At 47.4% G+C, this 57,671-nt stretch carries 44 protein-coding genes (1 of these 44 running past the window's edge); 23 read left to right on the top strand and 21 right to left on the bottom strand.

Annotated elements, in window-relative coordinates; genetic code table 11:
- The 3 genes in view from T491_RS16360 to T491_RS16355 are tightly spaced (at most 41 nt apart) and all read right to left on the bottom strand, a layout consistent with a single transcriptional unit that may run on beyond the window.
- Positions 1 to 1,726, bottom strand: the 5' portion of a protein-coding gene (locus T491_RS16360) for a caspase family protein (RefSeq protein WP_081773352.1). The gene continues 203 nt to the left of window position 1, outside the view; only the first 1,726 of its 1,929 coding nucleotides appear in the window; it begins with the start codon at positions 1,724 to 1,726; the stop codon falls past the left edge of the window.
- Between the two features lie 15 nt (positions 1,727 to 1,741).
- Complete coding sequence (locus T491_RS0111065) at positions 1,742 to 3,499, bottom strand: hypothetical protein (RefSeq protein WP_028903945.1); 1,758 nt, start codon at positions 3,497 to 3,499, stop codon at positions 1,742 to 1,744.
- Between the two features lie 41 nt (positions 3,500 to 3,540).
- Complete coding sequence (locus tag T491_RS16355) at positions 3,541 to 5,601, bottom strand: WD40 repeat domain-containing protein (protein ID WP_155950118.1); 2,061 nt, start codon at positions 5,599 to 5,601, stop codon at positions 3,541 to 3,543.
- Between the two features lie 155 nt (positions 5,602 to 5,756).
- Here T491_RS16355 and T491_RS0111055 point away from each other — a divergent pair, with 155 nt between their 5' ends.
- On the top strand, positions 5,757 to 6,626 hold the full coding sequence (locus tag T491_RS0111055; RefSeq protein ID WP_028903944.1) for a hypothetical protein: 870 nt from the start codon (positions 5,757 to 5,759) through the stop codon (positions 6,624 to 6,626).
- Between the two features lie 43 nt (positions 6,627 to 6,669).
- Here the strand turns inward: T491_RS0111055 and T491_RS0111050 are convergent, their stop codons facing one another.
- The 3 genes from T491_RS0111050 to T491_RS0111040 form a co-directional block, all read right to left on the bottom strand.
- Positions 6,670 to 6,975, bottom strand: coding sequence for an STAS domain-containing protein (locus tag T491_RS0111050; RefSeq protein WP_028903943.1), 306 nt, complete (start codon positions 6,973 to 6,975; stop codon positions 6,670 to 6,672).
- Positions 6,976 to 6,977: 2 nt separating this feature from the next.
- Entirely contained in the window at positions 6,978 to 9,209 is a 2,232-nt protein-coding gene (locus T491_RS0111045; RefSeq protein ID WP_028903942.1) for a SpoIIE family protein phosphatase, read from the bottom strand.
- 101 nt (positions 9,210 to 9,310) lie between these two features.
- Complete coding sequence (locus tag T491_RS0111040; RefSeq protein ID WP_028903941.1) at positions 9,311 to 11,506, bottom strand: Tex family protein; 2,196 nt, start codon at positions 11,504 to 11,506, stop codon at positions 9,311 to 9,313.
- Between the two features lie 92 nt (positions 11,507 to 11,598).
- Between T491_RS0111040 and T491_RS0111035 the strand changes: the two genes are divergently transcribed.
- The 6 genes from T491_RS0111035 (at position 11,599) to T491_RS0111010 (ending at position 23,986) form a co-directional block, all read left to right on the top strand.
- Positions 11,599 to 12,216, top strand: a complete 618-nt coding sequence (locus T491_RS0111035; RefSeq protein WP_197018859.1) for a LolA-like putative outer membrane lipoprotein chaperone — start codon at positions 11,599 to 11,601, stop codon at positions 12,214 to 12,216.
- Positions 12,213 to 14,207: an ABC-F family ATP-binding cassette domain-containing protein gene (locus T491_RS0111030; RefSeq protein WP_028903939.1), complete on the top strand. Its 1,995-nt coding sequence runs from the start codon at positions 12,213 to 12,215 to the stop codon at positions 14,205 to 14,207. The genes T491_RS0111035 and T491_RS0111030 overlap by 4 nt, the downstream gene beginning before the upstream one ends.
- Positions 14,208 to 14,220: 13 nt before the next feature.
- Entirely contained in the window at positions 14,221 to 16,254 is a 2,034-nt protein-coding gene (locus T491_RS0111025) for a M13 family metallopeptidase (RefSeq protein WP_028903938.1), read from the top strand.
- Between the two features lie 119 nt (positions 16,255 to 16,373).
- Complete coding sequence (locus T491_RS0111020) at positions 16,374 to 17,297, top strand: zinc ribbon domain-containing protein (RefSeq protein WP_028903937.1); 924 nt, start codon at positions 16,374 to 16,376, stop codon at positions 17,295 to 17,297.
- Entirely contained in the window at positions 17,298 to 20,678 is a 3,381-nt protein-coding gene (locus T491_RS0111015) for a protein kinase (RefSeq protein ID WP_081773350.1), read from the top strand. It begins immediately after the preceding gene.
- A gap of 2 nt (positions 20,679 to 20,680) precedes the next feature.
- Positions 20,681 to 23,986, top strand: coding sequence for an AAA family ATPase (locus T491_RS0111010; protein WP_081773349.1), 3,306 nt, complete (start codon positions 20,681 to 20,683; stop codon positions 23,984 to 23,986).
- Positions 23,987 to 24,141: 155 nt separating this feature from the next.
- On the opposite strand, the gene T491_RS17940 is transcribed toward T491_RS0111010, so the two are convergent.
- Complete coding sequence (locus T491_RS17940; protein WP_197018858.1) at positions 24,142 to 24,294, bottom strand: hypothetical protein; 153 nt, start codon at positions 24,292 to 24,294, stop codon at positions 24,142 to 24,144.
- A gap of 37 nt (positions 24,295 to 24,331) precedes the next feature.
- Between T491_RS17940 and T491_RS17935 the strand changes: the two genes are divergently transcribed.
- The 5 genes from T491_RS17935 to T491_RS0110985 are packed head-to-tail and all read left to right on the top strand — an operon-like array spanning position 24,332 to position 29,101.
- Positions 24,332 to 24,622, top strand: a complete 291-nt coding sequence (locus tag T491_RS17935; RefSeq protein WP_033147202.1) for an FHA domain-containing protein — start codon at positions 24,332 to 24,334, stop codon at positions 24,620 to 24,622.
- A gap of 16 nt (positions 24,623 to 24,638) precedes the next feature.
- On the top strand, positions 24,639 to 25,382 hold the full coding sequence (locus T491_RS0111000) for a PP2C family serine/threonine-protein phosphatase (protein ID WP_028903934.1): 744 nt from the start codon (positions 24,639 to 24,641) through the stop codon (positions 25,380 to 25,382).
- Between the two features lie 24 nt (positions 25,383 to 25,406).
- Positions 25,407 to 26,324 carry a homoserine O-succinyltransferase gene (metA, locus tag T491_RS0110995; RefSeq protein WP_028903933.1) on the top strand — a complete coding sequence of 306 codons (918 nt, stop codon included), beginning with the start codon at positions 25,407 to 25,409 and terminating at the stop codon, positions 26,322 to 26,324.
- 5 nt (positions 26,325 to 26,329) lie between these two features.
- The gene (locus T491_RS0110990) at positions 26,330 to 28,111 is read left to right on the top strand and encodes a U32 family peptidase (protein ID WP_028903932.1); all 1,782 of its coding nucleotides are present in this window, start codon (positions 26,330 to 26,332) and stop codon (positions 28,109 to 28,111) included.
- Between the two features lie 48 nt (positions 28,112 to 28,159).
- Positions 28,160 to 29,101: a hypothetical protein gene (locus T491_RS0110985; protein WP_028903931.1), complete on the top strand. Its 942-nt coding sequence runs from the start codon at positions 28,160 to 28,162 to the stop codon at positions 29,099 to 29,101.
- On the opposite strand, the gene hemW is transcribed toward T491_RS0110985, so the two are convergent.
- Positions 29,098 to 30,204, bottom strand: a complete 1,107-nt coding sequence (hemW, locus tag T491_RS0110980; protein ID WP_028903930.1) for a radical SAM family heme chaperone HemW — start codon at positions 30,202 to 30,204, stop codon at positions 29,098 to 29,100. The genes T491_RS0110985 and hemW overlap by 4 nt on opposite strands.
- A gap of 127 nt (positions 30,205 to 30,331) precedes the next feature.
- On the opposite strand from hemW, the gene T491_RS0110975 reads away from it, so the two are divergent.
- The 6 genes from T491_RS0110975 (at position 30,332) to rplI (ending at position 36,498) form a co-directional block, all read left to right on the top strand.
- The gene (locus T491_RS0110975) at positions 30,332 to 32,491 is read left to right on the top strand and encodes a translation factor GTPase family protein (protein WP_028903929.1); all 2,160 of its coding nucleotides are present in this window, start codon (positions 30,332 to 30,334) and stop codon (positions 32,489 to 32,491) included.
- 176 nt (positions 32,492 to 32,667) lie between these two features.
- Positions 32,668 to 34,230, top strand: coding sequence for a sensor histidine kinase KdpD (locus T491_RS0110970; RefSeq protein WP_028903928.1), 1,563 nt, complete (start codon positions 32,668 to 32,670; stop codon positions 34,228 to 34,230).
- Positions 34,231 to 34,263: 33 nt separating this feature from the next.
- The gene (locus T491_RS0110965) at positions 34,264 to 34,971 is read left to right on the top strand and encodes a response regulator transcription factor (protein ID WP_033147223.1); all 708 of its coding nucleotides are present in this window, start codon (positions 34,264 to 34,266) and stop codon (positions 34,969 to 34,971) included.
- Between the two features lie 311 nt (positions 34,972 to 35,282).
- Positions 35,283 to 35,627, top strand: coding sequence for a 30S ribosomal protein S6 (gene rpsF, locus T491_RS0110960; RefSeq protein ID WP_013063574.1), 345 nt, complete (start codon positions 35,283 to 35,285; stop codon positions 35,625 to 35,627).
- 3 nt (positions 35,628 to 35,630) lie between these two features.
- Positions 35,631 to 35,897, top strand: a complete 267-nt coding sequence (gene rpsR, locus T491_RS0110955) for a 30S ribosomal protein S18 (protein WP_013064765.1) — start codon at positions 35,631 to 35,633, stop codon at positions 35,895 to 35,897.
- 22 nt (positions 35,898 to 35,919) lie between these two features.
- Positions 35,920 to 36,498: a 50S ribosomal protein L9 gene (gene rplI / locus T491_RS0110950; protein ID WP_028903926.1), complete on the top strand. Its 579-nt coding sequence runs from the start codon at positions 35,920 to 35,922 to the stop codon at positions 36,496 to 36,498.
- A 111-nt stretch (positions 36,499 to 36,609) separates the two neighbouring features.
- Here rplI and T491_RS16345 read toward each other — a convergent pair whose 3' ends face one another.
- The 8 genes from T491_RS16345 to T491_RS17930 form a co-directional block, all read right to left on the bottom strand.
- Positions 36,610 to 37,155 (bottom strand): hypothetical protein, encoded by a 546-nt coding sequence (locus T491_RS16345; RefSeq protein ID WP_036915974.1) that lies wholly within the window; start codon positions 37,153 to 37,155, stop codon positions 36,610 to 36,612.
- Between the two features lie 6 nt (positions 37,156 to 37,161).
- The gene (locus tag T491_RS0110940; RefSeq protein WP_028903925.1) at positions 37,162 to 39,369 is read right to left on the bottom strand and encodes an outer membrane beta-barrel family protein; all 2,208 of its coding nucleotides are present in this window, start codon (positions 39,367 to 39,369) and stop codon (positions 37,162 to 37,164) included.
- 161 nt (positions 39,370 to 39,530) lie between these two features.
- Positions 39,531 to 40,496 carry a hypothetical protein gene (locus tag T491_RS0110935; protein WP_028903924.1) on the bottom strand — a complete coding sequence of 322 codons (966 nt, stop codon included), beginning with the start codon at positions 40,494 to 40,496 and terminating at the stop codon, positions 39,531 to 39,533.
- A complete protein-coding gene (locus tag T491_RS0110930) occupies positions 40,486 to 41,142 on the bottom strand; it encodes a hypothetical protein (protein ID WP_028903923.1) in 657 nt (218 codons plus the stop codon). Before T491_RS0110930 ends, T491_RS0110935 begins: the two co-directional genes overlap by 11 nt.
- Complete coding sequence (locus T491_RS0110925) at positions 41,139 to 41,633, bottom strand: RNA polymerase sigma factor (protein ID WP_028903922.1); 495 nt, start codon at positions 41,631 to 41,633, stop codon at positions 41,139 to 41,141. Before T491_RS0110925 ends, T491_RS0110930 begins: the two co-directional genes overlap by 4 nt.
- A 122-nt stretch (positions 41,634 to 41,755) precedes the next feature.
- Positions 41,756 to 42,418, bottom strand: a complete 663-nt coding sequence (locus T491_RS0110920; RefSeq protein WP_028903921.1) for a helix-turn-helix domain-containing protein — start codon at positions 42,416 to 42,418, stop codon at positions 41,756 to 41,758.
- Positions 42,419 to 42,429: 11 nt separating this feature from the next.
- A complete protein-coding gene (locus T491_RS0110915) occupies positions 42,430 to 43,371 on the bottom strand; it encodes a TraB/GumN family protein (RefSeq protein ID WP_028903920.1) in 942 nt (313 codons plus the stop codon).
- A 460-nt stretch (positions 43,372 to 43,831) separates the two neighbouring features.
- Positions 43,832 to 44,002 (bottom strand): hypothetical protein, encoded by a 171-nt coding sequence (locus T491_RS17930; protein ID WP_197018857.1) that lies wholly within the window; start codon positions 44,000 to 44,002, stop codon positions 43,832 to 43,834.
- Between the two features lie 266 nt (positions 44,003 to 44,268).
- Between T491_RS17930 and mtaB the strand changes: the two genes are divergently transcribed.
- Positions 44,269 to 45,594 (top strand): tRNA (N(6)-L-threonylcarbamoyladenosine(37)-C(2))-methylthiotransferase MtaB, encoded by a 1,326-nt coding sequence (gene mtaB / locus T491_RS0110905; RefSeq protein WP_028903919.1) that lies wholly within the window; start codon positions 44,269 to 44,271, stop codon positions 45,592 to 45,594.
- 21 nt (positions 45,595 to 45,615) lie between these two features.
- Positions 45,616 to 46,638 carry a glycosyltransferase family 2 protein gene (locus tag T491_RS0110900; RefSeq protein WP_028903918.1) on the top strand — a complete coding sequence of 341 codons (1,023 nt, stop codon included), beginning with the start codon at positions 45,616 to 45,618 and terminating at the stop codon, positions 46,636 to 46,638.
- Here the strand turns inward: T491_RS0110900 and T491_RS0110895 are convergent, their stop codons facing one another.
- A complete protein-coding gene (locus T491_RS0110895) occupies positions 46,639 to 47,880 on the bottom strand; it encodes a DUF4861 domain-containing protein (protein WP_028903917.1) in 1,242 nt (413 codons plus the stop codon).
- A 231-nt stretch (positions 47,881 to 48,111) separates the two neighbouring features.
- Here T491_RS0110895 and T491_RS0110890 point away from each other — a divergent pair, with 231 nt between their 5' ends.
- On the top strand, positions 48,112 to 48,882 hold the full coding sequence (locus T491_RS0110890) for a gliding motility protein GldB (RefSeq protein ID WP_033147212.1): 771 nt from the start codon (positions 48,112 to 48,114) through the stop codon (positions 48,880 to 48,882).
- Here T491_RS0110890 and T491_RS0110885 read toward each other — a convergent pair.
- The gene (locus T491_RS0110885; RefSeq protein ID WP_028903915.1) at positions 48,858 to 49,796 is read right to left on the bottom strand and encodes a TIGR01212 family radical SAM protein; all 939 of its coding nucleotides are present in this window, start codon (positions 49,794 to 49,796) and stop codon (positions 48,858 to 48,860) included. The genes T491_RS0110890 and T491_RS0110885 overlap by 25 nt on opposite strands.
- A gap of 65 nt (positions 49,797 to 49,861) precedes the next feature.
- Between T491_RS0110885 and T491_RS0110880 the strand changes: the two genes are divergently transcribed.
- Positions 49,862 to 52,072 (top strand): S9 family peptidase, encoded by a 2,211-nt coding sequence (locus T491_RS0110880; RefSeq protein ID WP_028903914.1) that lies wholly within the window; start codon positions 49,862 to 49,864, stop codon positions 52,070 to 52,072.
- A gap of 42 nt (positions 52,073 to 52,114) precedes the next feature.
- Here T491_RS0110880 and glyA read toward each other — a convergent pair whose 3' ends face one another.
- The 3 genes from glyA to pyrB form a co-directional block, all read right to left on the bottom strand.
- Positions 52,115 to 53,395 carry a serine hydroxymethyltransferase gene (gene glyA, locus T491_RS0110875; protein ID WP_028903913.1) on the bottom strand — a complete coding sequence of 427 codons (1,281 nt, stop codon included), beginning with the start codon at positions 53,393 to 53,395 and terminating at the stop codon, positions 52,115 to 52,117.
- Positions 53,396 to 53,464: 69 nt separating this feature from the next.
- Positions 53,465 to 53,911: an aspartate carbamoyltransferase regulatory subunit gene (locus T491_RS0110870; RefSeq protein WP_028903912.1), complete on the bottom strand. Its 447-nt coding sequence runs from the start codon at positions 53,909 to 53,911 to the stop codon at positions 53,465 to 53,467.
- Between the two features lie 19 nt (positions 53,912 to 53,930).
- A complete protein-coding gene (gene pyrB, locus T491_RS0110865) occupies positions 53,931 to 54,878 on the bottom strand; it encodes an aspartate carbamoyltransferase (protein ID WP_028903911.1) in 948 nt (315 codons plus the stop codon).
- A 107-nt stretch (positions 54,879 to 54,985) separates the two neighbouring features.
- Here pyrB and T491_RS0110860 point away from each other — a divergent pair, with 107 nt between their 5' ends.
- Entirely contained in the window at positions 54,986 to 57,310 is a 2,325-nt protein-coding gene (locus T491_RS0110860; RefSeq protein ID WP_028903910.1) for a transglycosylase domain-containing protein, read from the top strand.
- Positions 57,311 to 57,671: the final 361 nt, after the last annotated feature.

The following is a 57,671-nucleotide window of genomic DNA, read 5'->3' as shown; positions in this document are numbered from 1 at the left end:
GATCCTTGTAAGGGAATGCAGTCTGGTCATCGCTGGCTGCACTGAATACAATCAGGTTGCCGGTAGGACGCTCCTGGCGGGCTACGAGTGCCACACCACGGGCATTGGCCATCAGGGTGCCGCCTTCGCCTGTAGAGCCGCTAAAGCAGGCATCCAGGAATACGACTACCTGTTTGGCGCCCAAAGCAGAAAGTTCACCGTAGAGCTTCTTCAGCGGATAGCAGGCTTCGGTCTGAGAGCCGTCGGCATCGATAGGCAACAGGAAGGCATCACGACTAGACTCGTTGGGAATACCATGGCCGGCATAATAGAATATCACGCGGATATCATTATAGGCACTGGCGATATTGGTGATGTCCTGTATCGCACGGATCATGACACCATAGGTGGCATTAGGATACTGGCGGATATTCTCCTTGGGCAGACCCAGAGTCTGTTCGCAGTACTGAGCGAAAACTTTGCCGTCATTGCCAGCCATGGGCACAGGAGGCACGGCGGTGTAGTCCTCGTTGGCAATGATGACAGCAAACGTCTTATCATTATTGCCCTTGCTCTTAGGAATGTTCACATCGACATCAGATACACCGACAACCACTTCCTTCTTACCGATCTTGGTCTTGTTCTCACTGCCTTTCGAATTAGCCAGCATGCTATAGTCGATTTCGGTGAAGTTGGCATTGATCTGTGTCTCGTTGTAGGCCAGCGCCTTCTGGTTGCTGTAGGTGTAGATCTTACCTGCGGGGGTAGAGAAGGTGAGACCTGCCAACGCCAGCTTTCGGTTGGAGATGACGAAGTTCTGATTGTACACTTTCACATTGTTCCAGTTATCGGCAAAGTCGCGTGCCTCGTTGTTGCTGCGTGGTACGTTCAGCACGATATCGCCGTAGGGGCTCTCGATGAGGAACGACTGGTTCTCGGCGTCATAGGGCTTGATCTTCAGGTCCTGTACGCCCATCTGCTTGGCAAAACGCTGCACGTATTCGTCCATCAGGATTTTCTGCAGGTCTTCCTGCTTTTTCTTGGCGGTCGTCTCATTCACGCGGAGTTTGTATTCATCAATAGTCTCGTAGGGGTCTTTCACCTTCCACTCGTTCATGCTCTTTTCGATGGATGCCTTGGCAAACACATCGAAGTCGGGCACACCTTTATAGATATCGACAAACTCCTCCTCGCTCTTCTTGCGCTGTGCGACGATACCCTCAGCTTCTTTCAGGAACTGAAGTACGCGTGGATGCTTAGATACATCCGTCACGTCCATATACTCCTTCAGGTATAGGATGGCGTCATCGTACTGTTCGGCATTGTAGGTACGGGCGGCTACGAAGTACACTAACTGCGGATAGTAGCTGTCCTTGCGCAGGCCCTCGGTCTGCATCTCCTTCATCATGGCCACGCCGATAGCTGTCTTGGCGAATGCCATAGCCAGCGAATCCTTATGCACCTGTGAGCAGTGGCCTGCTCCACCTTTCAGAAAGGGGTAGAGTGACGTCAGAACCGATTTGCACTTGTCGTAACCATCCACACCGCTGGGGGTAGCTGTCAGAATGGTCTTGTACACCTTAGTGCACTCCAACGCCTTCACGTAGATCTGCTCTTTCGTGAACGACGTGTCGGCACGCATAAACATAAATTGTTTGTACATCGCGTCAGCATCTGTCATCGTCTGCGCTCGGGCAGACCATGAACAGATGGTTAGCATCGCGATATAAAAGATTCTTTTTCTCATAATCAATGTGATTTGTTAGAATGCATCGATAAATGTGTACTGCACATGGATGCGACGGAACTTACTTCCTTTCTGAGTGGATACCTCGATCAGGTAGTTATAGTCGCGCTGCATCTTCTTGATGGCAGTAATCTCCTTCTCAATCCAGTCCTTGACGCCGAGTGCACGGGCGAAAGCCAGCTGCTCGTTGGTGGCTATGCCTTCCTCGCGAGTCAGCGACAGCTTCATGGGTTGGCCGTTCTTGTAAACGGTCTGATCATGATATTCGCCATACTGTGCGTTGTAGACTATCGGACGTACGATGGGGGAGGCATCGGCTGTACCGGTAATCTTGACGATGACCTGTTTGCCCTCGGCCAGATATTGGCTGAAGTCCTGTTCGAAGGCCTTCTTCATGATCTGTAGCATCAGAACGGCTGCCTTCGACTCTGTGGTTACATAGTGACCGGGCTTGAAGTCATCGCGGGCAGAGAACTGCTCTTCTACCTCGTAGGTCAGACCTACGTTATAGTTGATGATGCTGTGACCGGCAGCGTCTTTGGCTGGTTCTACATTTGAGTTGACAGAGATGTGGGTGTGATCGGTGATCACCTTATCGTCCTTGGCCAGATTAACCATGTTGTCCATGATGGCTGCAAGATTGGTTTCCTTCATCTGTGTCTCGCTCAGTACATTCAGAGGCAGGTAGTTCGTGTCGTTCCTAATCTCATTAAGCGACATCTTCTGCAGATTATCAAAGGTGTAGGACTTGCCTGTGGCAGGGTTATACACCTCGGCATACACGAGCTCGAAGCTATCATCGGGATGCAACGTGTACTTGGGGTTGCGCAATTGGAGATTGCTGGCACCATAGAGCGATGCTGCCTCTTTCTCATCCATATCCAGGAAGAAATCGGGCATGGATGTGGCGTGAACAGCCAGTTTCTTCAGTACGGGGTTATAGTCGCCGAAGCTAATCTCGGTAGGCTGCAACATGTTGGTAGCCATCTTGGTAGAGATCTCGTATTCCAATTGACGGGCCTGAGCGGCACGCGCCTCATCGCTGGTACGCAGTTGGTATTCCTCCAAGGTCTCGTTAGGCATCTGCTGGAGCCAGGTGTCCAGCTGCTCTTTCAGGGTGTTGGTCATCATCTGATAGTTGGTCAGCGTGGGTTGAACGGCTTCAACAATCTTGGTGGCTGGTGCGTTATACTTGTGGCCGAAACGATAGTTGATACCCAGCAGGGCTACAAGTCCTTTTTCGTCCTGGTAGCATGTGCCTTTAGAGTGGCTTGCCATATTGTTGGCGCTCACTTCAAGTGAGAGACCGATGCGCTCAGAGAGTGTCTGGTCGGCACGCAGACCTACGCGTAGGTTCAGCGAGGCGTTGTGCTTCCATTTGTCTTCAGGTGTTTCGCGGTCGAAGGTATAAGTCATACCGAGGCCGCCAATTAAGTAGAGATTCAGTGGGCGAACGGTATTGCGTGAAAAAATGTGGGTGACATTCAGCAACATATCGGCGTTGGTGTTCACGTAATTGAAGTCGTATGATGGACTTGACTTGGCTTTCCAACCGCTGAAATGCAGGCGGAAACCAATAGGCTGTGACATATAACCATAGGACAATGCTACCGTGGGTGAGGTGAGCTTGAATAGTTTATAGTCACCAAAAGTACTACGAACGCCACCTTGGGCTTCGATGAAGTGATACGACTGCAGTTGGCTTGCATCCTGAGCCATGGCATTTGCTGCCATGGCCATCAGGATTGTTGCTATGAATACTTTCTTTTTCATACAATAGTTCAATAAACAGTTCTGGTTTGGTTTTGTTTTGTTTAGAAGGCATCGATGAAGGTGCAGAGTACGCTGATGCGGCGATACTTACTGCCTTCCTGCTTAGATACCTCGATGTGATATTCATAATCGCGGTTCATCTTCTCGAACGAGGAGAGCTCCTTCTCCATATAGTGCTTTACGCCGATTGCACGGGCAAATGCCAACTGGTCGTTGGTAGCGATACCTTCCTTCTTGTTCAGGCTGACATTGTTCAGCTCGCCGTCTTTGTAAACAGGCTCCTGGTCGAACTCTCCGTAGCGACCGTCGTAGGCAATGGCACGAGCGATAGGAGAGGCGTCGGCTGTACCCTTGATGGCAATCTTGACGCGCTTGCCTTCGACAGCGTACTTGGCAAAGTCGTTCTCAAAGGCTTTCTTCATAATCTTCAGCATCGACATGGCAGCACCCGATTCCTCGGTGTTGTAACGACCGGGCTTGAAGTCGTCGCGAGCCGAGAATGCCTCTTCCACCTCGTAGGTAAACTGTACGTTGTAGTTGATGATGTTCTTACCATCGGCATCCACAGCAGGCTCTGCGTTAGCATTTACAGAGATGTGGGTCTTGTCAGAGATGGTCTGCTCCTGAATAGCCTGACTGATAATGTCTTCCTTGATACCTTCAAGTGCGGTCTCCTCCATATTTGTGGCACGGATTACCTCCAGTGGTACAAAGTTGGCATTCTCGTTCATCTTGGCCAGATTCTGGCGCTCCAGGTTATCGAAGATATAGGTCTTGCCGTTGGTGGGGTTATAGATCTCGGCATATACCATCTCAAACTTATCGTCAGGGTTCAGACCGTACTTAACGTTCTTGAACTGCAGCTTGGCATTGGGATCGAACTCGCCCAGCTCGTTGAACGGTACATCGAGGAATATGTCGGGCATTGAGCTGGAGTGCAGGGTCAGTTTCTTGGTGGTGGTGTTATAATCGCCTACCTGGAAATCGCTGGTCTCCAGAAGTCCTGCTGCCATCTTGGTGGCAAATTCGCGCTCAATCTCGCTTGCCATCTTGGCGCGTGTCTCATCGTTTACACGCTCGTTGTAAGCCTCGAGTGTCTCGCCTGGCATCTGCTTCATCCACTGATTCAGCTTTTCGTTCAACTCAATGCTCATCATCTTGTTCAGATAGGGTTTCATGCCTTCAACCTCACGGTAAACCAGTGCATTGTTGGAGTTGTAGATAACAAACGGCTTATTGTCGTTCTGGTTGAACACAAATCGTAGATCGCTGGTGCCACCTTCTGCATTCTCCAGGAAGATGCGCTCTGTGGGATCAAGCAGATTGATTGCCGAGATGCGTTTGTCGCTGTTCAGTACCAAGGCGTATTTACCATCGTGGTTAGCCTGTACGGCCAGTGCGCTACCCAAATCATCAATCGTAGCCTTTTGGTTGAATGTGGTGGTCTCGTAAATGGCCAATTTGCCATCGGCGGTCAGCACCATCAGCTTGCTGTTATTATCGCCGAATGCAAAATCATTGATGGGGCTATTGCAGGTAATAGTCTTGCGTACAGTGCCTCTCTCTGCATTCCATACCTCTAAAGTCTTGCCATTGCTACATGCTAAGAAATAGTTATTGCCGCTGAATAACATCTTCTGTGGCACGATGGATGAGCCGAAGGTCTTGATGACCTGTTTGCCACGTGGATCATAGAATCGGATTTGTCTGTCGTTTGCTGCAACAGCCAGTTGCTTGGCATCGGGAGTATAGGCTAATGCCGTGATGTTGATGTCCTTCAACTTGATTTTTCCAATAGGTGTTTCTTGTTCGCTCAAGTTGTAGATTTCAGCATAAGTATAGCCTTTCTTAGTCTTCTGCAGACTGATAATAGAGCTATAAGCTGGATTGATACGCACAGACTTAACGGTATCGCTGGCACTATACAATTCGATGCCGCGATTGGCATATACAGCCTTACCATTGTAATAGAAAACTCCAAACGCGTGGTTGTCGAATCCCTGTGGGTATTGCTTTTGTTTCAACTCGCGCAGATTGTCCTGTGCCATACACATGCCTCCAGATAGGAGGGTCAAAACGAATAGTGAGATAATCTTTTTCATCGCTTATAACATTTATAGGTTCTAAGTTTTTATTTATTATCGCGACAAATATACAAAGAAATTGTTAAAAACAAACATTTAATAGAAAAAATTTGCACTATTGGCGAAATTTCTTTATTTTTGCAGCGTATTTATATAAAAAATGTGGTTTTATCATGAATAGAAGTATCATCTCAGTCGTTTTGTCTTTAGTTGCTTTCTGTGGTGCTTTTGCCCAGAAGTCGCTTACGGTGGATGCAGAGTACACCTATCGCGCCTCTGAAGATGTATCTTTGGGCCAAGCTAAGCAGACAGCCCTCGAACGTGCTAAAATTCAGGCTATTGCCGATGCCTTTGGTACCATTGTCAGTGAGACGAACTCAATGCGCATGTCGAATAAGAACGGGCGTAGTGATATTGATTTCCTGTCAATTTCAGGAAGCGATGTCAAGGGAGAGTGGATTGAGACCATTGGTCAGCCTCAGTATCAGATTAATTACGATGGCGAAACACTGGTGGTGACGGCCAAATGTAAGGGGCGTATTCGTGAGATTGTTGCCAATGGTGTTGATTTTCAGGCGAAGGTGCTACGTAACGGTACCGATGACCGTTCGGAGTCAGAGACTTTCTTTTCGGGCGATAACTTCTATGTCAGCTTCACGTCGCCTGTTGCCGGCTATGTTGCCATCTATCTGGTGGATGTAGGTAACATGGCTTGTTGCCTGTTGCCCTATCAGGCTCAGCAGGATGGTATCTATAGTGTAAAGGCCAATCAGCGCTATGTGTTCTTCAATGTGGATGAGGCTCTGCCAACAGAGAAACCCATTGTCGACCTTTATCGGATGACCACCCTGTTCCCTGTGGAGCAGAATCAGATCTATATCGTCTTCTCAACTCAGCCTTTTGTGAAGGCTGCCGATGCCGTTGGCAAGGGACAGCTACGCGAACTGAAGGGGGATGAGTTTCAGAAGTGGTTGGCAAAATGCCGCAAGCGCGACACCAATATGAGCGTCAAGATGATTCCAATAGCCATCAAGAAACAATAAGCAAATGAGGAGCCTCACCGAGGTTCCTCATTTGCTTTTGGTATCATTTAAATTTGAACAAGTGTACAAATCCTGTTGTCTTAAACACGTCGTAAACTTGAGGTTGCAGTCCTTGTATGTAGGGCTCATTGTGATTCGTCCAGCAATGCTGTACGATGTGCATCAGCAATCGTAAGCCGCTGGATGAGATGTATTCAAGTTTGCTGCAATCTATGACGACCTCGCAATCAAAGTAGTTGTACAGGGGTTGTACTTCTCTCTCTGCCACTTGAGACACTAAGGTATCCAAGCGTCCGTCCAATGTCAGGGTCACCTGACGCTCGTCAGTTTTTTCAATCTTAATATCCATTCTTATATTCTTACTTTTTTTGTTTTCAATTCCTTTCTCATGATTAGCACATTTTCATTATTTTTCCTTTCGTAGCTTATGCTGTCCATATAGTGACACATCAGGTGTATGCCCAGACCGCCTTCGCTGAGCTGCTTGACTTTCTGCTTTACGTCGTACTCTGTAGCCTTGGTGGCATCAAAGGGAATACCCTTGTCGCGAAGTATGAATGTCAGAAAACGGTCGTCGGCTATAGCCTCCAACAGAATGTCGGCTTGTTCACCATCGGTATAGGCGTATTTTATGATGTTGACAACTGCCTCTTCCACGGCCAGGGTGATGTGTGAGGCTGTAGCCATGTCGATATCCATGTCGCTGGTAATGCTGTTCATGAAGTCGGTCAGTTGCTTGACCTCGCTTAGGTCGTTGGCTATTGTCAGGGTTCGACGCAAAACCACATCGGTATCTACGTCTTTGTATTGAATAGCCAGCAGGGAGATGTCATCGCCCTGTGGGATCTCGCCCACAAAGGCGTGTTCTGCCAGGCTAATATGCTTCACAAGGTCGCGTGCGCTGAGATGCTGCTGTGCGCATTTGTTTGTTTCCTCGCGTAGGCGCTCTCTGCCCAACTGCTCGTGCTCTGATGTCTCGGCCTCGGTATAGCCGTCGGTATAGAGGAACAGCATGGTGTTGCAATCCATAGATACTGTTTGTTCGGAGTAATTCCAGTCGGTGCGAAGACCGAGTGGGATGTTGTTGTCCACGTTCATGAATTGTGCCTGTTGGCCAATCATGATAGGCGGTTCGTGCCCTGCGTTGGTGTAGTTAAGCTGACCTGTTGGCAGATCGAGTACGCCCATGAACAAGGTGACGAACATGAACGAGTCGTTGTTCTCACAAATCGTCTGGTTCATGCGGCTCACAATCTGTTGGGGATGGGTGTGTAACATCGATGCATTGCGGAACAGCGATATAGTCTCAGCCATCATCAATGCTGCTGGTACACCTTTGCCGCTCACATCGCCGATGCAGAAGAACAGTTTCTCGTCGCGTAGCAGAAAGTCGAACAGGTCGCCACCAACTTCTTTGGCTGTTACGATTTCGCCATAGATATCGATATCGGTACGCTCAGGGTAGGGGGGATATTTCTTAGGCAGCATTTGCTGCTGGATATGGCTGGCAATTTTCAGTTCCTGTTCGATGGCTGCTTTCTGGGCTGTGGTCTTCCTCAGTCGGTCGATATTCTTGAACAGTGCTCTGCTGAGGATGAATATGACGATAAGTCCGAAGAACATAACGGCCAGAATGATGGTACCAAGCAGATTGCCCTGATGATTAATGATGGCCTCGGGTACAACGATGACTACAGTCCAATCGGCATATTTTACAAATGAATAGAATAAGACCGATTTGATGCTGTCGTTCATCATCTTGCAGATGCCGCTCTCATGGTGCATCATACGGCGGGCTATGCCGTCGTCGATAGTGTCGGGAGAGGTTGCTGCTATATCCTGGAATTTCTTTTTCAGAATGCGGTTCTCATCGGGATGAATCAAGTAAGTGCCATCGTTGTCGATAACAAAACTGTATGACTGTTCTTTATACCCCTTTTCGAAACGCTGGTGGTTCTCGGCATCAATACGCTTGTGGCGTTGGCGTAGCCATTCCAGCGATACGTCGGCTCCCAACATGCCCACTTTACGTCCGTTGCCATCGTGAATGTGCGTCATGTAGGTGGTTGTCAGCTGCTGTGAAGCTGCTTGGTCGAAATAGGGAGGCGTCCAGTCGCCCTCTTTCTTCTCGTAAGCCGTTTTATACCAAGGATGCGTCAGGAAGTCAGGATGGTCCTCGTTCATCTGCTTGCCCCTGATGGTACCTGCGGAATCGCGCCAGGCATAGATCTCGAAGTAGTGGCCTTTCTGTGGGTAATAGTCTGGTTCGAAAATCAGGCGGCAACTCGACATATATTTGTTCAGCTTTATCATCTGTTCCAGATGTGCCTGGAGTTTGTCGGTGTTGTCGAGATCGTTCTCAATCACGCTGATATTGTTGATGGCAGCCACGTAAACGTCAGACAGCACACCACGAATCTTCTCGTTGGTATGCATCATGATACCCTCATACCGTGATTCTACTTCGTTGGTTGTTGAGTTGCGGGTAATGACAAAAACGATGGTCATAATGGTGGCCCACATAACCAGCAGAACCACCATGATAATCATACTCAGCTTGTATGCTAACGTCTTCTTTACCATCGTTTTGTAGATAGTTTGTATTTACGGGCACAAAGATACAAAAAAACTTCTAATACTTTGTGCTTTTTTGAAAAAAACTTATGTATGCAACTATATGGGCCTTAAACCCCTTTCATGGACAAAGAGATACGTTGGCGCCGATGGTCGACTTCGATGACCCGTACCTGAACGTGCTGATGGAGTTTGACTACGTCGAGTGGGTGGGCGATGCGCCGGTTGGCCATTTGTGAGATGTGGACAAGACCATCGTGATGGACACCGATATCAACAAAGGCTCCAAAGTTGGTGATGTTGGTAACGATGCCTGGCAGTATCATACCCTCGACAAGGTCGTCGATGGTTGAGACATTCTTGTCGAATTCGAAGGCTTCGAGGGCTTCGCGTGGATCACGACCTGGCTTTTCTAATTCGGCTAAGATGTCGTTGAGGGTTGGCATGCCGACATCGGGTGTGACGTAACGTGACAGTTGGATTGCCTCACGTTTCTCCTTGTGGCTAATCAGGTCGGCCACTGTACAGCCTTGGTCTTTGGCCATCTGTTCTACTAACTGATAGCGTTCGGGGTGTACAGCAGAATTGTCGAGCGGGTCCTTAGCGTTGCGGATGCGCAGAAATCCGGCACATTGTTGATAGGCTGAAGGCCCAAGACGCGGCACTTTGAGCAGTTGGGCACGTGAGGTGAATGCACCATGTTCGCGACGGTAATCTACAATGTTCTTTGCCAGTGTAGCGCCCAGTCCGCTGACGTACATCAGCAGATGTTGTGAAGCGGTGTTGAGGTCGACACCGACAGAGTTGACACAACTCTCGACAGTCTGGTCGAGCGAATGCTTAAGTTTGGATTGATCAACATCGTGCTGGTATTGGCCAACGCCGATGCTCTTTGGGTCGATTTTGACGAGTTCGGCCAGCGGGTCCATCAGTCTGCGGCCGATGGAGACGGCGCCACGTACGGTTACATCCTCGTTGGGAAACTCGTCGCGGGCCACTTTCGAGGCTGAATAAACTGAGGCACCGGCTTCGGAAACGACAAAGACCTGTGGGGTAGGGACTTCTGGGGCTCCTGATTTAGCTGTCGTGGCTTTCAAATCCGTGCCGACATTGTATTTATGAGCGAGCACATCCTTTACGAAGGTGTCGGTTTCGCGACTGGCAGTACCATTTCCTATAGAGATGGCCTCAATCTGAAATTTCTGTATCAGGCGCTGCAGGGTGATGGCTGCCTCGGTACGCTTGTTCACAGGCGGGTGAGGCATGATGACATCGTGGTGCAGCAGATTGCCTTGGGCGTCTAAACAAACCACCTTGCAGCCTGTGCGAAAACCAGGATCAATACCCATGACGCGTTTCTGACCTAATGGCGCACTGAGCAGCAGTTGACGTAGGTTCTCAGCAAAGACCCGGATGGCTTCTTCATCGGCCTTTTCCTTACTGAGGGTGGTAAACTCTGTCTCGATGGCGGGTTTGAGCAAACGCTTATACCCATCGTCGATGGCTTCGGCTACTAATTTTCCGCAAGCTGTGTTGCCATAGACATAGTGGCGTTTCAGACGTTCGCAAGCCTCTTGGTCGTCGGGCGATATGCTGATGCGCAAAAAGCCTTCGGCCTCGCCTCGACGCATGGCGAGCAGACGGTGGGATGAACAGCGTTTCAACGGTTCGCTCCAATCAAAGTAATCGCTGTATTTTGAGGCTTCTTCCGTATCGGCTTTGGCTTTTACTACTTTTGAGGAGATGATGGCCTGGCGGGTGAAGGCGTTACGCAGTTGCTGGCGTGAGCGCTCGTCCTCGCTCACCGTTTCGGCAATGATGTCTTGTGCTCCCTTGATTGCTTCTTCGACTGAAGCGACCGACTGGCCTACATAGCGCTCGGCTGCATGTTCTGGATCACGTTCGCGCTGTTTCATAATCAGAAGGGCTAACGGCTCCAGACCTTGTTCGCGAGCCACTTGGGCACGCGTACGGCGTTTGGGTTTGTATGGCAGGTAGATGTCCTCGAGTTCGGTGGCGTCCCAGCATTTGTCGATACGTTCCTGTAACTGAGGAGTCATCTTGTCGAGTTCGGTAATTGTTTTGACAACTGTTTCCTTGCGTTTCTGTATATCGAGCAATTTTTCATATCGATCGCTGATGGCTGCAATCTGTATCTCGTCGAGTCCGCCTGTTCGTTCCTTGCGATAACGGGCGATGAAGGGAATGGTGCACCCTTCGTCGATGAGCGCCAGTGTGCCGGCGACATATTTCTCACTGATGCCCAACTGTGTGGCAATAAGTAAGGGAAAAACGTTCTTTTGCATAAATATAAGTAGTAATTACGTTAATTTGTGTGCAAAAATAGTAATAAATCACGAGAAATATGTATTTTTGCACTCCGAAAATAAAAAGATTAATGAGAAATAGGATAATTTTAGCGGTTATCATGTTGTTTGGCGTTATTTGCAACATCGGAGCGCAAGAATCAGCCAACAGCCGACAGGCACGCCGCATTTTTAACAACGCCTACCAGCAAGTATTTGGTGAACAGGGTGCTACATTGCATTACGATGTAAACATCACAGGCATCTATAAAACCCGTGGCACCATCTGGTATAAGGGAAAGAAGAGCAAGTTCGACGAAGCAAGAATGACCTCGTGGAATGATGGCACAACAGTATTCACCTTCAAGAAGAAAAAGGGCGAGGTGGAGATACATAATGCCAAGAACAATAAGAGTGACAAGTACTCGCAGAAGTTCAAGTTCGATCCGGAGAACTATACCTACAGCATCGCGGAGGCAGACAAAGGACTGCTGGTGACATTGAAGTTGATCAAGGGGCGCAAAGGTATGAAGGAGATTCACGCCTTGCTGGAACACAAGACCTATCATCCGATAAGCGTCCGCATCAAAATCGCTTTCATATGGACCACCATTAAGATTAGCGATTTCCAGAGCGGTAGCATTACTGATGAGATGCTGCGTTTTCCCAAAGAGCAATTTAAGAATTATAAATTTGTAGACAAGCGATGATATCGGTAGAAGGACTGAAAGTAGAATTTGGCATCAAACCTTTGTTCGATGGTGCGAGTTTCGTCATCAACGACAGAGATCGCATAGCCCTGGTGGGCAAGAATGGAGCTGGCAAATCAACCATGCTCAAAATACTTTGTGGGCAGCAAAAACCTACAGCAGGCAACGTGAGTGTGCCTAATGATACCAAAATAGGCTATCTGCCGCAGGTGATGATTCTGCAGGACGATACCACTGTGCGTGAGGAAGCTCAGAAGGCCTTTGCCGATAATACGCGGATGAAGGAACGGCTGGAACAGATGAATCAGGAACTGGCTGAGCGTACTGACTATGAGAGTGAGAGTTACCTGGCACTCATCGAGCGATATACTACCGAGCATGAACGGTATATGATGATGGGTGCTGAGAACTATGAGGCTGAGATAGAGCGTACACTCGTAGGACTTGGCTTTGAACGTTCGGATTTCGACCGTCCTACATCAGAATTCTCGGGCGGATGGCGTATGCGAATAGAGTTGGCAAAGATTCTGTTGCAGAAACCTGATGTGTTGTTACTCGACGAGCCTACTAACCATCTGGATATCGAATCCATCCAATGGCTGGAGCAATTCCTGTCGCAGAGCTCAAGTGCTGTGGTACTGGTCAGTCATGACCGTGCCTTTATTAACAATGTCTCGAATCGGACACTCGAGATTTCATGTGGTAAGGTTATCGACTATAAAGTTAAGTATGATGAATATGTGGTGCTGCGTAAGGAACGCCGTGAACAGCAGTTGAGGGCTTACGAGAACCAACAGAAGGAAGTGTCTGAGATGAAGGCATTTATCGAGCGGTTCCGCTATCAGGCTACCAAGGCTGTACAGGTACAGCAGAAGGTGAAACAGCTGGAAAAAATAGTGCCCATCGAGATTGATGAGGTGGATAATTCGGCTATGCACCTGAAGTTCCCACCTTGTCTAAGAAGCGGTGATTACCCTGTAATTTGTGATGAGGTGCGTAAGGATTATGGGGCCCATACGGTCTTTGACCATGTGACCCTGACTATCAAACGTGGCGAAAAGGTAGCTTTCGTAGGTAAGAATGGAGAAGGAAAATCGACTTTGGTGAAATGTATCATGGATGAGATTTCTTATTCTGGCGAACTGAAGGTGGGGCATAACATACAGATAGGCTATTTTGCCCAGAATCAGGCTCAATTGCTGGATGAGAATCTGACCGTGTTCCAGACCATCGATAATGTGGCCAAGGGCGAGATTCGTCTGAAGATTAACGATATATTGGGTGCCTTTATGTTTGGCGGCGAGGAGAGTGACAAGAAAGTGAAGGTGCTGAGTGGTGGCGAACGTAGCCGACTGGCTATGATCAGACTGCTGTTGGAACCAGTAAATCTGTTGATTCTCGACGAGCCTACCAACCATTTGGATATGCCATCGAAGGATGTGCTGAAGGAAGCCATCAAGGCTTTCGACGGTACCGCTATTATCGTGAGTCACGACCGTGAGTTCCTTGACGGACTGGTGACTAAGGTGTATGAGTTCGGCGGTGGAAAGGTACGTGAACATCTGGGTGGTATCTATGACTTCCTGCGTTCGAAAAAGATCAGCGATTTGAACCAGCTTGGTAAGGATACAAATAATTCCCAACGAGGGAATAATTCCTTCCCAGTGAGGGAACAAAATATTCCCAACGTGGGAAAATCTGGCGAGCAGCAGGCTGTTAATCAGGAAGCCTTGAACAAGGTGCTGAATTATGCCGAGCGTAAAGAACTACAGAAACGCAAGAACCGTCTGGAGAAGGCTGTGAAACAGTCGGAAGCCAAGATTGAGCAGATGGAACAGCGACTGAAGGAGCTCGATGAACTGTTGATGGTGCCTGAGAATGCGTCGGACATGACGCTGGTGACAGAATATACTTCTATCAAGCAAAGTCTCGATGAAGAGGTGGAGCGTTGGGAGAAGACAAGTGAAGAATTAGAATCATTAACACAATAAACACTAAAAAGCAATGAAAAGATTTTTAACAATGATGACAATGGCATCAGTATCGATGATGATGATGGCTCAGTCGGAGTTGGGGTCTGGTCTGCATCAGGCTGATTTCAACAAGGCTGTGCGTCCTGGCGATGACTTTTATGAGTATGCGTGTGGTGGTTGGATGAAAAACAATCCACTGCCTGCTGCTTATTCGCGTTATGGCAGTTTCGACCGCTTGCAGGAAGAAAACGACAAGCGTATCAATGGTATCCTGAAGGAGTTGCAGTCGAATTCCTATGCTAAGGGTACTATCGAGCAGAAGCTGAGCGATCTGTATAAGCTGGCTATGGACTCTACACGTCGTAACCAGGAAGGTGTTGCTCCATTGATGCCTCTGATTAAGCGTCTGGAGGCTGCTAAAAGCAACAAGCAGTTGTTAGCCATTCAGTTGGAACTTGCTCCTTACGGTGAGCAGGAGTTCTTCTTTGCAGGCTTTGGCGCCGACGAGAAGAATGCAACTCAGAATATCCTGAACGTGTATCAGGGTGGGCTCTCATTAGGTCAGAAGGAGTATTATCTCGATAATGATAAGGCTACTGCTGATATCCGTGAAGCTTTCAAGAAGCATGTGGTGAAAATGTTCCAGTTGTTCGGGTTCAGCAAGAGCGCTGCAACCAAGAAGATGCAGAACATTATGAAGGTGGAAACCGAGTTGGCAAAGGTGAGCAAGAGCCGTACCGAGTTGCGTGATCCAGAGGCTAACTACAATAAGATGACGCTGAAGGAGTTTGAGGTTAAGTATCCTAACCTGCCATTGGTAAAGGTGATGAATGCCATGGGCATCGAAACCAAGTATCTGCAGGAGATGGTAGTTGGTCAGCCCGACTTCCTGGCAGGCGCCAACAAACTGGTGGGTAACATTAAACCTGCAGAGTACCGCGATGTGATGGAGTGGGGCTTTATTTCAGGTGCCGCTAACTATCTGAACGATGCTACTGTAGCAGAGAGCTTCGACTTCAATGGTAAAATCCGTTCTGGTCGTAAGCAGAACCATCCTCTGTGGAAGCGTAGTACAGCTCAGGTGGAGCGCGTGATGGGCGAGGCTCTTGGTAAGATCTATGCAGAGAAATACTTCCCAGAGGCTGCCAAGCAGCGCATGCTTACCCTAATTAAGAACCTGCAGATTGCTCTTGGTGAGCGCATTGCTGCCCAAAGCTGGATGGACGATTCGACCAAGGTGAACGCCTTGCTGAAGCTGAATTCTTTCTATGTAAAGGTGGGTTATCCTGATAAGTGGACAGATATCTCGGGACTTGAGATTGATCCTGCGAAATCTTATTACGATAACATGCAGGCTTGCGCAAAGTTCTGGCATGCTTGGAATATTCAGCATACCGTTGGCAAGCCCGTTGATCGCGATGATTGGCACATGACACCACAGACTGTGAATGCCTATTATAATCCAACCACCAACGAAATCTGCTTCCCCGCCGGAATCCTTCAGTATCCATTCTTTGATATGAGTGCTGACGATGCCTTCAACTATGGTGCTATCGGCGTAGTAATCGGTCACGAGATGACTCATGGATTTGATGATCAGGGCCGCCAGTTTGATAAGGATGGAAATATGCACGACTGGTGGAAAGAAGCTGATGGAAAGAACTTTACAGAACGTACGGATAAATATGCCGACTTCTTCAGCGCTATCAAGGTACTGCCCGACCTGAATGGTAATGGTCGCCTGACACTCGGTGAAAACCTGGCCGACCATGGTGGTCTGCAGGTGGCTTGGGCAGCCTATAAAAATGCAACTAAGCGCAATCCTCTTGGTGAGAAGGATGGACTGACTGCCGATCAGCGATTCTTCCATGCATATGCTGGTGTATGGGCTGGTAATATTACAGAAGCAGAAATCCGAAATCGTACTAAAAGTGATCCTCACTCACTGGGTCGTTGGCGTGTGAATGGCGCCCTACCTCATATCGATGCCTGGTATGAAGCATTTGGTATTAAGGAGGGTGATAAGATGTTCATTCCTAAGTCTGAACGCCTCGAATTGTGGTAATCTATATCAAAAAAATATGTTTTTTGCCGTCGTAAATGTAAATTTACGGCGGTTTTTTTTGTTTAATTCATTTTTTTATCTATCTTTGCACCTAACTTAAGTTAAAATTCCAACAAACGATGAACGATATTACACAAAACCAAGATCGAACAAACCGAGGTGCAGAGCCGCTTTATCGCGAACGTGCCGTTCAGCAGCCTCAATATCAGCAGGCCGTGCAGATGAATACTGCCAGCGGCGTGCCTTGTCCTCATTGTGGCACTATCAACGAACCGGATGCACTATTCTGTGCATCGTGTGGTAACGCTATCGGTACAACTACCTGCCCCTATTGTGGAGCTGCTGTAGATGCCGATGCCGATTTTTGCGAATCCTGTCGTCACTATATCCGTAAGGACGTGTGCTCTTTCTGTGGCGCCCATCTGCATGGTGCCGAAGCCTACTGTCCGGAATGTGGTAACCCGATAGGCGGAATCGTTTGTCCCGTTTGTAGAACCCATAATGATTTTTCGTTCTGCAAACAGTGTGGTACCCCTCTCACAGAAGAGGCACGCCTATTGAAGGAGAAGGTACTAGAAATGCCAGAGTATCAGCAGATGCAGCGTCTGGCTGATGAGATACAGAAACTTGATCAGCAGATACCTTATGTGACAGAGCAAGATAGAGAGCGTGATCGTAAGAGTCAGGAGTTACGTCAGCGTGTATTGATGTTGTTGGCTCAGGATCGTGGTCTGGATCGTGTGGATGCCAATCTGGCCGATCATAAGATTATGAGCAAGGACGAATACGATAAGAAAAAACAGGAGCGTATGGAGATGCTGTCAAGACTGCTTGACCAGATGGCACAATTGCCTCAAACCAAGCCTGCTCAGGTGCGCAATTATGCCATGGCTTGTAAGCCTCAGGGTGTGCGCTTGGCCTGGGAGTGCAATTTTAAACATGCATTGCATTCCAGCCCCTGTGGATGTGCTAAGCCGCAGATGGGTGGCAAATGGATAGTTCTTGGTAAGGGTACTAGAAAAGAAATTAAAGACGATATCTAAATGAGTACGGTTCGAACTCCACAAAATACGGTCAACGATAACGAAGATGTGAATCTCGATAAAACGAGAAGAGCTACCGCTTTCGATTTTATGCCGCAGACTCCTCTGGAAGAGCCTGAGGATAAGCCTTTGGATGGTACAATCAGAAGTCCGCAAATGCCACCAATTGATGTCATCCCGTCCGGAAAACCCAAGATTGATGTCGTTCCTTCTGCCAAACCGAAGATCGATGTCATTCCGTCAGTTAAACCGAAGATTGACGTTGTGCCTTCTGTTAAACCAACGATAGAGGTTGTTCCATCGGCCAAGCCGGTGACTGACGAGAAACCACTTGATGGCACAGTCCGAGCTCCCGGCTTCGACCAGCCTATAGCACCGGTATCACCGGTATCGTCGGACTCTCCTGCTGCTCCATCGTTAAGTGGTACGACACGTGGCGTTCAGCCTCAGGTACAGTCACAGGCGCGCCCTAATGTCAATATCTCGATTGTATCTTCTGCCGAGAGCGCAAGTCGAGTTAACAAAATCCGACAGCAGCGTGTAGTGCTTGATGAGAACATCTTTGTACTGAAAGGTCAGAACTATAAGCGCGTCTCGGTATTAAGTGAGAATACAGGTGAGGCGCAGGTGTACTTGGTTGAGAAAGATCATCAGGAGTATGTTCTGAAGATATACTATCCCAATTTCGATGTGAATCGTAAGATTCTGCAGACAGTGCTGAATTTCGATTTCGAAATGGTGGTGAAGGTTTACGACTTCGGTAAAACCTACGTTGACGGAAAGCATCGTTATTATGAGCTGATGGAGTATCTTCGCGGCGGCTCTATGGCAGACTTCAAGCTGGAGGGCGATATGGACAAATTCCGTCGTATCGCCTTGCAGGGTGCAGCAGCCTTGGCATATTGCCACCAGTGTAAGATATTACATAAGGATATCAAACCAGGCAACTTTTTCTTCCGTGATACGGATCATACAGAGTTGGTACTGGGGGATTTCGGTATCTCAAGTATGCTGGAGGACGATGGTAAAGCTCATAAGACAACTCAGGCTCGTACCCCCATCTATGCTGCTCCGGAAATGTATGCAGACGTGATTGATGGCGTGGTTGAAATTTCGCCTAAGGCCGATTATTATTCGTTAGGTATCAGTCTGATGACACTTTGGTTGGGCGAGAGTCCTATGAGTACCAATGAGCGCGTCATGATGCGCCAGAAGAACGAAGGCCGTATCCCACATGTCAACGAACTTCCTGAGCGTATCAAACTGCTTGTGATGGGACTGACGGTTGTCAATCCTATTAACCGTTGGGGATACGAACAGGTAGAACAATGGTTCTTAGGCGAGAGCCCTAAGGTTGATCTTTCTTCGCCATTCCTCAAGTATCAGAGCTTTATTGTTGACCCAGAGCGTAATTTGGTTGCCGAGAATATCCACGAGCTGATTCCGATGTTGTTGGCCAACGAGAAAGTGGCTATCGGTTATCTGTATAATGGTCGTATCACCCAATGGCTGGAAGCATGCGGAAACAGTAAGCTCAGTACCATCGTAAAGGATATCATATCCAAACGCTATCCTATTGATCAACGTGCAGGATTGATGGCTTCACTCTATGCAATGGAGCCAACTTATGCGTATAAGGATTTGCGAGGCAACTTGTGTGATGATATTCATAGTATCTGCATTTCATTGTTGAGCAATCAGGATGATTATGCTTTGGCATTGGGAAATCCTAATGATAACTTCTACCTCTATATTGAGACTCATACCAGTTGTGATGTTGAGCGTTTGCGTTCTTACTTCAAGGGCGTGGATCACACGAATAAGGAAGAAGTACGCATAGCCATTATGCGAATTGTGCTCGAGGTAGATCCTGAGATACCTTTTATGGTGAAGCATCCGTCGTCAACCATTAACGAGATTGTTTCCGCCTTTAGCAACGATGATATTACTGAGGATGAGTGGCACAGTCTGATTGATGGTCGACTATTGGCGTGGATGTATAGTCACGAAGATCAGATGGCTTGCGAGAGTTTGCGCATAATGACTCAGGGGCAGAATTTCTCAATGAACCTTGCATATAAGGTGCTGTACAACCTGAATCGTGAATCGGCTTACGATCTGGCCAAGGCGTTCACGCCGATGCAGGTAGGCGAATATCTGAACGAACGTCTACATAAGGCACAGAATCTGAGCGACAAGGAGTTCGAGGCTGCCATGAAGGATATAACAGAGCTTGATGGACGATTTGCCTATTATGCCCAGTTGCATGGATGGAGTGAGATGTATAATGAGCATAATCGTTGTTTCGATTTTAAGAGCGATGAGAACAAAGAACGTTTGGGCGCTTACGATGCAAAGACAGCTGTCTATCGATTCTGCCGTATTCTGGGGGTAACCCCGACTTATCAGATGCCCGATGGCATTGAGTATGCTGACGGCCGTAATCTGCAGTCCAAGAAGATGCAGGTGTTCCGCAATGAAGTCAGAAACGGTTCGATGGCTCAGTGGATGTCGGTATTCTATCACGAAGATCCCAATGCAGACTTCATGCAGGAGTATTCGTATGAGCATGCTATTGAAGACTGGCTGATGGCTCTCGGAAAGATAGATCCATCACAGCGTTATTACAAACGTTTTGTAGAGGCCCGCGATGAAACCCAGAAACGCGTGAAGAACGTTAAGGATCACTGGCAGAGAGCCAAGACCAAGGAGAACGTTTGGCGTATGGTATTCTATGGGCTGAGCGGTGTCTGGCTGTTATTTGTCCTGCTATTCGGTGTTACTAATCCTGAGTATATCCTGACGCATACCTTCATCAGTATCGGCATGCCGTTGGGTGGTATGACAGGTCTGATTGTGGGTACACGCTCGTTCTTCAAAGGATACGATTTCATGTTCTCGTTCCTGTGGGGATTGGTTGGCGCATTTACCTGCTTTATACCTATTATAATATTAAAGTATATAGGTGCATCGCATCCCACACTATTCAATATCGCAGTTATTGTGATTACACTGATTTACATGTTGGTGTGCCATCTGACTGATTTCCGTGGTGATGAGAAGGCTGACAGCAAATTGATTTCGGAGGTTTTGGAGAATGACGTTAAGTCGAATCTGATAGAACCGTTGTATTATACATTTAAGGCAAGAACTTATAAGTTTAAAGGTTCTAAGTTCGGCTTGCTGAACGATGTGACAGATCAGGTCCGCTCTATCAGTGGAGAAAGTATCTTGCACTATGTGCTGTGGAGTTTACTGATGCTGGTATTTGTGATGTCATTTATCATATTCAGTCCATCGATGCTGAACATAGCTAATCCAAATAGCCATATGAAGAAAGCCCCTGCAAGTATTATTAAGAAAATCGATAGAGACGTATAATAATGGTTTGTGAGAATTGTCATAAAGAAAACAGAAGCATAGCTAAGTTTTGCAAGTGGTGCGGACAGCCCCTTGCAAGTACTGATTTGCTTGATAAACTGGTGGGACTTGATGAGGTCAAAAACCAGTTGAAAACCATTGTGGAGACTTATACGTTTCTGCGTTCTCGCAAAGATATCACAAATGCCCGTATATCCCTTAATGCTGTGGTTATCGGCGAAACAGGTACGGGTAAGACTGCTTTAGCCGAAATTCTGCGTGATTACTTCTATCAGCATAAAATCATTGAGAAACCCAAGTTGATGATGGTGGATGCTGTAGATTACCAGCGTTTTGTAGATAAGTGGGATGATAATATTAAGAATGCAAAGAACGGAATATTGTTCTTCGATAATGTACAGAAACTGCTGCCAGATAAGTATTCCAATCAGGTGAACCCGCTCGACAAGCTATTTGTCGAAATGGATAAGTGGGAAGATAATCCTATCGTAATTATCTCAGGACTCTCGAAGGGATTGGAAGACTTTCTGGAGAGCAATCCAGCTGTAGCGAACCGATTCAAGTACACGTTCCGTATGACAACGCCTGGTTTCCAGGAACTGACTCAGATCTGTAAGTTGAACCTGAGACTGAAGTATGGTATTACGGAGTTCTCGCCTGAGGCAGAAAAGCAGTTGGCCCGTTTCTTTAAGTATCAGGTAAAGATTAAAGACGAAACTTTTGGATATGGACATTTGGCCAACAAGACGGCAGAAGACATCTTCACACAATATATCAGTCGTGGTGCCAATGCAACCAGAGTGGAGGTCGGCGATATCAAGGGATATGTACCTGAGGAGCGTTCGGTGGAGGATATCCTGAAGGATCTGGATACCTACATTGGCATGGACGAGGTAAAGGCCGCCGTGAAGGAAATGGCTTACTCTGTACAGAATGCCATGCAACGTGCAGAACGTGGACTTGGTGAACAGGAGAAAATGTCGATGCACATTATTCTTACAGGTAATCCTGGTACAGGTAAGACTACTATCGCCCGTAAACTTGGTGAGATATTGGCATCTATAGGCTATCTTGATAGCGGTCACGTTGTAGAAGTGGACCGTGCCAAGATGGTGAGTCAGTATCAGGGTGAGACGCCTAAGGTTGTTGATGCATTATGCGACAAGGCTAAGGGTGGAATCCTGTTTGTTGATGAGGCTTATACGTTGGCTCCTGTAAGTGCTTCGGGCGATAGAGACGCTCAGGGGGCACAGGCGCTGGAAAAACTGATGAAGCGTATGGAGGATGATCGCGGACAGTTTATCGTGATTGCTGCTGGCTATCGCACGGAGATGGAAAATCTGTTCCGTGTGAACCCAGGCTTCCGTAGTCGATTCAATTACTTCCTTGACATCAAGGACTACTCGCCTGCAGAGCTCTATCAGATTATGCAGGTATTTGCTAAACAGAAGAAGTATATCTTCTCGTCAGAGGCTGAAGCACTTACACAGAAGATGATTAAGGAGTTGTACGACTCTCGCGATAAAGACTTTGCCAATGGTCGTACAATGCGTACTCTCTTCGACCAGATATGCAAGAAGCAGGCACAGCGCCTGCAGGGTGCAAACATCTCGCTGATGAGCAACGAGGAACTCATGACCATCAAACCAGAGGATGTGCCATACGAGGCTCCACAAAGCGTCAGCGCCGACGATTGTCTGAAGAAACTCGATGGACTTGTTGGACTTTCTGGTGTAAAGAAAGAAATCGTGAATCTCACCGCCTATCTCAATTTGCAGATTGCTCGCGGAGATACCAATACCTTCCAAGGTAAGCATTATGTATTTACAGGTAATCCAGGAACAGGTAAGACTACTGTGGCTCGTATCATGGCCGATATATTCAAGACACTCGGTGTAGTGTCGAGGGGACAGCTTGTTGAAGCCGATCGCTCTAAACTGGTAGCAGGATTTGCTGGTCAAACAGCTATCAAAACTAATCAACTGGTAGATCAGGCTATGGGTGGTATACTGTTTATCGATGAAGCATATACATTGAAGTCGAGTGATAATGATACCTTTGGATCAGAAGCCATTGATACATTGTTGAAGCGTCTGGAAGATGATCGTGGTAAGTTTATTTGTATCGTGGCGGGTTATACCGACCAAATGCACGACTTTATCGATACTAATCCAGGTCTGAAGAGTCGCTTCACACAGACTATCCACTTTGATGACTATACACCAGACGAGCTGACTGAGATATTCCTTCATTTGGCTGCTGGCAAGAACTTCACTGTCGACGAGGATACCAGAGCTGCTATTCATCGTCTGTTCGAACAGCTCTATCTGCGTCGTGACAAGAACTTCGGTAATGCCCGTGAGGCACGTCGCATCTTCAACGAAGCCATTGAGCGTCAGAGTCAGCGTCTTGTCAAGCAGATGTCTGTTCCAGGTTTCAAGGAGAGCGATATGTTCGCTCTTACGAAGGAAGACCTGCCAATGTCTCAGGCAGAGGCTGCACGTCCGCTCGATGTGGTACTCAACGAAATCGAGGAGTTCATTGGTATGCGCAGCGTCAAGGATTCTATTCGCAGGTTGGCTGTTCAAAGTATGTTCATGAAGCAGCGTGCTGCTATGGGTGCAGGTAATGTACAGCAGATGGCGATGAACTTTATCCTGACAGGTAATCCTGGAACAGGTAAGACATCAATAGCCCGTAAGATGGGTGAGATACTTCAGGCAATGGATATCCTGCCAACCTCACATGTGATAGAGGCCAGTCGTGCAACTCTTGTAGGAAAATACATGGGTGAGACACCGAAGATTGTGAACAATATGTGTGACAAGGCTATGGGCGGTATCCTGTTTATCGACGAGGCATACACCCTGAGCGATGGCGGCGATATGTATGGCAAGGAGGCTATCGATACCCTGATGAAACGTATGGAAGACGATCGTGGCAAGTTTGTGGTAATCGCAGCTGGTTACAAGGATAAGATGGATGAATTCCTGATGATGAACGCCGGACTGGCCAGCAGATTCTCCCACAAGTTACATATCGATGACTATGATGCCGACGAGCTGCTTGCTATATACAAGCATATGGCTCAGAAGGAGCAATACAAGCTTACACCGGAGTCAGAGCTTAAGGCCCTCGATAAGATCTATAAGATGGTTCTTATGAAGTCGGATTCTTGGGGTAATGCCCGTGAAATGCGTAACCTGCTCGATTCTACTATCCAGAATTTGTCGGAGCGTGTATCCATGCTGCCGCCTGATCAGGTTACAAAGGAAACATATCAGATTATACTACCAGAAGATATTTAAAGAAAGATGATTATTTGTCCAGCATGTAGGGAAGGAATAGATGACGATTCCCATTTCTGTGACCAATGTGGGCAGGAGCTGTTGTTCTGTAAGCAATGCGGTCATGTAGGGTTAGGAAGACGTTGCACTCGTTGTGGCGGCTTGATGGCCTTGCGTCATGATCGTGTTGTCGTTGAAAAGCAGCCCGAGGCGGTTGTTAGTATGGCTAATATATCGTCTAATGTTTCGTCTAATGTTTCGTCCAGCGTTTCGTCAAACATATCACCCAGCGTATCGTCAAACATATCGGTGACACCAGGATTCTCCATTTCTCAGGTAGGTCCTTCACATGGAGGTATTCCTGTCATGACATTAACTAATGATAGCCTCAATATACGAATTGTTGCCATGAATGGCGCTATCATTGGGCGCCGTAAAGGACCGTATGTCCAGTTCTTTGAGCAGCATTCTTATGTGTCGGGCATTCATGCTCAGCTGAAGTATAAGTCGGGGACTGGTTGGTGCGTCATTGATAAGAATTCATCTAATGGAACAAGGGTTAATCAACAACCCATCCAGCCTGATGTTGAAACGATGTTGAAGAATGGTGATGTGCTGATGATTGCCAATATAAGTCTCCAAGTGATAATAAAATAGTAAGTAATATAGTAAGATGATAACAATACACATGACTGCAGCCAGTAAAGTGGGTTGCGTACGTAGTCAGAACGAAGACATGGTGCTGTTAGGAAATCATTTTGTAAGGAATGATAAATTCGAGACTCGTGTTGATTTGACAAATGGTGATAGGTATATTGTGGCTGTTGCTGATGGTATGGGTGGTCATAATCGTGGTGATGTTGCCAGCAGTGATGCTTTGCACAATCTGCAGTTTTTTTTCCATGATCTGCCTATTGGCCTGAATCCAGAGGCTATCAATCAGATGTTTATTGGATGGTTGGATCACATCAATAATATCGTTGCTTCGAAGGGACGTTCTGACGAACAGTATAAAGGTATGGGTACAACCTTGGTGGGACTGGTGTTCTATGAAGGTGAATTCTATTCGCTGAATTGTGGCGATAGCCGCTTGTACCGTTTTCGGGATGGTGAGCTTACCCAACTTACAACCGACCACTCACTGAGTAATATGTTGGGTTCAAGTCATCATTCTAATGTTATCACGAATTGTATCGGAGGAGGTTGTTCAACTTCTTTCATGGATATTGTGAAGATGACTGCGGATGTAAAGGAAGGGGATTTGTATCTGTTGTGTAGTGACGGATTGACCGATATGTTGCCGGATTCAATCATTACCACGCTCCTTTCTACTGGTTCTGATGCCAACAACCTATGTGATGCTGCTGTTGCTGCAGGAGGCTTGGATAATGTGTCGTGTTGTATTGTGCAATTTTAAAATGTTGAATAGGAAGAAAAAGAAATGCCACTAAGATTACCAGACAGACTGCCCGCCATAGATATTCTTAAGAACGAGAATATCTTTGTTATGGATAACTCGCGGGCCACAACTCAGGATATCCGTCCGCTTAAGATTGTTATATTGAATCTGATGCCTCTGAAGATTACTACGGAGACAGATTTGGTGCGACTGCTGTCGAATACACCTTTGCAGATGGAAATAAACTTTATGAAATTAAAAAGTCATACCCCCAAGAATACGCCGATAGAGCACATGATGATGTTCTATCGTGACTTTGAATCAATGCGTAACGAGAAGTTTGATGGTATGATTATTACAGGTGCGCCAGTAGAGACGATGGACTTTGAAGACGTAACCTATTGGGACGAGATTACCGATATCTTTACATGGGCCAAAACCCACGTCACCAGTACCTTATATATCTGTTGGGCTGCTCAGGCTGGCCTTTATTACCATTATGGTGTGCCCAAGTACCCTTTGGAAAAGAAGATGTTCGGCATATTCCCACAAACACCTGTTGATACAAAACTGCCCATCTTCCGTGGGTTCGACGATGTGTTTATGATGCCTCATAGCCGTCATACCGAGATTCATCGTGAGGACGTATTGGCTAATCCTGAACTTACACTTCTGGCCGAATCGCCTGAGAGTGGTGTCAGCATGGTGATGGCGCGTGGTGGTCGTGAGTTCTATATTACCGGCCACTTGGAATATGCGCCAAACACACTCGACAACGAGTATAAGCGCGACCGTGGTATCCGCGACGATGTGGATATGCCTAAGAATTACTATCGCGATGATAATCCTGACAACGCCCCAGTAGTAACCTGGCGTGCACATGCCAATCTGTTGTATAACAACTGGATAAACTACTATGTTTATCAGGAAACACCGTATAATATCGAAGAAATCAAGTAAGCTAAGTGACAGCATTAGAATTGTTAGCTCCTGCCAAAAATCTGGCATGTGGTATCGCTGCCATCGATCATGGTGCCGATGCGGTTTATATTGGTGCACCTAAATTCGGTGCCCGTGCGGCTGTGGGTAATAGCGTTGATGACATCCGGGAATTATGTGATTATGCGCATCAGTTTGGTGCCAAAATCTATGTAACGCTCAATACCATTGTCTATGATCATGAACTTGATGAGGCACAAAAACTGATTAACCAGTTGGCTGAGATTGGTGTTGATGCCATCTTGGTTCAGGATATGGGCTTGCTGCAGTTTATGCAGGATAAGCCTTTTGAGATTCATGCCTCTACGCAGACCGATAACCGCACAGCCGACAAGGTACGCTGGTTGCAACAAGTAGGGTTCTCGCGTGCTGTCCTTGCGCGTGAGCTTTCCGCAGAAGAGATAGCGGACATCCATCGTGAGGTTCCTGATATGGAACTCGAAGTATTTGTACATGGTGCATTATGTGTCAGCTATTCGGGCATTTGTTATGCTTCGCAGTATTGTTTCCAGCGTAGCGCCAATCGTGGTGAGTGCGCTCAGTTTTGCCGTATGCGTTTCTCGCTCGTCGATGCTGATGGAATAGAGATTGAACATGAGCGTTACCTGCTTTCGCTCAAGGATATGAATCAGAGCGAGAATCTTGATAAACTTATTGAGGCAGGTGCAGTGTCGTTCAAAATCGAAGGACGCCTGAAGGATGTGGCTTATGTGAAGAACGTAACCGCTGCCTATAGCGAACGCCTTAATACCTATATCCGTAAGCATGCCGATCAGTATTGTCGTGCGTCGAAGGGACATTGCGAATATACGTTTACACCTAATCTGAATCGTACGTTTAATCGCGGCTACACCACATACTTTATGAATGGACGACAGCCAGATATAGCCTCGTTTGATACGCCTAAAGCTGTCGGTGAGTTTGTGGGGAAGGTGAAGGAAATCCGTCACGATAGTTTTAATGTAGCAGGAACTGCCAGCTTTGCCAACGGCGATGGCTTATGTTTCTTGAATCAAGACAGACAGTTTGAAGGTTTTCGTGCTAACCGGGTGGTTGGTAATAGAATCTATCCTTTCAAGATGCCTGCAGGATTGCGCCCGGGGATGTCGCTTTATCGTAATAACGACCAGGAGTTTGAACGTATTCTTTCTAAACCCAGTGCTACGCGTAAACTGCCTATCAGCATCACTTTGCGTGCTGTGGATGATGGCTATGAGCTGAGTGCAGATGGGATGACGTTGCGTTTCCCGGCAGAGCATCAGTTGGCACAGAAATCGCCTCGTGAGAATCTGGTTCGTCAGCTTTCTAAGTTAGGTGATACTATCTACGATTGCAAAGAGGTGATAGTGCCTGATGATTTCAATTATTTCATTCCTAACAGTCAATTGGCTGATATGCGTCGACAGTTGATAGAGGCTCTTGTACAGCCACACCGCAAGGTGAAGCGTTCAGTAGTCCGTGTAAATCCTGGTGTGAAAGAATTGAGTTATCTGAATAATATATCCAATCACCAGAGTGCCATGTTCTATGGTACTGATGAATTGTCTGCCTATGAACTGAAAGGTGGCAATGGACCTATTATGCAATGTCGTCATTGTATTCGCTACTCATTGGGTTACTGTGTAAAACGTGGTGGTAAGCGTCCTACATGGCACGAACCTCTTTCTTTGGTATTGGGTGATGGTCGTCGATTCCGTTTGGAATTTGATTGTAAGCATTGCCAGATGAACGTCATTGCTAGTGAATAAAGAATAGTGAATAGTTTGAGAAATTATAATACGATTCTGCGAAGATTGATGAGAGTATTGCTCTTGTCACTATTTGCTGTTAACTATTCATTATTCACAACTTCCTGCTATAATCGTGGACCTATTACGCCCGATGCTTGGGATCTCACAGAAAAACAGCTCGACTCCATATCGTTCTATACCACCCATCATTATACGCAGAACTATAATTTTGTGGTGACGGGTGATTCGCTGGTGGTTGTTGAACAACAGCCAGAGGATATGTCGGTACCAGATGTTGTGAGCATTGAAATTGAGTCAATTGGCGAAGAGATGAAGAAAGACTCAATCACGTTGCGTCGCCATGAGCATCTGGTGGTAGCAGATATCAAGACTGTTCCTTCTGATACCATCGACTCTGTGTGGGTGAAAGTAGCACGTGATCAATTGACCTTCGGATGGGTGCATGAGAACGAGCTGCTTGCCAAGGTTTCGCCTGATGATCCTATCAGTCAGTTTATCGATACTTTCTCTAATATCCACCTCTTGGTGTTTATGGCCTTCTGTGTTCTCACAGGTGCAGCTTATGGCTTGCGTCGCTTAATGAGAAAGGGATGTAAGATTGTACATTTCAATGATATACCGTCATTCTATCCTTCGCTATTGTGTCTGCTAATAGCTTCATCGGCTGTGCTCTATAGTAGTATACAACTTTTTGGACCGGAAACGTGGCGGCACTTCTACTATCATCCATCGCTAAATCCCTTTGCACTACCATTCTGGCTGGGGGTGTTTATCTCGTCGGTCTGGGCGCTGGTTATTGTTTCGATAGCTACAGTGGATGATGTAACGCGAATCCTCTCACTTGGTGAGGCTATCCTCTATTTGGTGGGACTAGCAGCAGTATGTGCTGTACTCTATGTCGTATTCAGCATAACCACCTTGTATTATATAGGTTATCCATTGCTTGTGGCCTATTACTATTTTACAATTAAGTGTTATAAGCATTAGACGATCATCAAGTCACTCATAATCATATCGCTTACAAAGAGTCCCTCTTTTGTGAGCGATAACTTTTTGTCGATGAGCTTGAGCAGTCCTGCATCTAAATGGCGTTGGGCGTTGGTGAGACAAAATTCTCTTTGGCCATCGGATAAGGTGCTGATATCTAAACCGTCGCTTGTTCGTAGTGCTACCGTGATAGTATCGTTATATTGCGTATCTTCATCGAGTGTCTCCATTTCAAATACGCGTTTGCCTTGCTCTATACCTTCGATATACTTATGGATATCAGCCACGTTCCAACTACGTGTCTGGATATCGTACGAATGTGCAGCTGCTCCTATACCGATATAGGGGACACCTTGCCAATAGCTGCTATTGTGACGTGAACGATACCCAGGACGGGCAAAGTTGGAAATCTCGTAATGCTCATAGCCCGCAACTTCCAGTTTCTCTAATAGCATATAATACATCTGTCGTTCAAGTTCCTCGTCAATCTCTGAGACTTTGCCTTGCTCCAGTAGCCGGTAGAGTGGGGTGCCTTCTTCGTACATCAGACAATAGGTAGATATATGCTCAACGCCAAGTTCTAAAGCTTGTTCTATGTCATTTTCCCACTCATTGATGGTTTGATGGGGAAAACCGTACATCAAGTCGATACTGATATTCCGCTCTCCTGCCTGGCGAAGTGTTTCGACGGCTTGTCGAACCTGCGAGGCTGTGTGGCGGCGGCACAGAAATATGAGTCGTTCGTTGTTGAATGTCTGTGCCCCCATACTGATACGGTTGATGGGGAGCTGTTGTAATCCTGTAATTGTCTCTGCTTTTACGTCGTCGGGATTCATCTCGATAGTTACTTCGGCATCAGGTCCCACCTTATTATATATATATATTGTATCAAGAATCTTCTTCAATTGGTCAATTGATAACTGGCTGGGAGTGCCTCCGCCAATATATATCGTACTGATAGGAGTACTCGTTTTTCTCATCTCAATCTCCTTGCATACGGCTTGTGTATATGCTTCGCGGAGATCCAGCCCCGTGGTAGAATAGAAGCCGCAATAGATGCACCGACTGCTACAAAAAGGAATATGAATGTATAATCCTGCCATTTTTGGGTTATTTTGCTTGCAAAAATACTAATTTAGTTTAATATTTGAAAGATTCTTTTGGTGTTTTCTCAAAAAATACCTAATTTAGTGCCCGATTATAAGTATTCACCTAAAAACCAAAAAAGATATGAAGGTATATCAGACTAACGAAATCAAAAACATTGCACTTATTGGCAGTGCGGGTAGCGGCAAGACCACTCTTGCCGAAAGTATGCTTTATGAAGCAGGTATTATCAAACGTCGTGGCTCAGTAGAGCAGAAAAACACTGTTAGCGACTATTTCCCAGTAGAACAGGAATATGGTTACTCAGTGTTCTCGACAGTTTTTCACGTTGAATGGAACAATAAGAAGCTCAACATCATTGACTGTCCAGGTTCTGACGACTTCGTAGGTGGCTCAATCACTGCAATGAACGTCACAGACCAGGCAGTTATTCTTATTAATGGCCAGTATGGTCCAGAGGTAGGAACGATGAATGCTTTCCGCAATACAGAGAAGTTGAAGAAACCCGTTATCTTCCTGGTAAACCAGTTGGATCGCGAGAATTGCGACTTTGATCAGATTCTGAATCAGCTCAAGGATATCTATGGTCCTAACTGTGTCCCAGTTCAGTATCCAATAGCCACAGGCCCTGGTTTCAATGCTGTGATTGATGTGCTTCTGATGAAGAAGTACTCTTGGAAGCCCGAGGGTGGTGCTCCCATCATTGAGGATATTCCAGCTGACCAGTTGGAGAAGGCTAAGGAAATGAAGGCGAAGCTGGTTGAGGCCGCTGCCGCTGGTGACGATACCTTGATGGAGAAATTCTTCGAGAGCGAGGATCTGAGCGAAGACGAGATGCGTGAGGGTATCCGCAAGGGTATGGTTACTCGTAGCATTTATCCAGTGTTCTGTGTTTGTGCAGGTAAGGATATGGGTGTTCGCCGTCTGATGGAGTTCCTGGGTAATGTGGTTCCATTCGTAAGCGACATGCCTGTTATTCAGAATGCTGCCGGTCAGGATGTACCTGCTGATGCAAGTGCGCCTACATCGCTCTATTTCTTCAAGACAGGTGTTGAGCCACATATTGGTGAGGTATCTTACTTTAAGGTTATGAGTGGTGTGGTTAAGAGCGGTGACGATCTTACCAATGCTGATCGTGGTTCTAAGGAGCGTATGGGTACTATCTACGCTTGTGCTGGCGCTAACCGTATTCAGGTTGATCAGCTCGTAGCTGGTGATATTGGCTGTACTGTTAAGTTGAAGGATGTAAAGACTGGAAACACTCTGAATGGCAAGGATGTAGAGAATAAGTTCAACTTCATTAAGTATCCTAACTCTAAGTTCTCTCGTGCCATTAAGGCTGTCAACGAGAGCGAGACAGAGAAGATGATGACCGCTCTTCAGAAGATGCGTCAGGAGGATCCTACATGGGTTGTTGAGCAGTCTAAGGAATTGCGCCAGATTATTGTTCATGGTCAGGGAGAGTTCCACCTGCGTACCTTGAAGTGGCGTATGGAGAACAACGAGAAGATCCAGATTGAATATATCGAGCCAAAGATTCCTTATCGTGAAACCATCACCAAGATGGCCCGTGCAGACTATCGTCATAAGAAACAGTCGGGTGGTGCCGGTCAGTTCGGTGAGGTGCACCTCATCGTCGAGCCTTATACCGAGGGCATGCCCGATCCTACATCGTTCAAGATCAACGGTCAGGAGTTCAAGATGAATATCAAGGGTAAGGAGGAGATCAACCTCGACTGGGGTGGCAAATTGGTCTTCATCAACTCAGTGGTTGGTGGCGCTATCGATATGCGTTTCATGCCAGCCATCCTCAAGGGTGTGATGGAGCGCATGGAGCAGGGTCCGCTCACAGGTTCGTATGCCCGCGACGTGCGTGTCATCGTCTATGATGGTAAGATGCACCCCGTTGACTCTAACGAGCTCTCGTTCATGCTGGCTGCACGTAATGCCTTCTCAGCCGCCTTCAAGGAGGCCGGTCCAAAGGTGCTCGAGCCTATCTATGACCTCGAAGTACTCGTGCCTGGCGACTATATGGGTGATGTGATGAGCGACCTCCAGGGCCGTCGTGCCATCATCATGGGTATGGACTCAGAGGCTGGCTATCAGAAGCTCAGTGCCAAGATTCCTCTCAAGGAGCTGTCAAGCTATTCTATCGCCCTGAGCTCGCTCACTGGTGGTCGTGCTTCGTTCTCTACCAGCTTCTCCAGCTACGAGCTCGTGCCAAACGATATCCAGCAGGCACTCATCAAGCAGCATGAGGAAGAGATGAAGGATGAGGATTAATCTTCACGCCATATTTTAAGTTGGAATCCCCGCTATTTTGATAGTGGGGATTCTTTTATCTTAGTTAAAATGTCGCAACTAAAAAATCGCAAACTTGTTAATTTAGTGAAATACACAACAAATAATTAACACATTTGGACCTCTGTATTAAGAAATCGCTTATCTTTGCAGTTGTTATGAAGAAAAGAACGATTTGGATTATAGCAATTATAATGGGACTCTCATTTGTAGGGCTGCTCTACCTTCAGATTTCGTATATCGAAGAGATGGCGAAAATGAAGAAAGAACAGTTTGATGAGTCGGTTAATCGAAGCCTCTATCAAGCATCGCGAAATCTTGAGATGAATGAGACGTTACGCTATCTTGAGAAGGATGTCAAGGAGACAGAACGTAAGGCTATTCGACAGGATTCTGTGATGGTTGATGGTCTTGATGGAACTATTAAACATGCGCATCAGTTTGCTGTGGCAGCCGATGATGGTACTGTTTATTCCAGTTTTGAGCTGAAGACCTTTGCTATTCGTCCGGCCAATGTGCCTAAGGCCATGATTCTCCGTACTGACAAGAACAGTATCTCCGAAGCCTCTAAGTCATTGCAGGAAATCGTGCGTAATCGCTATGTATATCAGAAGGCGTTGCTCGACGAAGTAGTTTACAATATCCTATATACCGCCAGTGATAAGCCACTGAAAGAGCGAATTAACTTCAAGTTGCTCGATCAGGATATTCGTACTGAATTGCTCAATAACGGTATCAATATACCTTATCATTTTCGTGTTGAGACATCTGACGGACGAGAGGTATATCGCTGTCCAGAATATTCGGCCGAGGGCGAGGAGTATGTTTACAAACAGACTTTATTCCGCAATGACCCATCGTCTAAGATGGGCGTGGTGAAAATCCACTTCCCGGATATGAGCTCTTATATCTTCTCGAGTGTGCGCTTCATGATACCAGCTATGGTATTTACGGTGGTATTGTTGCTCACGTTCCTCTTTACTATTGTGGTAATCTTTCGCCAGAAGCGCCTCACTGAGATTAAGAACGATTTCATTAACAATATGACCCACGAACTGAAGACACCTATTGCGTCTATTTCACTGGCAGCCCAGATGATGAACGACGAGAGCGTGACTAAGTCGGAGCAGATGACCAAACACCTGAGTGGTGTCATCACAGATGAGTCAAAGCGTCTACGTTTCCTTGTAGAGAAAGTGCTCCAGATGTCGATGTTTGATAAGAAGAGTATCGTTTTCAAGAAAAAGGAACTCGATCTGAACGAGATGATAGAGAATATCGCATCCAGTTTCTCGCTGCGTGTAGAGCATACTGGGGGTAAGATCTATACCGAAATTGAGGCTGTTGATTCGGCAATCTATGTGGACGAGGTTCATTTCCAGAATGCGATTACCAATCTGATGGATAATGCAGTGAAGTATCGCAAACCCGAAGAGCCGATAGATATCTATATTAAGACTTGGAACGATAAGGACCGTTTGTGTTTCTCTATTCGCGACACAGGCCTGGGTATTAAAAAGGAGAATGTAAAGAAGATCTTCGACAAGTTCTATCGTGTTCATACGGGAAATGTCCACGATGTCAAGGGCTTTGGCTTAGGTTTGGCTTACGTTAAGAAGATTATCACTCTGCACGAGGGCGAAATCAAATGCGAAAGCGAATTGGGTAAGGGAACCACTTTTACAGTGTCGCTACCCATATTAAAAGAAGATGAACAATAAAATTATTTTTTAACTCATAAAAACAGAATTATGATGAACGACGACAAACTGAAAATCTTGCTTTGCGAGGACGATGAGAACCTCGGAATGCTGCTTCGTGAGTATTTGCAGGCCAAGGGCTTTGTTGCAGAACTTTGTGCTGATGGTGAAGCTGGTTTCAAGGCTTTCCTCAAGACAAAATTCGACATCTGTGTGCTCGATGTGATGATGCCTAAGAAGGATGGATTCACACTTGCTCAGGAGATTCGTGCCGCTAATACCGATGTGCCCATTATCTTCCTGACTGCTAAAACACTCAAAGAGGATATTCTTGAGGGCTTCAAACTGGGTGCCGATGATTATATCACCAAACCCTTCTCTATGGAGGAGCTCGTATTCCGTATTGAGGCTATTCTGCGCCGTACTAAGGGTAAGAAGAGTCGTGAGTCTACGGTATATCGTCTGGGGCAGTTTACATTCGATACGCAGAAGCAGTTGCTCCAGATTGGTGAGAAACAGACTAAGCTTACTACCAAGGAAAATGAATTACTGGCTCTGCTCTGTAGTCATTCAAATGAGATTCTGCAGCGCGACTTTGCTTTGAAGACCATTTGGATCGACGACAACTACTTTAATGCACGCTCAATGGATGTTTATATCACCAAGTTGCGTAAGCATCTCAAGGACGATCCTCAGATTGAGATTATTAACATTCACGGTAAGGGTTACAAGCTGATTACCCCTGAGGTAGAAGACGAGTAAATCATAGCTGTGAAGAAAAGTCTGATTAATACATATTTGGGAGTAGCACTGGTTTTAACTGGTGCTCTCCTTTTGATTGTCAGTTTCCTGATAGGTTTTACACGCTATAATCTGGTGTTACTTACTGGACTGATAATCATTATTTTAGGAGCGGTTTTTCATGTTAGACAGCAGAAAAAAGGCGAAAAGTATTAAATATTCTTAAATAACTGACAGCTGTCAATTCCGAATTGTCAATTCTCAATTAATATTTGTACCTTTGCACCCGCTTTAAGCAAAATATTAATTAATAATTTATTTTTTAACGTAGTATGAATCAATACGAAACCGTTTTCATTTTAACTCCCGTTTTGTCTGATGAACAGATGAAGGAAACGGCCGCAAAATTCAAGAAGGTCCTGACCGATAAGGGTGCAGAGATCATCAACGAAGAGGCCTGGGGATTGAAGAAGATGGCTTATGCTATTCAGAAGAAGTCTACAGGTTTCTACTGCCTGGTAGAGTTCAAGGCTGAGCCAGAAGTGATTAAGACATTGGAGACTGCTTTCCGTCGTGACGAGAAGGTTATTCGTTTCCAGACAGTTAAACTTGACAAGTATGCAGTTGAGTACGCCGAGAAGCGTCGTGCAAAGCTTGGTAAAAAAGAGGAGGCTTAAACTATGGCAGAACAGAGTGAAATCCGTTATTTGACTGCTCCTTCTATCGATACAAAGAAGAAGAAGTATTGCCGTTTCAAGAAGAGCGGTATCAAGTACATCGACTACAAGGATCCCGAGTTCCTGAAGAAGTTCCTCAACGAGCAGGGTAAGATTCTTCCCCGCCGCATCACTGGAACATCTCTGAAGTATCAGCGTCGTGTGGCTCAGGCCGTTAAGCGTGCCCGCCAGATCGCACTGCTGCCTTACGTAACCGATTTGATGAAATAATTAAAGAGGAGGACGCAAGATTATGGAAATTATACTGAAAGAAGATATTATCGGTCTGGGATTCAAGAACGATATCGTGAATGTAAAGTCAGGCTATGGCCGTAACTACCTCATCCCTCAGGGTAAGGGTGTTATCGCTAGTCCTTCAGCTAAGAAGATTCTCGCAGAGAACCTGAAGCAGCAGGCTCACAAGCTGGCTGCCCAGAAGGCCGCTGCTGAGGAGAAGGCTGCTCAGTTGAATGGTGTTGCCCTCGAGATTGCTGCTAAGGTTAGTGTTACAGGTCAGCTCTATGGTTCTGTAGGTGCTGCTCAGGTAGCTGAGGAGCTCGCTAAGCTCGGTAAGGAGGTTGATCGTAAGATCATCACCATGAAGGACGCCAAGAAGATTGGTGACTATGTAGCTCTGGTACACTTCCACAAGGAGGTAATCGTTGAGCTCCCTGTAAAGGTAGTTGCTGAGAACGCTGCTGAGTTGCAGGCTGCTGCTGATGCAGAGGCTGCTATCAAGGCTGCTGCTGACGCCAAGAAGGCTGCTGCTGATCAGGCTGAGGCTGTTGAGGCTGAGGTTGAGGCAGAGGAGGAAACCCCTGCTGAGGCATAATCAACAATGCAAGCATTTAAATCATAACAATTAATAACTGCTGTAAGGCATCATTATTTATTATGACATCAGTGTCCCGAGGATTTATTTCCTCGGGATTTTTTTGTATTCTCATTCCCAAACCTGCCAGGCATCTATCTCTTTCAGCAGTCTGTTTAGAGAGCGCTCGCAATCTTCAGGATACGTAAGGGTTTGTACAAACCAGAGTTTACGGTGGCGCACAAACTTAGCATAAAAGCGCCGCCCGGTAATCTGGCCTGTATCGTTATGCAACGAGCCGGAAAGAATAAAGAAGTTCTTGCCTTTATGTTGGTGGGTGGCATAGAGTTCGGCGGCGTATTTGCTGGTTGCTTGATCAATGCTGAGCGAATCGGTATTAGGTTGAACGAAGGCCGACTGCACAATCTCAATGCTGTCCTGCCAGAAGCTGAACCTACAGCTGCCTTTCTCCATCAGTGAATCGTCGGTTGGTTCGAAAAACATCGGATACTTGATGGTATAATCGTAATCATCATCATGATATACCACCATCCGGGTCAGTGTCATCGCTCGTTCCAGCTTTTCGGCCAATGGTTGGTCATCGCAGCCGCTACAGTTCGACATGTATACCATCAACGCCACAAACGCTCCAAATGATAAGAACAGGAACTTCTTCATAATCAGTTAGTTACTTTTGCTAATGCCACCAACTACGTCGCTGTTTTCGATGGAATGCTCGGTCTTCTTAACACATGATTTGAGCGAACCGAAACGCCAAGAGGCTGAGATAGAGAACGAACGATTTCGATTCCACGAACGTTCGATGCCTGTGAAGTCGCCATTTACAGTTTCGGCCTCCATATACCAATACTTATTGAATGGTGCATTAGCAGTGAAGCGAACGGTAAGGCGATCGCCCTTGAGGAATGAGCGCTGTAGCGAGGCATAATAGTCGAAATAGCTGTGCTCTACGCTATAGACACTGGATGGGCTATGCCCTAATTTGCCATAGGCGCTTAAACTGAGGCGCAGTTTGAGGGGGAGGCGCTGCTGCAAACTGAGGCTATAGTTATCGCTCCAACCGTGATTCCGATAGCCTGGATTCGGATTCTCGTAATGTTCGTAGCGCGCGTTATTGTTGAATACAAATGTGGTGGCATCAAAGGGTTTCCACTGCACATATTGTTCAACCGAAAAACGTCGATAAGTCAGGATATTGTTGTAAGTAGAATAGCGAATATCATCCTTAACCGTAACTATCTGGCTGATGCCGCTGCTATAGGCGTTATAACCGGGAGCCAACTGCAACGTTAGGTTAGGCATGATATAAGTATAGATAAAACTGATGCGCTGCGTGTGCGAGCTGGAGAGTTGTGGATTGCCCTGACTGATGAATGCAGGTGACACATTTACAGCTGGATTCAGATAAGAGATGCCAGGACGATTGATACTGGTGGTATAATTGAGTTTAATCGACTGTGCATCAGTGAGTTGGTATTTAAGTGTGGCCTGTGGAACCCAGTCGCCCAGATGTTTATCGAACGTTGTGCCTTTACCGTCAGGATAGCTGCCGCGCAAGTAGCTGTACTCATAGCGCAAGCCTGCACGGGCTGAGAATTTGGCGGTGCGGAAGATATAGTCGGCATAGCCCGCAAGCACGCGCGTGGTGTGCTGAAAATCATCAGAGGTGTCGGCATCAATACCATAAAGGTTTTGTGCGCTATGGCTATTGTTATGGCGATCGATATACTTTGCGCCAACCTCAAGCTGATGGCCACAACCCAATGGGCGCAACCAGTCAATCTGAAAAGTGTGCTCAGTGAAACGTTCGTGCATGTTAGAGAGACTGCCTGTATAGGGGAACGATACATTGTTGAGCTCGGTATAGCTGTTCTCCTGATCGGTATGCTGCCGGGTAAGGGCGAGCATATACGACAGCGTCAGTCGCTCGCCATCCAGGTGAGTCTTGTGCTGATAGTCGAATCGGCCGTTCCACGAGTGGTGGTTGTAGCCTGGCATCCAGTAGCTGGTGCGATAGCTATAGAGTGACTGCCCAGCAGGATTGAGCAGTTTGTTGTAGCCACCGCCCTGAACATTGAGCGTATAGAAGTAGCCGCCAAACGAGGCTGAGAGCAGATTGAGCGAATCGATATCGTAGCTGGCATCAATATCTGCAAAGTGGATATGGCCAGGATTAGAACCCTCACCGCCAGAAAGCAAGGTGTTGCCTGTATCGAGATAGGTGCGAGAAATCTCTACACGATTGTAGCTGTTGCGTTTGGTCTGGCTGTTATAGCCATAGTTGCCAGAGAGCATCAGTTTGCCAAGCTGACCTGTGAGCGATGAATAGAAACTGGTATGACCAAGTGTGTTAAGCGAGCTTGACACTACACCCGTTACGCCCTGCATCTTGGTATTTGTAAGTGTTACGATATTCAAAACCGCATCTACACCCTCGGCATCTTCGCGAGCACCGGGATCGGTAATCACCTCAATACGTTTAACCATCGAGGCGGGCATCGACTTAAACACCTCTTTGGTATTCTTGGTAAGACTGGGATCCAGATGCCCGTTCTTATACACCTTGAAATTGCTATTACCCTTAACCTGGATATTATCCTGACCATCTACGGTTACCATGGGCACCTTTCGCAGCATGTCCATCACGGTTTGCGTTTTGGCTTCCTCGTCGTGCTGCACGTCGTAAGCCACGCGGTCGATATCCTGTTTAATCAATTGGCGCTGGGCTTTTACTACTACGCCATCCAACTCCTTATTCCAGGTAATGGAATCGTTATTATTCACTGCTGTGGTGTCGGGGACCTGTTGGGCCATCATGGCCAAAGGGCACACCAACAGCAGGAATGTAATCAGTAAGTTTACATTCTTCATTTTGGTTCTATAAAATTTGGTCATTAAAAATCTCTTCATACCTACATGCTTTTGTTATGCAGCTGCAAAGGTATGAAGAGTATATAAAGAGAGAGAATTATTTGGCTGACATTTGTCTGACAATTCGCTGACAACGATCTAACTGTCTAATTTTTAGCGGGTTATTTGCCAAGTCGCTCGATGCACATATCGAACAGATTCTGGATAAATTCATCCTGTGTGGCCTTCTTAAGCTTCGCTATTTCCTTGGCAGCCAACTTCTTTTCGTCAGGCTCAAGTCCATTTGCGTTCTTGCAGAGATTGTAGATCGAGGTGGCGTGATGGGTAGCAGTATTGCCATTGGGATTCTTCAGGAAGAACTTCTTATAAGAGTTGAACTCGCTGAGCCAGATGTGAGATGCTTTGACACCAGCCGGCATGATAGAATCGTAATTCAAACTGGCATCGAAGTTATAACCTATGTTATCCTTAATCATTTCGGCCAGATTACCCGCATTGCTAAAAATCGAATCCAGACTGTTCAGGTCAAAGTCCTTACTGTTTACCGAGATATGCTTGATTTTAGACTTGCGTTGCTCGTTCTTTGTACCATAGGTAATAGCCAGACGGACCTCGGTCTTACCGTCGTTCTCGGCCCATTCCATCGCATAGGCATAACGATACTCCTTGTCGGTACGCTCCTTATCAAGGAAGCAGGCATAGATATACTTTGAGTTAGGCATGTTTCCGATAGCTACCGACTGCGATATGCCGTCGCCCACTCTAAGCGCCACATGGCTCAACCCCATCTTGGTTGACATCTGATCGAAAAAGCCGCGATGCGATTCGTTGTTAGTACGATTCACTGTGCGCAGAGAATAAGCAGCACTCTTATCTTGCTCGAAAGCTTGCTGAATAGTCTTGATATGCTTAAGTGCAGAGGCGTTAGTGATCACAAAATCATAGACATCGGCCTGAGCGCTCTTCAGTCCCGTTTCGGGATCGTTCTCCAAGATATGCTCGGTCTTGGTTTCTACAATCTTATCCTTCAACAGGGCATCAAATGCTTTCTGAATGTTCTGCTGCGCCATCAAAGTTGCGGGCAGTGCCATCAGTATGGCTGACAGCATTAAGTTTTTACTCTTCATATGCAATAAAATTTGTTTGTTCGTTAATATATGTAATGGTACCATCTTCTTGCATCACGGGAATGTAGCCGTAAGCGGCCATCTTAGCCTCGATCATCTCGTCTTCGGCCTGTGCCTGGGCTTCAACCTGCGCCAGCAGGGCGTATGCCTTATCAATATCGTGGATAGTGGGTTCTATCTTGCGCTTGCTGCGCTTCTTGGCAGGGGTAGGCTGGGTAGCCGCTTTGGGTGCCAACAGCGTATCGGTATGAACCGTTTCGGTCTGAGGTTGCACCATCTCCGACTGTACCGTTATGGTATCAGCTTGAGTGGTGAGCGGTGCTGCGGTCACAAATGCCGATTGATGAGTGGGAACGGCCAGATAAACCACACCGGCAATAACGGCTGCAGCAGCCAGGCTCCAAACTATCCAACGGCGACGGCTTATGGGCTTATGCTCTGCGCCGGGCTGATTGATAGCAGGCTGCTCATTGGAGGGCTGCATGGCCTCGATCTCCAGGAACAGTTGCTGGTAGCAGGTCCACTCCTCGGGGATGTTATCGCCCTTGAAGTAGCTGCTCAGGATATCCTCCTCGTTGAGCGTAGAAGTGCCGTCCATATATCTGGTAAGCAACTCCTGAATGTATTCCTTGGTGTACTGTGTCATAACTCGTTTCGCTGTTTGATTTCTTGTAATAATGTTCGTCGGGCTCTGGCCAGCAGGGTACTTATCGATGTGGGCTCGATGCCTAACAGTTGGGCTATCTCTTCGTGACTGCGCCGCTCTACTTGTCGCATGTAAAGTAAGGTGCGCTGCGTGGTGGGCAGCTGGGCCAGTCGGGATTGCAGCCATTGTTCGTTTTCCTTGCTCTCCAACTCTTCGTGTGGACTGGATGTTAGCTCCACCACGGTGGCTTCGTTGAGCGTTTCGGTAGGTTTTCTCCTTTGGTGGTTTCGCAGCAGATGTTTCGACATCAGCGACACAATGGCCTCTACCGATTGGTATTGCTCCAGCTCATGGTGCATCTGCCACAGACGAAGCATCACATCCTGTGCAATGTCCTCGGCCTCTTCCTTTCCCGCACCATAGTGGAGACTCACGCTGATGGCTTTTTCGCGCCACGTGCGGGCTATCTGTTCGAATGCGCTTTTTTCCATTTACTTTTGCTTTACATTTATCAGACACATAAACGGCCCGAAACCAAACAAGTATTAACTGTAATTAACAAAAAAATATCTCCCCATACATGGTATGAAGAGATAAGGTCTTTGTGTGCTAACTATTTTATTTTCAGTTCGTAAGCTTTACCGCGGTCGGCCTCGATCTTTAAGTCGGAATGGGCCTCGATGATGGGCTTTAGTCGACGGATTAGCGTATAAAGCGTTTCGCTGGCATCATCTTTCTTAGGCCAGAGGGTGTTGCAGATTTCGGTTTTCGACAGGGTGTGATTGGGTGAACGGAAAAACATCTCCATCAGCTGGTGCTGCATAGGCGTGAGTTTTATCGCGCAGCCTTTGGCATCGATGATATTGCCATCCTGCAAAGCCAGTCCGCCATATAGTCCGGCGATAGCGGGCCGACGATGATACAGACAGAACATACCCCACAGTAGCACTGCAGTCCAAAGTACCATTGCCGGACGCTGATCAGACAATCCGAGAATGGTAGCGCAGGAAACCTGTGGATGCAGCGCGAATCCCTGATGGGTGTCGATGGCAAGCATAGCCTGCCCACGTAGCGCCTCCATCTGCAGATGACTATTGAATACGGTGATGGTATCGCTGTTGATAACGTCGCTCTTCTGTTCGGCCATAGTCTTGGCCAGAGCTTGGTTCATATCCTGGGTTACAAGCCACTCAGTGGCCCTATAGCTGGAGAAACTAACGGCGCTCGAAGCCGCAATCAGTGCAAACAGCACCAGTACCATATATTTCTGTTTCATACTCTATACCTTTACCGTTTCACTTTTATCTGTTCTACTTTGTAGCCCTCGTTGCGCAGTAGTTGGAGCACGCCTGATGGACCAACCAGATGGCCTGCGCCGAATACGAACATGGTTGGCGCTTCGGTGATGGCAGTCTTTATTTTGGGCAACCATCGCTCGTTGCGGGCCTTAAATAGTTCGGGTTGCTTGTTAACCTGCGAGATCCAGTATTCTGACTGGGCAAAGCTGTTGTAATCACCCTGTTTCCAATAGGTTCCTGTCGTGGCTACCGAGTTCATTTCGTCGGCTATCATCTGTTTGCGATGATCCATGTCGCTCAGGAATGCCACCAGTGAGTCAACCTGTACGTCGATCTTGGCATTCAGCGAGTCGCGCATCTTTTTCAGCTTATCCTCAGGCTGGATCTCGTCGAGCTGCCCGAAGCTTAATCCGCGCTGCTTGGCGCGATTGATGCAAAACATGTCAATCGGTGTGCCGATCATGCCTAACTCGGGGTGTTTCTGCATCTCTTGACTTGTAAATATCAGGTTGAATGTGGTAATCAGCACGTTAGGTTGATAGTTCCATACGGCTTTCATGACCGAGTCGGTAAAGTTGACATTGAAAACCTCCTTGAAACGGTAGTTCAGCATGTCCATCTGTTCCATGTTAAGCACGTCGAAGATAGTCTTACCATCGGGCAGACTGATAGCTTGCTGTCCTGCAGTCTGAGCTTCGGCTATTTTCTGCTGATTACTGATGTCGAACTCGGCATACAGTTGTTGGCATTTGGCTTCCGCTTCGAGGTATTCTGGGATACTGTCGAGCAGTGCTCCAGGCAGTGTGTGTACTGACCCCAGGATGTATGAGGGGGCCTTGATTTTCTTGCCGCTGATACGGAACAGAAACTGGGCATTGGCACTAACGGCTGCCAACGCAATGGTAAGAGAGAGGATGAATCTTTTCGTCATTGTAGTAATGCTATTATTCAGTATTTTAAGTTTGACAATGCAAATGTAGGATAAATAATTCAATCATGCAAGAAAAAAGCCTATCTTAACCTAATTATAACATTTGCAATAGGAGTAGGTATTATCTACAGTATTGACAAAAATGAATCATGGACCGCATCACTGCGATCCATGACTGCTCCCGGGAAATTATGTATCAAAATTAATCATAAATGATTCTAATTATCGATTATATCTTAATGAGTTGATTCTATTGGAGTATGTTTTGTTTGATAATCCTGATTTTTTTCTGCGAATATACGAAATAATACTATAGGTTGCAAGTTTTATGTGTATTTTTTAAGTTTTTTAAACGCTTTACAAGCTGCAAGAGGGTGGAGTAATATGGTGTAAAATATAAAAAAATAAGACCGCAGAACTCTCGTTCTACGGCCTTTTCTCTCAATCGTTCGTAATTGAATTACTGAGCAACTGAATCAGTAGCTACAGTGTCAACAGCCAGGCTGTCGGCTACGCTATCAGCAACCTCTGCGATAGAGTCAGTGTCCTGTACAGGAGCCTGAGCCTTGTTACCACATGATGCGAAAGAGATAGCAACTACTGCTACGAACATGAATACTAATTTTTTCATTTTTCTAAGCTTTTTAAATCTGTAAAACAATCATTTGTTTATTAAAACGCTGCAAAGTTAAGCATAATTTTAATACGACGTATCATTTTTTTCGTTTTTTTTTAGGGTGTTTTTGTAACTTTTTTGCAAATGCCTGATAATCAACAACTTGTGAAATGTTAAATTTGGTGTATTTTTGGCACGTATCTTAAAAAAGGCTCAAAATGCATGTTTTTTGCAAAAAATGTCGTATCTTTGTGCCCGCAAACAATACACCTATTTTATATATGATAGATACCTCCGCTTTTCAGGGCAAAAAGGCTGCCTATTTTACACTTGGATGTAAGTTGAACTTCTCTGAAACATCAACCTTTGGTAAGATGCTTCAGGACTTAGGCGTAACTACTGCTCAAAAGGGTGAACATGCAGATATTTGCCTGATTAACACTTGTTCGGTGACCGAAGTGGCTGATAAGAAATGCCGCCAGGCCATTCATCGCTTGGTGCGCGAGAATCCCGGAGCTTTTGTTGTGGTCACTGGTTGTTATGCGCAGCTGGAGGCCGACGAGGTGGCCAGGATTGAAGGTGTAAGTCTGGTATTGGGCTCGAACGAAAAGGCTAATCTGATACAATTCCTGTCGGATGCATGGAGCTCTGGAGAGGTTAAGTATTTCCGTCAGAAGACCAAGGATATTACCAGTTTTGCACCAAGTTGCTCAAGGGGTAATCGCACACGCTACTTCCTGAAGGTACAGGATGGCTGTGATTATTTCTGCACTTACTGCACGATTCCATATGCTCGTGGCTTTTCGCGTAATCCCACGATTGCTTCGTTGGTAGCTCAGGCTGAAGAGGCGGCTGCCGAGGGCGGAAAGGAGATTGTGTTGACGGGTGTGAACATTGGCGACTTTGGCAAGACCACTGGTGAGAAGTTTATCGACCTGGTTAAGGCGCTCGATGGGGTTGAGGGTATTCAGCGTTACCGTATCAGCTCGCTCGAACCCGATTTGATTTCGGATGAGCTCATCGAGTACTGCGCCCAGAGCCGTGCCTTTATGCCGCATTTCCATATTCCCTTGCAGAGTGGTAGCAACACGGTGCTCAAGCTCATGCACCGTCATTATGACCGTGAGCTCTTTGCCGAAAAGATTCATCGTATCAAGGAACTGATGCCCGATGCCTTTATTGGTGTCGACGTGATGGTGGGTTGTCGTGGTGAGACGTCGGAGTGTTTCGAGGAGACTTACGAGTTCCTGGATAGTCTTGACGTAACCCAGTTGCATGTGTTCCCGTATTCTGAGCGTCCTGGCACATCGGCCTTGAGTATTCCATACGTGGTGAGCGAGAAAGATAAAAAGTTGCGTGTGAAGCGTCTGCTGGAGTTGAGCGATCAGAAAACCATTGGTTTCTATGAGCGTTATATCGGTCAGGAGGCCGAAGTGCTGTTCGAGAAGGCTACACGCGGTAGGGCTATGCATGGTTTTACAAAGAACTATATCCGTGTGGAGCTATCGGCTAAGGATGCCAATCCAGATTTCGATAACCAGTTGATAAAGGTAAGGCTTGGTGAGCTTACTCACGACAAGGAGTCGTTGAAATGCATTCTTTTATAATATAATGTACGCGCGCGAAGGATGGACAAGGTTGCAATCGTCATACTGAACTGGAACGGACGCAGGATGCTGGAGCAGTATCTGCCCTCAGTTCTTCAATACTCTAAGGAAGAGGCAACAATCTATGTGGCAGATAATGCTTCGACTGATGATTCTCTGGCTTTTTTACGTGCCAGTTATCCGGAAGTCAGGCTGATTGTGCTTGATCAGAACTGGGGATTTGCCGAGGGGTATAATAAGGCGCTCAGGCAGATTGAAGCCGAATACTATCTGCTGCTGAATTCTGATATCGAAGTGACGCATCACTGGCTTACGCCGATGATAGAGTATCTCGACGCCCATTCCGACACAGCTGCTTGTCAGCCTAAGTTGTTGTCCATTTTCGACAAAGACCGTTTTGAGTATGCAGGAGCGAGTGGGGGATATCTGGACCGATTCGGCTATCCTTTCTGTCGTGGACGTATTTTTGAAACAGTAGAACCAGATAATGGCCAGTACGACAATGTTGCCGATATCCTGTGGGCCACAGGAGCGGCATTGATGATACGCGCCAAGGATTATTGGGCGGTGAACGGGTTGGATGGCCGTTTCTTTGCGCACAATGAGGAGATCGACTTGTGTTGGCGACTGCGAATAGGTGGGCGCCGTATTGTTTGCATCCCCGATAGTTATGTTTATCATGTGGGAGGCGGCACGCTGCCGAAGAGTAACCCCATGAAGACTTATCTGAATTTCCGCAATAATCTGACGATGCTCTATAAGTGTTTGCCGGATAGCGAACTGGCCACCGTGATGCGTTGGCGCTGGTTCCTGGATTATCTGGCTGCTTGGGAGACATTGATCCTCAATCGTAACTGGGGCGACTTCAAGGCCATCTATCGCGCACGCAGGGCGTTTAAGAAATGGAAGAAGGATTTCGAAGCCGATCGCCAGCAGATACAGTCGCAGCGTCAGGTTGAAAAAATACCAGAGCAGAAGGATTTCTCTTTGCTCTGGCAGTATTATGCTAAAGGTCGCAAGCTGTTCAGTGCTTTGCCCCTTTAGTTATGGCTTGGTAATCACCACCTTTACAGGCTGCTCCACCTCCTTGCGCCATAGCTTCAGGAAGCTGAACCAATCCTTGCTGTTATGATAGCCAAATACCTCGTTATCAGAGGTATATGCTATCTTGTACTTCAGTGTGTTCTGGTTGGCTTTTACCACAAATGCATAGTTGTCCTTATTGGCTTTCTCCTCGCTGACTATATGCTGCTTGGGGATGAGAATGCCTAATCCCACCGTCTCACGTTTGGTGTTGATGGTGTCGCCTGTGGGGAAGTCGCTGCCCCAGCAACCACGCAGTCCCTTATGATCCGAGAACTCTTCCGAGCCTTTCACATTGATGATGCCTGTCGAGAACAGATAGTTGCGCATATCAATGTTTTTCTTGGTGAAATACACCTCTACATCCGTGTCACGATGACCAGCATACTGGATATAACGGATGGTCATATTGATGGGCGCCTTTCCGGCTGCCGCTTGCCAGCCTTTGTCCACAAGCTCTACGATGGTGCGCAGCGGACCATATGAGATGATACGCTGCGTGCGACTGCTCACAGGATCAATCATCGTGGGTTGCTGGCCATCCCAACCACGAAAGGCACCAAGTCCGAAAGTGTTGCCTACCCATAGCACATCGTCGCCATAGCCTTCGGCTTTCTGTTCTGGTGAGGTGTAGAACTGGGTGGCCTCTAGTTCGAGTCGCTTGTTGAACTTGCCATACAGATCGAGTGTCTGGCGCTTGTCAAAGTAGATGCGGATACCATTCAGCTCGCTCTCGAAATCCACGCCGTGGTGGTGCTGTATGTTATAGGAATTAGCACAGTCGCCACGGGCTGTAATGGCTTCGATGTAGTTGTTATGCTTGTTCTTCTGCTTCACCTTGTCATTGCGGATCAGCATCTCGGCAAACACACGGGCAGGATACTGTTTGGGCGCTTCCTGCACGTCGGTGTAGAGCCTTACTTCATAATTCTTCTTCTCTTTGCCTTTCAGATTGGCTAAGAAACAGAGCTCGTCGAATACGTCGTCCTGATCGAGATCGTCGAGCTGACAGGGTATTTCCTGGCCTTCATGGGTAACGATGGCTTTTCGTATTTCACCATAATCGCTGAGCGCTATGACCACGGGTTGGTCTGTGCGATCAGTCGCTGATGGATTGGCTACACTGACGGAAATTCGCTGTTGAGCCCATGTGGCGGATACAGGTATGGCAACAAATGCCAATAGGAATAGTTTTTTAATCATGTTTTTATTTGTCTTAGCAGACAACAAAAGTACTTAAAAACATTCAAATAACTCACAATTTTTACACAAATAAACAGAAATGTGCATGTTTTTATACTTTTATTTAATATTTTTAGGTTAAAATTTGGTTTTTAAAATATTTTTTAGTATATTTGCATCGATTTTTTTAACAAAGATATAGCATTTTCGTTCCAGCCCGTGCATAAGATATATTATTTTTTGTTAGTGGTGATGTTTGGATGCATCAGTTGTGAATGGCAATTCCTGTCGGAAGAAGACAGGGAAGTGGCCGTTGACCGCTATGATCGTATCCAGAGTCTCTACCTTACCACGGGCGATTTCTCGGCACTCCAGCAGATGAATACGGTTTATCCGATGCAGACCCGCACGCTGATAGAGGATGTACTGCACATCGGAAAGGTTGACGATCAGCAGATCAACACCAAATTCCTGCGTTTCTTCCAGGATTCCACCTTGCAGGCGCTGATAACCGAGGCCGAACAGCAGTATGCTAATATGGATGATATCAACAGGGATCTGACGAAATCCTTCAAATATCTGCGCGAGAGTATTCCCGGCATCGAGATTCCTGAGGTGTATGCCCAGATAGGCTCGCTGGATCAGAGCGTGATTGTGGGTAACAATTCGATAGGCATCTGTCTGGATAAGTACCTGGGGAGCGACTGTCCGCTTTATCAGAATCCTCTGTATGGCTATTCCAAGGGCCAGCTGCAGGTGATGAATCGCCATAATATCGTGCCTGATTGTGTGGGGTTCTATCTGTTGAGTCTGTATCCTATGCCGCAGGATAGGGCGCTTAGTCAGCAGGAGCGCGACACGCATATCGGCAAAATCCTCTGGGTGGTGAACCAGGCGCTTGGCAAGCAGCTGTATAATAGCATCTATACCCGAATGGTGGAGCGCTATATGAAGCGTCACAAGAATCTGACCATTGATCAGATGCTACGCAATAATAACTATACTGATTTCAGAAAGAACTGACCCTGATGGATGTCGTGGTCGCGTAGGTAGTTTGCCAAAAGATTGGTGAACTCATAGTTCTTGAGCCCCCAGTGCGGCGCTATCAGCAGGTCCTTGGGCGATTGCGACACGAATCGCTCCAGGATGAGGGTAGGGCGGAGCCTCTGGATATATGCCGCTATTAATCGGATATACTCATCTACACTATAGATATGGAATGGATGGGCTTCGTATGCCGTAGCCAGTCGGGTGTTACGGATAATCTGCATCTGATGAATCTTTAGGATGTCAATCGGCAACTCAGAGATGATGGTCGCTTGTCGCATGCTCTCTTGGGCATCCTCGCCAGGCAGTCCTAAGATGATATGTGCGCCAGTGAGCAGTCCTCGCTGATGGGTGCGCTCAATGGCTTGCTGCGATTGCTCGAAGGTGTGCCCGCGATTTATGCGTAGCAGGGTGTCGTTGTTGGCGCTCTCCACGCCGTATTCCACTAATACAAACGTGCGCTTGTTCAGCTCAGCCAGATAATCGAGCAGCTCGTCGGATACACAGTCGGGACGTGTGCCGATGACAATGCCCACGATATCCTCTACCTGCAGCGCCTCTTCGTAGAGGGCTTTCAGGTGCGCGAGTGGGGCATAGGTATTCGTGAAAGCCTGGAAGTAGGCCAGATATTTCATTTCCGGATACTTATGGGCAAAGAAGCGCTTGCCCTCTTCCAGCTGTTCTCTCACCGGGAGCCGGCGCTGACAGTACGATGGGTTGAAGGTACGGTTATCGCAGTAGATGCAGCCACCGGTAGATAGCCTGCCATCTCGGTTAGGACAGGTGAAGCCGGCATCGATCGAAATCTTCTGCACACGATAGGGGAACTGGCGCCGTATCCACGTGCCATAGTCGTTATAATAGGGTGTATTCACTTTATTTAAATCCATCAGTGTGCAAAGTTAACGAAAAAAACGCTATCTTTGCAAACTGAAACAGTAAAACTTAGTAAAAGATGAAGAAATTAAGATTATTCTCGCTTGGCATATCGCTGGCGCTGGCTGTGAGCGCTTCGGCAGGCAAGCAGATTGCCCTCACCGACATTACCAAAGGCGAGTTCCGCAGTAAGTCCATCAGCGCCGTTTACCCCTTGGCCGATGGCGAGACTTACGCGCAGATTAGCAGCGATGGTAAGCAGATTGTTACTTACTCGTTTAAAACCGGCAAGCAAGTAGGCGTGCTGTTCGATGCCGCCACAGCCCGTGGCGCTAAGATCGACGATGTGGATGGCTATATCATGAGTCCCGATGGCACCCGTCTGCTCATCCAGACCAAGACCAAGTACATCTATCGTCGTTCGTTCACCGCCACCTATTATATCTATAGCATCCGCAACAATAAGCTGGAGCCCCTGTCGGATGGTGGTCCTCAGCAAACGCCTGTGTTCTCGCCCGATGGCAACCAGATTGCCTTCGTTCGCGAAAACAATATCTACCTGGTGAAGCTACTCTACGACAATGCCGAGAGTCAGGTCACCAAGGACGGCAAGCGCAACGAGGTGATCAATGGTATCCCCGACTGGGTCTATGAGGAGGAGTTCTCTACCAACTCGTCGATGGTTTTCTCGGCCGATTCTAAGCAGATTCTGTGGATACGCTACGATGAGAGCGCTGTGAAGCAGTACTCCATGCAGCTCTTCAAGGGCCTGCGCCCCGAGCGCAAGGAGTTTGCCGAGTATCCTGGCGACTATACATATAAGTACCCCGTTCCTGGCCAAGTCAACTCGAAGGTCAGCGTGTGGAGCTACGATATCAAGAGTCATCAGACCCGTAAAATCAATCTCCCTCTCGATGCCGAGGATTATATCCCCCGCATCAAAGCTACCAGCGATCCTACCAAGGTGGCCATCATGACCATGAATCGCCATCAGGACGTGCTGCGTATCTATATGGCCAATCCGCTCTCTACGGTTTGCAAGCTGGCCATCGAGGATAAGGTGCAGAAGTACATCAAGGAAGAGGTGCTCGACGATATCCAGCTCACCGATAAGCACATTCTGCTGCCCAGCGAGCGCGATGGCTACAACCACCTGTATCTCTACAATCTGAATGGCCAGTTGCTGCGCCAGATTGTGCACGAGAAGTTTGTGGTAAAGGCTGTTTACGGCTTCGACGAGAAGACCGGCGACACCTATTTCGCTGCCAACCCCAAGGGTGCTACCGAGCAGCAGGTGATGGTGGCTCACCAGAACGGCAAGATTGAGACACTCACCCCGAAGGATGGTATCAACAACGCCATCTTCAGCAAGAACTACAAGTACTTCATCAATATCTGGAGCGACATCAACACCCCCGCCCAGTACACCATCTGTCAGAACAACGGCAAGCGGCTTGCCACCCTCATCGACAACCACGAGCTCAAGACGAAGCTCGCCGATTACGAGCTGGGCGCTAAGCAGATGTTCACCTTCACCACCTCCGAGGGCGTACAGCTGAATGGCTGGATGGTGAAGCCCGCCAACTTCGATGCCAACAAGAAGTATCCCGTCATCATGTATCAGTACGGAGGTCCTGGCTCGCAGCAGGTGCTCAATCAGTGGGGCATCGGCATGGCTGGCAATGGTGCCATCCTCGAGCAGTATCTCTGTCAGCAGGGCTATATCTGCGTGTGTGTCGACAACCGTGGTACAGGTGGTCGTGGTGCCGACTTCGAGAAGTGCACCTATCTGCGCCTGGGCGAACTCGAGGCTCGCGACCAGGTTGAGACAGCCCTCTGGCTGGGTCAGCAGAGCTATGTCGATAAGGAGCGTATCGGCATCTGGGGCTGGAGCTATGGTGGTTGGAACACCCTCATGTCGATGTCGGAGGGTCGCCCAGTGTTCCGTGCCGGTGTGGCCATTGCGCCTCCCACCTGTTGGCGCTATTACGACTCTATCTACACCGAGCGCTATATGCGCACACCTAAGGAGAACGCCAGCGGATACGACGAAGTGAATCCTATTGCCCGTGCCAAGAATCTGCATGGCGCGCTGCTCATCTGTCACGGTTTGGCCGATGATAATGTACACTATCAGAACTCAGCCGAATATGTAGAGGCGCTGGTTCAGGCCGATAAGGATTTCCGCCAGTTGGTATATACCAATCGTAACCACGGCATCTCGGGTGGTAACACGCGCAACCACCTCTATCGCCAGGCCATCAATCATTTCAATGATAATCTGAAATAAAACAAATAAAAACCCCAGCCAATCGGCTGGGGCTTTTATTTATTAATAAGCGAACAAAGGATAATCCTTCATCTTCTCGTTCACGCGGGCACGAACGCTGGCGATAACCTCTGGGTTCTCGGGATCGTTCAGTACCTCCTCAATCCAGGCAGCAATCTGTACCATCAGATCCTCCTTGGCACCACGGGTGGTGATAGCAGGAGTTCCGAGACGGATACCTGATGTCTGGAAGGCGCTACGGCTGTCGAATGGTACCATGTTCTTGTTCACGGTGATGTCGGCAGCAACCAGAGCGTTCTCAGCCACCTTACCAGTCAGGTCGGGATACTTAGAGCGCAGGTCAACCAGCATAGAGTGGTTGTCGGTACCACCGCTCACGATTCCGAATCCACGCTTAACCAGCTCTTCGGCCAGCACCTTGGCGTTCTTCTGTACCTGCTTAGCCCACTCCTTGAACTCAGGCTGCAGAGCCTCGCCGAAAGCCACAGCCTTGGCAGCAATCACGTGCTCCAGAGGACCACCCTGCTGTCCAGGGAATACGGCCGAGTTCAGCAGCTGACTCATCATCTTCACAACACCCTTTGGTGTCTTTAGGCCCCAAGGATTCTCGAAGTCCTTACCCATCAGGATGATACCGCCACGAGGACCACGCAGGGTCTTGTGGGTAGTCGAAGTAACGATGTGAGCGTACTTAACAGGGTTGTCCAGCAATCCGGCAGCAATCAGACCAGCGGGGTGAGCCATATCGATCATCAGCAGGGCGCCAACCTTGTCGGCAATCTCACGCATGCGCTTGTAGTCCCACTCGCGGCTGTAAGCACTACCACCACCGATAATCAGCTTGGGCTTGTGCTCCAGGGCCAGCTGCTCCATCTCGTCATAGTCCACACGACCGGTCTCCTTGTTCAGGTTGTAACCGATGGGGTTGTAGATGATACCCGATGTGTTCACGTGTGAGCCGTGTGACAGGTGACCACCGTGGTCCAGGTTCAGACCCATGAAGGTGTCGCCTGGCTTCAGCACAGCCAGCAGCACGGCAGCATTAGCCTGAGCACCAGAGTGTGGCTGCACGTTGGCATACTCGGCACCGAACAGCTTGCATACGCGATCGATAGCCAGCTGCTCAACCTCGTCAACAACCTGACAGCCGCCATAGTAACGGTGGCCAGGATAGCCCTCGGCATACTTGTTGGTAAGGTAAGAGCCCATGGCTTCCATCACCTGGTCGCTTACGAAGTTCTCACTTGCAATCAGCTCAATGCCTTTCAGCTGGCGCTGATGCTCTTTCTCAATCAACTCAAAGATTGTGTTGTCTCTGTTCATTGTTTTGTTTATTGGGTTTAAAAAATGTTCAAATCTCAAAGCTCAAAGTTCAAAGCTCAATGTTCAATGTTAACAAAGTTCCACCTTGTTGATATCCTGCTCCTTCTCGCAGTAGTGACAGGTCAGGATGCCGTTCTCCACGTGGAAGTGGGTGGCCATGGGCTCGTTGTTGGTGATACACTTGGGGTTGTTACACTTCACGATACCTTTTATCTCGGCAGGTGTTACCACGCTTCTCTTCTCTACCACCTCGTAGTCGCGGATGATGCTCAGGATCACATTTGGCGCCACAACTGACAGGCGCGAGATCTCTGCATCGGTGAAGAACTTGTCCGACACCTTGATGATGCCTTTTGAACCCACCTTCTTCGAGGGGTAGTTGAATCCGATGGTCACAGGGGTCTTCAGTGTGAAGAGTCCTAACAGACTGGCCACCTGATAGGTCTTGTCGGTAGGAATATGATCAATCACAGTGCCGTTTTCGATGGCGGCAACTAAGCGCTCTTTCTTATTCATAAAGTTCAAAGTTCAAAGTTCAAAGAATAATCGTTTTGTCGTTTTTAACTTCGTCGAGACTGATGCCGAGCACATCGCAGAAGATGGCCTCACGTGCAAAAAGTCCGTTGCCGGCCTGCTGTATGTAGTAGGCGTGTGGGTTGTCGTCCACCTCGTAGGCAATCTCGTTCACGCGTGGCAGCGGGTGCAGAATCTTCATGTTTGGCTTGGCGTTCTTCAGCAGATCGTTGTTCAGCACGTACACGTTCTTTACGCGCTCATACTCCATCAGATCCGAGAAGCGCTCTTTCTGCACGCGTGTCATGTACAGGATATCAGCATCGGCTATCACTTTCTCGTTGAAAGCCGTGTGCTCCTGATATTTGATGCCGTGCTCGTCGCAATAGATCTTGTATTCCTTGGGCATGGCCAGTTCTTTAGGAGCTACGAAATGGAAGGTGGGGTTGAAGTGGCGCATCGCCATCAGCAGTGAATGAACGGTACGACCGTATTTCAAATCGCCTACCATATATATATTAAGGTTGTCGAGTGTACCCTGTGTCTTGTAGATAGAGTAGAGGTCGAGCATACACTGCGAGGGGTGCTGGTGTGCGCCGTCGCCTGCATTCACGATAGGCACGGGGGCTACTTCCGATGCATAGACAGCGGCACCTTCTATATAGTGGCGCATCACAATCACGTCGGCATAGTTCGATACCATCAGGATGGTGTCCTTGAGGGTCTCGCCCTTTGTTCCGCTGGTGATTTTAGGGTCAGCAAAGCCGATGACCCTTGCTCCTAAACGGTTGGCTGCGGTTTCAAAACTTAGTCGTGTGCGAGTAGAAGGTTCGAAGAAAAGGGTCGCCACAACTTTACCCTTTAGCAACTCGCGGTTGGGGTGCTTTTCGAACTCTTGCGCCATCTCAATCATGTAGAGAATCTTCTCCCTGGTGAGGTCGGCGATAGTCACAAAATTATGCTTTTTCATCACTAATTTTATTTTGTTGGCGCAAAATTACACATTATTTCTGATTTCCATGCCGTATTTTGAAAGAAAATAGTAATTTTGCAGCAAAAAGTAACCAAAATTAGAATATGAGAAAGCTATTTGTCTATTTTTTATGGACATTGTTGACGTTGACCATCCTGGCTACAGCCGGCGCTTTTTATGCTATCGACAAGGGCTGGATAGGTTATATGCCTCCTATCGAAGATCTCCAGAACCCTATCAGTAGGTTTGCCACACAGATTTATTCTTCTGACGGAAAACTACTCGGAACATGGAATTATAATCGTGAGAACCGTGTCATGGTTGATTACAACAAGATTGCGCCATCGCTCATCAAAGCCCTGGTGGCTACCGAGGATGTGCGTTTCTACGAGCACTCTGGTATCGACTTTATCGCCTTGGGACGCGCCATCGTCAAGCGCGGTGTCTTAGGACAGAAGAGTGCTGGTGGTGGTTCTACCATCACCCAGCAGCTGGCCAAGCAGCTCTATTCAGAGCAGGCACACTCCACCATCGAGCGACTCCTTCAGAAACCCATCGAGTGGGTGATAGCCGTGAAGCTGGAGCGCACCTATACCAAGGACGAGATCCTCACGATGTATTTGAACTATTTTGACTTTCTGCATAATGCGGTAGGCATCAAAACGGCTTCGAATACCTATTTCAGCAAGGAGCCTAAGGACCTGAGTGTCACCGAGTCGGCCATGCTCGTGGGCTTGTGTAAGAACCCCTCTTACTTCAACCCCGTGCGCAATCCCGAGCGCAGCCAGGAGCGCCGCAATGTGGTGCTCATGCAGATGGTGAAAGCCGGCTACCTTACCGAGGCCGAATACGATAAGTATAGCAAGGAGCCCCTCCAGCTCAAGTTCCATGTGGCCGATCATAAGGAGGGCTTGGCACAGTACTTCCGCGAGTATCTCCGCCAGTATATGACTGCCAAGAAACCTTACCGTTCCAACTATCCCTCGTGGAATATGGCGAAGTTTGTGACCGACTCAATCAATTGGGAATCAGACCCTTTGTATGGTTGGTGCAACAAGAACAAGAAGCGCGATGGCGACCATTATAACATCTATACCGATGGTCTGAAGATCTATACCACCATCGATTCGCGCATGCAGGAATATGCCGAGCAGGCCGCCTATCAGCATGTGGTAAAGTTCCTCCAGCCCGCTTTCGATAAGGAGATGGCCCACAAGGCCAACGCCCCTTATTCGTCGAATCTCACCAAGGCCCAGGTAGATCAGATTCTGAACCGTTCTATCCGTCAGTGTGAGCGCTACCGCGTGCTGAAGGAGAGTGGGGCATCCGATGATGAGATCCACAAGTCGTTCCGTACCAAGACCAAGATGTCGGTCTTCACCTACCACGGCGAGGTGGATACCATTATGACACCGCTCGATTCGATAAAATATTACAAATCGTTCCTGCGTACGGGCTTTATCAGTATGTGTCCTCAGAATGGCTATGTCAAGGCCTACGTGGGCGGACTGAACTATGAGCACTTTGCTTACGATATGGTGATGGAGGGTCGCCGTCAGGTAGGTTCTACCATCAAACCCTATCTCTATTCGCTCGCCATGGAGAATGGATTCTCGCCCTGCGACGAGGCGCCTAATGTTCAGCAGACCTATGTGGTGGCTGGTCAGTCGTGGACCCCACGTAATGGCAGCAAGGCCCGTTATGGCGAGATGGTAACGCTGAAGTGGGGACTGCAGCAGTCAAACAACTGGATCTCTGCCTACCTCATGAGTAAGCTCAATCCTCAGGCCTTTGTCGATTTGCTGCACGAGTACGGCATCCGCAATCCTGATATTCACCCCTCGATGGCGCTTTGTCTGGGTCCATGCGATATCAGCGTGGGCGAGATGGCCAGTGCCTATACCGCTTTCGTTAACCACGGTATCCGTGCAGCCTGCATGTTCGTCACCCGTATCGAGGACAACGAGGGAAATGTCATTGCCCAGTTCCAGCCCCGCATGAACGAGGTGATCAGCGAGGAGAGTGCCCACAAGATGATCTACATGCTCCGCAATGTGGTCGATGGAGGTACAGCCAGTCGTCTGCGCTTCAGATATAACCTGAAGGGACAGTTGGCAGGTAAGACAGGTACTACTAATAATAATAGCGATGCCTGGTTCGTGGGTCTCACCCCGAATCTGGTGAATGCCTGCTGGGTTGGTGGCGACGATCGCGACATCCATTTCAACTCGATGGCCATGGGTCAGGGTGCATCAGGTGCGCTTCCCATCTTTGCTCTTTATATGCAACAGGTGTATAAGGATGCCCGACTCGGTTATAGCGAAGAGGCTGTTTTTGATATTCCGGCAGGTTTCAACCCCTGTCCTTTTGGAGGTGAAACGTCCGACCAAGTTACAGACGAAAATGATATCGAAGAGATATTCGAGTAATATATATATATAAGGTGTAAGCCTCATTTTGTAAATATTCCCGAAAACTTTCATGTTTTTGGGAATTTTTTTTGGAAAATGTTTGGAGGTTTGGAAAAATTGCCGTACCTTTGCACCCGCTTTCGCTCAAAAACGATAGCACACTAAGAAAGAGTTCTTTGAAAGATTTACATAGACAGAAGTAGTACAAGAAGCGAGAGTAGAAATACTCTTGGGTAACAAGAAACAAACCGTTTCAATTTCTTTTAATAGGAATAGAAATCTTGGATAGTCGTTCTGAAACAGATAATGATTAAATTTACAAGGCTTCTAGGAGCGAGAGAAATGAAAGTTCACTTTCAATTTCCGAGCGACGACGAAG

Origin of the sequence: Prevotella sp. P6B4 (assembly GCF_000619985.1) — a bacterium.
In the GTDB taxonomy this organism is placed as follows: Bacteria; Bacteroidota; Bacteroidia; order Bacteroidales; family Bacteroidaceae; genus Prevotella.
This window is presented reverse-complemented; position numbering and strand designations above follow the sequence as displayed.

Bases quoted from the DNA above. Each gene is read 5' to 3' on its own strand.
- T491_RS0110940 (WP_028903925.1), bottom strand. From the start codon at position 39,369: ATGAAGAATGTAAACTTACTGATTACATTCCTGCTGTTGGTGTGCCCT.
- T491_RS0111030 (WP_028903939.1), top strand. From the start codon at position 12,213: ATGATATCGGTAGAAGGACTGAAAGTAGAATTTGGCATCAAACCTTTG.
- T491_RS17940 (WP_197018858.1), bottom strand. From the start codon at position 24,294: ATGGAGAATCCTGGTGTCACCGATATGTTTGACGATACGCTGGGTGAT.
- T491_RS16355 (WP_155950118.1), bottom strand. From the start codon at position 5,601: ATGAAAAAGATTATCTCACTATTCGTTTTGACCCTCCTATCTGGAGGC.
- rpsR (WP_013064765.1), top strand. From the start codon at position 35,631: ATGGCAGAACAGAGTGAAATCCGTTATTTGACTGCTCCTTCTATCGAT.
- T491_RS0111040 (WP_028903941.1), bottom strand. From the start codon at position 11,506: ATGCAAAAGAACGTTTTTCCCTTACTTATTGCCACACAGTTGGGCATC.
- T491_RS0111045 (WP_028903942.1), bottom strand. From the start codon at position 9,209: ATGGTAAAGAAGACGTTAGCATACAAGCTGAGTATGATTATCATGGTG.
- rplI (WP_028903926.1), top strand. From the start codon at position 35,920: ATGGAAATTATACTGAAAGAAGATATTATCGGTCTGGGATTCAAGAAC.
- T491_RS0111050 (WP_028903943.1), bottom strand. From the start codon at position 6,975: ATGGATATTAAGATTGAAAAAACTGACGAGCGTCAGGTGACCCTGACA.
- T491_RS0111055 (WP_028903944.1), top strand. From the start codon at position 5,757: ATGAATAGAAGTATCATCTCAGTCGTTTTGTCTTTAGTTGCTTTCTGT.
- T491_RS0111010 (WP_081773349.1), top strand. From the start codon at position 20,681: ATGGTTTGTGAGAATTGTCATAAAGAAAACAGAAGCATAGCTAAGTTT.
- hemW (WP_028903930.1), bottom strand. From the start codon at position 30,204: ATGGCAGGATTATACATTCATATTCCTTTTTGTAGCAGTCGGTGCATC.
- T491_RS0110935 (WP_028903924.1), bottom strand. From the start codon at position 40,496: ATGAAGAGTAAAAACTTAATGCTGTCAGCCATACTGATGGCACTGCCC.
- glyA (WP_028903913.1), bottom strand. From the start codon at position 53,395: ATGAACAGAGACAACACAATCTTTGAGTTGATTGAGAAAGAGCATCAG.
- T491_RS0110985 (WP_028903931.1), top strand. From the start codon at position 28,160: ATGAGAGTATTGCTCTTGTCACTATTTGCTGTTAACTATTCATTATTC.
- T491_RS16345 (WP_036915974.1), bottom strand. From the start codon at position 37,155: ATGAAGAAGTTCCTGTTCTTATCATTTGGAGCGTTTGTGGCGTTGATG.
- T491_RS0111025 (WP_028903938.1), top strand. From the start codon at position 14,221: ATGAAAAGATTTTTAACAATGATGACAATGGCATCAGTATCGATGATG.
- T491_RS0110880 (WP_028903914.1), top strand. From the start codon at position 49,862: ATGAAGAAATTAAGATTATTCTCGCTTGGCATATCGCTGGCGCTGGCT.
- T491_RS0110930 (WP_028903923.1), bottom strand. From the start codon at position 41,142: ATGACACAGTACACCAAGGAATACATTCAGGAGTTGCTTACCAGATAT.
- rpsF (WP_013063574.1), top strand. From the start codon at position 35,283: ATGAATCAATACGAAACCGTTTTCATTTTAACTCCCGTTTTGTCTGAT.
- T491_RS0111020 (WP_028903937.1), top strand. From the start codon at position 16,374: ATGAACGATATTACACAAAACCAAGATCGAACAAACCGAGGTGCAGAG.
- T491_RS0110975 (WP_028903929.1), top strand. From the start codon at position 30,332: ATGAAGGTATATCAGACTAACGAAATCAAAAACATTGCACTTATTGGC.
- T491_RS0110970 (WP_028903928.1), top strand. From the start codon at position 32,668: ATGAAGAAAAGAACGATTTGGATTATAGCAATTATAATGGGACTCTCA.
- T491_RS0110920 (WP_028903921.1), bottom strand. From the start codon at position 42,418: ATGAAACAGAAATATATGGTACTGGTGCTGTTTGCACTGATTGCGGCT.
- T491_RS17935 (WP_033147202.1), top strand. From the start codon at position 24,332: ATGACATTAACTAATGATAGCCTCAATATACGAATTGTTGCCATGAAT.
- pyrB (WP_028903911.1), bottom strand. From the start codon at position 54,878: ATGAAAAAGCATAATTTTGTGACTATCGCCGACCTCACCAGGGAGAAG.
- T491_RS0110915 (WP_028903920.1), bottom strand. From the start codon at position 43,371: ATGACGAAAAGATTCATCCTCTCTCTTACCATTGCGTTGGCAGCCGTT.
- T491_RS0111065 (WP_028903945.1), bottom strand. From the start codon at position 3,499: ATGAAAAAGAAAGTATTCATAGCAACAATCCTGATGGCCATGGCAGCA.
- T491_RS0111015 (WP_081773350.1), top strand. From the start codon at position 17,298: ATGAGTACGGTTCGAACTCCACAAAATACGGTCAACGATAACGAAGAT.
- T491_RS0110925 (WP_028903922.1), bottom strand. From the start codon at position 41,633: ATGGAAAAAAGCGCATTCGAACAGATAGCCCGCACGTGGCGCGAAAAA.
- mtaB (WP_028903919.1), top strand. From the start codon at position 44,269: ATGATAGATACCTCCGCTTTTCAGGGCAAAAAGGCTGCCTATTTTACA.
- T491_RS0110900 (WP_028903918.1), top strand. From the start codon at position 45,616: ATGGACAAGGTTGCAATCGTCATACTGAACTGGAACGGACGCAGGATG.
- T491_RS0110870 (WP_028903912.1), bottom strand. From the start codon at position 53,911: ATGAATAAGAAAGAGCGCTTAGTTGCCGCCATCGAAAACGGCACTGTG.
- T491_RS0111000 (WP_028903934.1), top strand. From the start codon at position 24,639: ATGATAACAATACACATGACTGCAGCCAGTAAAGTGGGTTGCGTACGT.
- T491_RS0111035 (WP_197018859.1), top strand. From the start codon at position 11,599: ATGAGAAATAGGATAATTTTAGCGGTTATCATGTTGTTTGGCGTTATT.
- T491_RS0110885 (WP_028903915.1), bottom strand. From the start codon at position 49,796: ATGGATTTAAATAAAGTGAATACACCCTATTATAACGACTATGGCACG.
- metA (WP_028903933.1), top strand. From the start codon at position 25,407: ATGCCACTAAGATTACCAGACAGACTGCCCGCCATAGATATTCTTAAG.
- T491_RS0110890 (WP_033147212.1), top strand. From the start codon at position 48,112: ATGTTTGGATGCATCAGTTGTGAATGGCAATTCCTGTCGGAAGAAGAC.
- T491_RS0110860 (WP_028903910.1), top strand. From the start codon at position 54,986: ATGAGAAAGCTATTTGTCTATTTTTTATGGACATTGTTGACGTTGACC.
- T491_RS17930 (WP_197018857.1), bottom strand. From the start codon at position 44,002: ATGAAAAAATTAGTATTCATGTTCGTAGCAGTAGTTGCTATCTCTTTC.
- T491_RS0110895 (WP_028903917.1), bottom strand. From the start codon at position 47,880: ATGATTAAAAAACTATTCCTATTGGCATTTGTTGCCATACCTGTATCC.
- T491_RS0110965 (WP_033147223.1), top strand. From the start codon at position 34,264: ATGAACGACGACAAACTGAAAATCTTGCTTTGCGAGGACGATGAGAAC.